This window comes from Micromonospora sp. CNZ303 (assembly GCF_004345505.1).
In genome coordinates this window covers 56,262-113,077 of record NZ_SLVT01000016.1, presented here as the reverse complement: position 1 = coordinate 113,077, position 56,816 = coordinate 56,262, and the positions used below count along the sequence as shown (strand labels likewise).

The 56,816-nt window shown below is 73.7% G+C and carries 48 protein-coding genes (2 of these 48 cut by a window edge); 18 read left to right on the top strand and 30 right to left on the bottom strand.

The window, feature by feature from the left end:
• Positions 1-1,649 carry the 5' portion of a sensor histidine kinase gene (locus tag EV374_RS23495; protein WP_486485916.1) on the bottom strand. 865 nt of this gene lie to the left of the window's left edge, so 1,649 of the gene's 2,514 nt are visible here — the first part of the coding sequence; its start codon is at positions 1,647-1,649; its stop codon lies beyond the left edge, outside the window.
• Positions 1,650-1,780: 131 nt separating this feature from the next.
• Positions 1,781-3,160 (bottom strand): FGGY family carbohydrate kinase, encoded by a 1,380-nt coding sequence (locus EV374_RS23490; protein WP_132238862.1) that lies wholly within the window; start codon positions 3,158-3,160, stop codon positions 1,781-1,783.
• A gap of 254 nt (positions 3,161-3,414) precedes the next feature.
• On the opposite strand from EV374_RS23490, the gene EV374_RS23485 reads away from it, so the two are divergent.
• Positions 3,415-5,355: an anthranilate synthase family protein gene (locus EV374_RS23485; RefSeq protein ID WP_132238860.1), complete on the top strand. Its 1,941-nt coding sequence runs from the start codon at positions 3,415-3,417 to the stop codon at positions 5,353-5,355.
• A 123-nt stretch (positions 5,356-5,478) separates the two neighbouring features.
• Here EV374_RS23485 and wrbA read toward each other — a convergent pair whose 3' ends face one another.
• Both wrbA and EV374_RS23475 read right to left on the bottom strand, forming a co-directional pair.
• Positions 5,479-6,096: an NAD(P)H:quinone oxidoreductase gene (wrbA, locus tag EV374_RS23480; protein WP_132238858.1), complete on the bottom strand. Its 618-nt coding sequence runs from the start codon at positions 6,094-6,096 to the stop codon at positions 5,479-5,481.
• A gap of 324 nt (positions 6,097-6,420) precedes the next feature.
• Positions 6,421-6,810 carry a DUF4190 domain-containing protein gene (locus tag EV374_RS23475; protein ID WP_132238856.1) on the bottom strand — a complete coding sequence of 130 codons (390 nt, stop codon included), beginning with the start codon at positions 6,808-6,810 and terminating at the stop codon, positions 6,421-6,423.
• A 127-nt stretch (positions 6,811-6,937) separates the two neighbouring features.
• On the opposite strand from EV374_RS23475, the gene EV374_RS23470 reads away from it, so the two are divergent.
• Both EV374_RS23470 and EV374_RS23465 read left to right on the top strand, forming a co-directional pair.
• Positions 6,938-8,047, top strand: coding sequence for a winged helix DNA-binding domain-containing protein (locus EV374_RS23470; RefSeq protein WP_132238854.1), 1,110 nt, complete (start codon positions 6,938-6,940; stop codon positions 8,045-8,047).
• Positions 8,048-8,218: 171 nt separating this feature from the next.
• Entirely contained in the window at positions 8,219-8,953 is a 735-nt protein-coding gene (locus tag EV374_RS23465; RefSeq protein ID WP_132238852.1) for a YsnF/AvaK domain-containing protein, read from the top strand.
• 59 nt (positions 8,954-9,012) lie between these two features.
• Here the strand turns inward: EV374_RS23465 and EV374_RS23460 are convergent, their stop codons facing one another.
• From EV374_RS23460 to EV374_RS23445, 4 genes are read right to left on the bottom strand one after another with little or no spacing between them, the layout of a single operon-like run.
• On the bottom strand, positions 9,013-10,218 hold the full coding sequence (locus EV374_RS23460) for a sn-glycerol-3-phosphate ABC transporter ATP-binding protein UgpC (RefSeq protein ID WP_132238850.1): 1,206 nt from the start codon (positions 10,216-10,218) through the stop codon (positions 9,013-9,015).
• A gap of 9 nt (positions 10,219-10,227) precedes the next feature.
• Positions 10,228-11,061: a carbohydrate ABC transporter permease gene (locus tag EV374_RS23455; protein WP_121400801.1), complete on the bottom strand. Its 834-nt coding sequence runs from the start codon at positions 11,059-11,061 to the stop codon at positions 10,228-10,230.
• Position 11,062: 1 nt separating this feature from the next.
• Positions 11,063-12,061, bottom strand: a complete 999-nt coding sequence (locus EV374_RS23450; RefSeq protein WP_132238848.1) for a carbohydrate ABC transporter permease — start codon at positions 12,059-12,061, stop codon at positions 11,063-11,065.
• A gap of 46 nt (positions 12,062-12,107) precedes the next feature.
• Entirely contained in the window at positions 12,108-13,397 is a 1,290-nt protein-coding gene (locus EV374_RS23445; RefSeq protein ID WP_132238846.1) for an ABC transporter substrate-binding protein, read from the bottom strand.
• Between the two features lie 231 nt (positions 13,398-13,628).
• Between EV374_RS23445 and EV374_RS23440 the strand changes: the two genes are divergently transcribed.
• Positions 13,629-14,207 carry a mycothiol-dependent nitroreductase Rv2466c family protein gene (locus EV374_RS23440; protein WP_132238844.1) on the top strand — a complete coding sequence of 193 codons (579 nt, stop codon included), beginning with the start codon at positions 13,629-13,631 and terminating at the stop codon, positions 14,205-14,207.
• Between the two features lie 168 nt (positions 14,208-14,375).
• Here the strand turns inward: EV374_RS23440 and EV374_RS23435 are convergent, their stop codons facing one another.
• Positions 14,376-14,816: a hypothetical protein gene (locus tag EV374_RS23435; RefSeq protein ID WP_132238842.1), complete on the bottom strand. Its 441-nt coding sequence runs from the start codon at positions 14,814-14,816 to the stop codon at positions 14,376-14,378.
• Positions 14,817-15,029: 213 nt separating this feature from the next.
• On the opposite strand from EV374_RS23435, the gene EV374_RS23430 reads away from it, so the two are divergent.
• Entirely contained in the window at positions 15,030-15,461 is a 432-nt protein-coding gene (locus EV374_RS23430) for a hypothetical protein (protein WP_132238840.1), read from the top strand.
• A 47-nt stretch (positions 15,462-15,508) separates the two neighbouring features.
• Entirely contained in the window at positions 15,509-15,784 is a 276-nt protein-coding gene (locus EV374_RS23425; RefSeq protein WP_132238838.1) for a hypothetical protein, read from the top strand.
• Between the two features lie 540 nt (positions 15,785-16,324).
• Here EV374_RS23425 and EV374_RS23420 read toward each other — a convergent pair.
• From EV374_RS23420 to EV374_RS23410, 3 genes are all read right to left on the bottom strand, one after another.
• On the bottom strand, positions 16,325-17,032 hold the full coding sequence (locus EV374_RS23420) for an HAD family hydrolase (RefSeq protein WP_132238836.1): 708 nt from the start codon (positions 17,030-17,032) through the stop codon (positions 16,325-16,327).
• Positions 17,033-17,290: 258 nt separating this feature from the next.
• Complete coding sequence (locus EV374_RS23415; RefSeq protein WP_486485915.1) at positions 17,291-17,869, bottom strand: TetR/AcrR family transcriptional regulator; 579 nt, start codon at positions 17,867-17,869, stop codon at positions 17,291-17,293.
• Between the two features lie 592 nt (positions 17,870-18,461).
• Positions 18,462-21,170: an MGH1-like glycoside hydrolase domain-containing protein gene (locus tag EV374_RS23410; RefSeq protein WP_132238832.1), complete on the bottom strand. Its 2,709-nt coding sequence runs from the start codon at positions 21,168-21,170 to the stop codon at positions 18,462-18,464.
• A gap of 42 nt (positions 21,171-21,212) precedes the next feature.
• Here EV374_RS23410 and EV374_RS23405 point away from each other — a divergent pair, with 42 nt between their 5' ends.
• From EV374_RS23405 to EV374_RS23395, 3 genes are all read left to right on the top strand, one after another.
• On the top strand, positions 21,213-23,156 hold the full coding sequence (locus EV374_RS23405; RefSeq protein WP_132238830.1) for a glycogen debranching enzyme family protein: 1,944 nt from the start codon (positions 21,213-21,215) through the stop codon (positions 23,154-23,156).
• 139 nt (positions 23,157-23,295) lie between these two features.
• Complete coding sequence (locus tag EV374_RS23400) at positions 23,296-24,624, top strand: glycosyltransferase family 4 protein (RefSeq protein WP_486485914.1); 1,329 nt, start codon at positions 23,296-23,298, stop codon at positions 24,622-24,624.
• A gap of 208 nt (positions 24,625-24,832) precedes the next feature.
• Positions 24,833-25,642, top strand: coding sequence for a metal-dependent hydrolase (locus EV374_RS23395; protein WP_132238826.1), 810 nt, complete (start codon positions 24,833-24,835; stop codon positions 25,640-25,642).
• A gap of 18 nt (positions 25,643-25,660) precedes the next feature.
• Here the strand turns inward: EV374_RS23395 and EV374_RS33565 are convergent, their stop codons facing one another.
• The 5 genes from EV374_RS33565 to EV374_RS23370 all read right to left on the bottom strand — a co-directional run bounded on the left by EV374_RS33565 (position 25,661) and on the right by EV374_RS23370 (position 30,093).
• Positions 25,661-25,897 (bottom strand): hypothetical protein, encoded by a 237-nt coding sequence (locus tag EV374_RS33565; RefSeq protein ID WP_486485913.1) that lies wholly within the window; start codon positions 25,895-25,897, stop codon positions 25,661-25,663.
• Positions 25,825-26,595: a hypothetical protein gene (locus EV374_RS23390; RefSeq protein WP_486485912.1), complete on the bottom strand. Its 771-nt coding sequence runs from the start codon at positions 26,593-26,595 to the stop codon at positions 25,825-25,827. The genes EV374_RS33565 and EV374_RS23390 overlap by 73 nt, the downstream gene beginning before the upstream one ends.
• The gene (locus EV374_RS23385) at positions 26,592-27,119 is read right to left on the bottom strand and encodes a hypothetical protein (protein WP_132238824.1); all 528 of its coding nucleotides are present in this window, start codon (positions 27,117-27,119) and stop codon (positions 26,592-26,594) included. Before EV374_RS23385 ends, EV374_RS23390 begins: the two co-directional genes overlap by 4 nt.
• Positions 27,120-27,425: 306 nt before the next feature.
• Positions 27,426-28,019, bottom strand: a complete 594-nt coding sequence (locus EV374_RS23380) for a nucleotidyltransferase family protein (protein WP_132238822.1) — start codon at positions 28,017-28,019, stop codon at positions 27,426-27,428.
• A gap of 370 nt (positions 28,020-28,389) precedes the next feature.
• Complete coding sequence (locus EV374_RS23370; RefSeq protein WP_207914479.1) at positions 28,390-30,093, bottom strand: bifunctional 3'-5' exonuclease/DNA polymerase; 1,704 nt, start codon at positions 30,091-30,093, stop codon at positions 28,390-28,392.
• 189 nt (positions 30,094-30,282) lie between these two features.
• On the opposite strand from EV374_RS23370, the gene EV374_RS33560 reads away from it, so the two are divergent.
• Both EV374_RS33560 and EV374_RS23355 read left to right on the top strand, forming a co-directional pair.
• Positions 30,283-32,103: an ABC transporter transmembrane domain-containing protein gene (locus EV374_RS33560; protein ID WP_486485925.1), complete on the top strand. Its 1,821-nt coding sequence runs from the start codon at positions 30,283-30,285 to the stop codon at positions 32,101-32,103.
• Positions 32,100-33,830, top strand: coding sequence for an ABC transporter ATP-binding protein (locus tag EV374_RS23355; protein ID WP_132238818.1), 1,731 nt, complete (start codon positions 32,100-32,102; stop codon positions 33,828-33,830). The genes EV374_RS33560 and EV374_RS23355 overlap by 4 nt, the downstream gene beginning before the upstream one ends.
• A gap of 15 nt (positions 33,831-33,845) precedes the next feature.
• On the opposite strand, the gene EV374_RS23350 is transcribed toward EV374_RS23355, so the two are convergent.
• Genes EV374_RS23350 through EV374_RS23330 form a run of 5 tightly spaced genes read right to left on the bottom strand, consistent with a single transcriptional unit; the run spans position 33,846 to position 38,870 of the window.
• Complete coding sequence (locus EV374_RS23350; RefSeq protein ID WP_132238816.1) at positions 33,846-34,775, bottom strand: carbohydrate ABC transporter permease; 930 nt, start codon at positions 34,773-34,775, stop codon at positions 33,846-33,848.
• Positions 34,775-35,683, bottom strand: a complete 909-nt coding sequence (locus EV374_RS23345; protein ID WP_132238814.1) for a carbohydrate ABC transporter permease — start codon at positions 35,681-35,683, stop codon at positions 34,775-34,777. The genes EV374_RS23350 and EV374_RS23345 overlap by 1 nt, the downstream gene beginning before the upstream one ends.
• Positions 35,684-35,699: 16 nt before the next feature.
• A complete protein-coding gene (gene ngcE / locus EV374_RS23340; RefSeq protein ID WP_132238812.1) occupies positions 35,700-37,136 on the bottom strand; it encodes an N-acetylglucosamine/diacetylchitobiose ABC transporter substrate-binding protein in 1,437 nt (478 codons plus the stop codon).
• A gap of 25 nt (positions 37,137-37,161) precedes the next feature.
• Entirely contained in the window at positions 37,162-37,911 is a 750-nt protein-coding gene (locus tag EV374_RS23335) for an SIS domain-containing protein (protein WP_132238810.1), read from the bottom strand.
• The gene (locus EV374_RS23330; protein ID WP_132238808.1) at positions 37,908-38,870 is read right to left on the bottom strand and encodes a MurR/RpiR family transcriptional regulator; all 963 of its coding nucleotides are present in this window, start codon (positions 38,868-38,870) and stop codon (positions 37,908-37,910) included. Before EV374_RS23330 ends, EV374_RS23335 begins: the two co-directional genes overlap by 4 nt.
• A 190-nt stretch (positions 38,871-39,060) precedes the next feature.
• On the opposite strand from EV374_RS23330, the gene EV374_RS23325 reads away from it, so the two are divergent.
• Positions 39,061-40,050, top strand: coding sequence for a BadF/BadG/BcrA/BcrD ATPase family protein (locus EV374_RS23325; protein WP_132238806.1), 990 nt, complete (start codon positions 39,061-39,063; stop codon positions 40,048-40,050).
• Positions 40,051-40,294: 244 nt separating this feature from the next.
• Here the strand turns inward: EV374_RS23325 and EV374_RS23320 are convergent, their stop codons facing one another.
• The 3 genes from EV374_RS23320 to ngcE (EV374_RS23310) form a co-directional block, all read right to left on the bottom strand.
• Positions 40,295-41,200 (bottom strand): carbohydrate ABC transporter permease, encoded by a 906-nt coding sequence (locus EV374_RS23320; RefSeq protein ID WP_132238804.1) that lies wholly within the window; start codon positions 41,198-41,200, stop codon positions 40,295-40,297.
• The gene (locus EV374_RS23315; protein WP_101411517.1) at positions 41,197-42,105 is read right to left on the bottom strand and encodes a carbohydrate ABC transporter permease; all 909 of its coding nucleotides are present in this window, start codon (positions 42,103-42,105) and stop codon (positions 41,197-41,199) included. Before EV374_RS23315 ends, EV374_RS23320 begins: the two co-directional genes overlap by 4 nt.
• Before the next feature lie 73 nt (positions 42,106-42,178).
• Complete coding sequence (gene ngcE / locus EV374_RS23310; protein WP_132238802.1) at positions 42,179-43,597, bottom strand: N-acetylglucosamine/diacetylchitobiose ABC transporter substrate-binding protein; 1,419 nt, start codon at positions 43,595-43,597, stop codon at positions 42,179-42,181.
• Between the two features lie 195 nt (positions 43,598-43,792).
• Between ngcE (EV374_RS23310) and EV374_RS23305 the strand changes: the two genes are divergently transcribed.
• Positions 43,793-45,253, top strand: coding sequence for an acyltransferase family protein (locus tag EV374_RS23305; RefSeq protein WP_132238800.1), 1,461 nt, complete (start codon positions 43,793-43,795; stop codon positions 45,251-45,253).
• Here EV374_RS23305 and EV374_RS23300 read toward each other — a convergent pair.
• Positions 45,225-46,715, bottom strand: coding sequence for a CoA-acylating methylmalonate-semialdehyde dehydrogenase (locus EV374_RS23300; protein WP_132238950.1), 1,491 nt, complete (start codon positions 46,713-46,715; stop codon positions 45,225-45,227). The genes EV374_RS23305 and EV374_RS23300 overlap by 29 nt on opposite strands.
• A gap of 17 nt (positions 46,716-46,732) precedes the next feature.
• Entirely contained in the window at positions 46,733-48,040 is a 1,308-nt protein-coding gene (locus EV374_RS23295) for an aspartate aminotransferase family protein (RefSeq protein WP_132238798.1), read from the bottom strand.
• 159 nt (positions 48,041-48,199) lie between these two features.
• Between EV374_RS23295 and EV374_RS23290 the strand changes: the two genes are divergently transcribed.
• Entirely contained in the window at positions 48,200-49,195 is a 996-nt protein-coding gene (locus EV374_RS23290; protein WP_486485911.1) for a hypothetical protein, read from the top strand.
• 62 nt (positions 49,196-49,257) lie between these two features.
• Here EV374_RS23290 and EV374_RS23285 read toward each other — a convergent pair whose 3' ends face one another.
• Positions 49,258-49,953 carry a Tat pathway signal sequence domain protein gene (locus EV374_RS23285; RefSeq protein ID WP_132238796.1) on the bottom strand — a complete coding sequence of 232 codons (696 nt, stop codon included), beginning with the start codon at positions 49,951-49,953 and terminating at the stop codon, positions 49,258-49,260.
• A gap of 382 nt (positions 49,954-50,335) precedes the next feature.
• Between EV374_RS23285 and EV374_RS23280 the strand changes: the two genes are divergently transcribed.
• The 3 genes from EV374_RS23280 (at position 50,336) to EV374_RS23270 (ending at position 52,461) form a co-directional block, all read left to right on the top strand.
• Entirely contained in the window at positions 50,336-51,103 is a 768-nt protein-coding gene (locus EV374_RS23280) for a TetR/AcrR family transcriptional regulator (RefSeq protein ID WP_486485910.1), read from the top strand.
• Positions 51,104-51,311: 208 nt separating this feature from the next.
• Entirely contained in the window at positions 51,312-51,941 is a 630-nt protein-coding gene (locus tag EV374_RS23275; protein WP_132238792.1) for a DUF6230 family protein, read from the top strand.
• A gap of 1 nt (position 51,942) precedes the next feature.
• On the top strand, positions 51,943-52,461 hold the full coding sequence (locus tag EV374_RS23270) for a DUF6114 domain-containing protein (RefSeq protein ID WP_486485909.1): 519 nt from the start codon (positions 51,943-51,945) through the stop codon (positions 52,459-52,461).
• 1 nt (position 52,462) lies between these two features.
• Here EV374_RS23270 and murD read toward each other — a convergent pair whose 3' ends face one another.
• On the bottom strand, positions 52,463-53,809 hold the full coding sequence (gene murD, locus EV374_RS23265) for a UDP-N-acetylmuramoyl-L-alanine--D-glutamate ligase (RefSeq protein ID WP_132238790.1): 1,347 nt from the start codon (positions 53,807-53,809) through the stop codon (positions 52,463-52,465).
• Between the two features lie 91 nt (positions 53,810-53,900).
• Here murD and EV374_RS23260 point away from each other — a divergent pair, with 91 nt between their 5' ends.
• Positions 53,901-55,250, top strand: coding sequence for a MurL-like N-terminal domain-containing (locus EV374_RS23260; RefSeq protein WP_132238788.1), 1,350 nt, complete (start codon positions 53,901-53,903; stop codon positions 55,248-55,250).
• Between the two features lie 106 nt (positions 55,251-55,356).
• Here the strand turns inward: EV374_RS23260 and EV374_RS23255 are convergent, their stop codons facing one another.
• A protein-coding gene (locus tag EV374_RS23255) for a PucR family transcriptional regulator (RefSeq protein WP_486485908.1) crosses the window boundary here: on the bottom strand, positions 55,357-56,816 show its 3' portion. Its footprint extends 466 nt past the window's final position; only the last 1,460 of its 1,926 coding nucleotides appear in the window; the start codon falls outside the window, past its right edge; the stop codon is at positions 55,357-55,359.

The following is a 56,816-nucleotide window of genomic DNA, read 5'->3' as shown; positions in this document are numbered from 1 at the left end:
ATGTGGACCAGCTCGCCGACGGCGTGGCCGACGACGTGCAGGTCGGCGACCGCCCCGTGCCGGACCCGCTGGTACTGCTCGATCTCGGCGCTGGCGGCGAGCAGCATCGCGCCGAGCGCCGCCGGCCGGTTCCACCGGCGGGTCGCCTCGGTCCCGGCGAGCACCAGCAGGCTGTCGTCGTTGCGCCGCATGCGGGCGGCCAGGTGGTCGAGCTTGAAGAGGTTCTCCAGCTGGTCCGGATCGCTCTCCTCGCGCTCCAGCTCGTCGAGCAGCTCCAACTGGCGCTCCACGAGCACCTGGCTGCGCCGGGCGAGGTTGACGAACATCGCGTTGACATTGCGCCGGGTGGTCGCCTGCTCGACCGCGACGTTGACCGCGCTGCGGTGCACCGCGACGAACGCCTCCGCCAGCTCGCCGATCTCGTCGAGCGAACGGACCACCGCCGGCGGGACCTCGATTTCCGGGACGCCCCCGGTCACGGTACGCAGCCGGTCCAGGGCGTCCGGCAGCTCCAGCTGGGCGATCCGCAGCGCCTGGCCGCGCAGCAGCCGCATCGACCGGGCCATGGACCGGCCGACGAGGACGGAGATGAGCAGGGCTACCAGCAGCACCGCGAGGATGCTGCCGACGACCAGCAGCGTGGCCCGCAGCTGCGTCGCGCTCACGTCGTCGGCCTGCCGTACGGCGTCGTCGAGCACCGACGCCTCGATGCGGCGGAGCAGCTCCTGACGCTGCTCGCCGGCCGCCCACCACTGCGGCGCCGGCAGCACGCTCGGCGCGGCGGCCCCGGTCACCAGGCTCTGCTCCTCCAACCGGGTTGCCGTCATGAACCCCGGATCCGTCGAGGTCTCGTCGTAGCGGCGGACCTGCTCGGCGGTGGCGGCGACCCGGAACGCGCCCAGGGCGGTCAACTGCTGGGCGCGCAGGTCGGTCAGGACCACCTGGTCCTCCACGCCGTACCGGCCGGCGCGGGCGGCCTCGTAGAGCTGGGCCCGGACCCGTGAGGAGAGCTCCTTGACCCGGGCGAGCTGCACGTAGCGCAGCACCGCGTCGCTGAGCGCGGGCCGGTCCTCGCCCGGCGAGGGCTCGGCGAGCAGGCGCAGCAGCGCGTCGACGACCCGGTGGTAGTTGCTCAGGATGGTGTCGCTGCCCAGCACCGCCGGGGGGATCGCGGCCCGGATGTAGACGACCTGGTCGTAGGCCTCCAGCACCTCCGAGTAGGCGACCCGCCAGGAGGCGTCGGCGTCGGCCAGCGGCCCGGCGGCCCGGCGCAGGTCGCGCAGCGCCTGGTCGGTGGCGGCCTGCAAGGGCCTCAGCACCACGATCGCCGCGTCCCGGTCGGCGCCCGCGCCGCCTCGGCGCAGCTCGCCCAGCTCACCGGCGGCCCGGTCGCGTTCCTGCTGGAGCTGGTGCACCAGCGCGACGATCTCCCGGCCGATGCCGACCTGCCGGGCGAAGTCGCCCAACGCGGTCGTCCGCCCGACGAGGGTGTGGGTCTGTACGCCGGCCAGCACCAGGAACGCGACCGACGGGATGACCAGCACGGTGACGAGCTTGGTGCGCATCCGCCAGTCCCGCAGCCGGAACGGGGAGCGGCGACGGTGGGGCACGACCCGGACGTCGAACCGACGCCGACGGTGCTGCGACACCCCGTCGTCGGACGGTTCCGGACCTGCCCCCACACCTACCCCCTCCCTGTCCCGCGTCCGCCGCGACCGGGGAGCGGAGTCCATCCAACCAGGCCCGCTAGCCGTGTCAACGGGGCGGGCTGAGGTGCTACTCAGGAGGGTGAGGCGGTCTCGTCCGTCCGGACGATGGCGGCGAGCCGGGAGGCGTCACCGATGCGGCCCAGGGCCACCAGCGCCGCGCCGCTCGCCCCGACCTCCGGGTTGCGCCCGTACCACACCGGCCGGGGCGCGAGCGCCGCCGCGAACGACGAACGCCACCAGCTGGAGGCCGCCACCGCTCCCCCGCCGAGCACCACCTCGACCGACTCGTCCACGGTGGACTCCAGCACGACGAGGTCGCCGACGACCATGTCGCACAGGCCCCTCATCAGCCCCGCCAGGATCTCCACCGCGGTGGTGCCGAAGCTCAGGCCACCCAGCGCGCCCGAGCCGGCCGGGGACATCCCGGGCGGCCGGTCCCCACCGAAGCGGACGTTCACCGGCAGGGTCCTGTCGTGCGGCACCCGGGCCAGGGCCGCCTCCAGCTCGCTGCCCCCGGGCAGCCGCAGCTCCCGGTCGGCCCAGGCGAAGAGGTTGCCGCCGGAGGAGTACGCGGCGCCGGTCACCACGTGGTCGTGGTCGACCCGGTAGCGCCAGAGCTCCTCGGGCAGCGGCGGCATGGCCTGCCCCGCCGGGACGCGCTGCACCAGCCGCACCGCCGCCGACGTGCCGACCGTCACCGCGACCCGGCCCGGCTCGACGCAGCCCGAGCCGACGTTCGACGCCGCGCCGTCGCCCACCGGACCGGCCCAGGGCGCGTCGGCGAGCTGCGGCCAACGCCGCGCGTACGCCGGCCGCAGCCGGCCGCGCCACCCGGCCGGGGCCAGCTCGGGCAGCTCCTCGGCGTGACTGCCCGCCAGCGCGCACGCCTCGGCGTCCCAGTCCAGCGTCCGCAGGTCGAGCAGGCCCGTGCCGGAGGCCTGGGAGATCGACATGGGCGCCGAGCCGAGCAGCTCGCCCAGCACGTACTCGGCCAGGCCGGCGAACCGGGCGACCCGACCGCCGGTGTGTTCCCGCAGCCAGGGCAGCCGGACCGACCAGTAGCAGCGGTGCCACCACGTGCCGGTGCGCCGGTGGAAGTCGACCGGGTCGGCCGGGCCGGCCACCCCGGCGGGCACCTCGGGACGGGTGTCCAGCCAGGTCAGCACCGGCCCGAGGGGCGCGCCGTCGGCGCCGAGCGGGACCACCGAGTGCCACTGCCCGGACGTCGCCACCAGCGACACGTCGCGCAGGTGGCCGGCGGCGGCCAGCTCGTCCAGGCACGCCACCAGGCAGGCCAGGTAGCCGGGGCCGTCCAGCGTGCCGGTGCCGTCGTCGTGCGCGACGAGGCTCACCTTGCGCCGGGCCAGCGCGCCGGGCAGCGGGCGGGCGTCCGTGTCCAGCACGAGTCCGCGTACCGAGGAGGTGCCCAGGTCGAGCGCGAGAATGTTCATCGCGGGTCAAGTTACCCGGTGCGGCTCGCCACGGCGTCCCAGCGCGTGGGCCGTACGCCCGATCGGCTTTCCGGTGCCCGCGCGGGGCCGTAGGGTGATCGCATGCCCGCGCACCTGTCCTGCTGGTGGCCCGCCGACCCGGCGGCCATCCCCCGCGCGTAGCTTCCCACGCGGCCGCCCGACGAGGCGGCCGCCGGTCTCTCCCCGGCCCTCCCGGTCGCCCCGCCGGGCGCCGCCCGGCCCGAGGAGACCCGATGACCCACCTGACCGAGTTGCTCGCCGCCGTCGCCGGCGGCGGCGACCCCGGCCCGTTCGCGCTCGTCCGCCGCGAGGGCGCCGCACACCTGGAGCTGTTCACCGGCGCGGTACGCACGGCGGGCCGGCTCGCCGACCTCCCCCTGCCCGGCGGGGTGCCCGGCCCCCGGACGCTGGCGCTGGTGCCCTACCGGCAGATCACCGAGCGGGGCTTCGCCTGCGTCGACGACGGCGTCCCGCTGGAGTTCCTCGAAATCGACCGGCACGAGCGGGTCGCCCTGGCCGAGGCGCTCGCCGCGCTGCCCGACGTGCCCGTGCGCACCGCCGACGCCGCCTTCGACATCACCGACGACGAGTACGCCGCCACCGTCGGCCGGGTGCTCGCCGAGGAGATCGGGCGCGGCGAGGGTGCCAACTTCGTCATCCACCGCTGCCTGCGCGCCACCGTGCAGGGCCCGCCGCTGGTCGCCGCGCTCGCCGCGTTGCGCCGGCTGCTGCGGGGCGAGCGCGGGGCGTACTGGACCTTCCTGGTGCACACCGGCACCCGGATCCTGGTCGGGGCCAGCCCGGAGCGGCACGTCAGCGTCGACGACGGCCTGGTCATGATGAACCCGATCAGCGGCACCTTCCGGCACACCGGCGCGGGCGCCGACCGGGCCGCGCTGCTGCGTTTCCTCGCCGACCCCAAGGAGGTCGAGGAGCTGTACATGGTGCTCGACGAGGAGCTGAAGATGATGGCCACGGTCGCCGAGCACGGCGGCCAGGTGGTCGGGCCGTATCTCAAGGAGATGTCCCACCTGGCCCACACGGAGTACCTGCTCGCCGGCCGGGGCACGAAGGACGTGCGGGAGGTGCTGCGGGAGACGATGTTCGCGCCCACGGTCACCGGCAGCCCGATGGAGAACGCCTGCCGGGTCATCGCCCGGCACGAGGGCACCGGGCGGCGCTACTACGCCGGGGTGCTGGCGCTGCTCGGCCACGACGACGCCGGCCGGCAGAGCCTGGACGCGCCGATCCTGATCCGTACCGCCGAGATCTCCCCCGCCGGCGAGCTGCGGGTGCCGGTCGGGGCCACCCTGGTGCGGCACTCGACCGCCGAGGGCGAGGTGGCCGAGACGCACGCCAAGGCGGCCGGCGTGCTGGCCGCGCTCGGCCTCGGCCCGCAGGCGCCCGCCGGTGGCCCGGAGCCCGCCGTACGCCTCGCCGACGACCCGCAGGTGCGGGCCGCGCTGGCCGCGCGCAACGCGCCGCTGGCCCGGTTCTGGCTCGACCAGCGCTCGCCGGGCGCCGGTGGCCTGCCCGGGCTGGCCGGCCGGCGGGCGCTGATCGTCGACGGCGAGGACACCTTCACCGGCATGCTGGCCCACCAGTTGGGCGCGCTCGGCCTGGCCGTGACGCTGCGGCCGTGGCACGCCGCCGGTGCGGTGGACGGCCACGACCTGGTGGTGGTCGGCCCCGGTCCGGGCGACCCGGGCAGCACCACCGAACCGAAGATGCGCACGATGCGCGGGCTGCTCGCCGGGCTGCTCGCCGAGGGCCGGCCGACCCTGGCCGTCTGCCTGGGCCACCAACTGCTCGCCGGCCTGCTCGGGCTGGCGCCGCACCGCCGGGACGCGCCCTACCAGGGGCTCCAGCGGGAGGTGGACGTCTTCGGCACGCGCCGGCGGGTCGGCTTCTACGCCACCTTCACGGCGCGCGCCGACGCCGACCGGCTGGACACCCCGTACGGCCCGGTGGAGCTGGCCCGGGACGCGGCGGACGGCGCGGTGCACGCGCTGCGCGGGCGCGGGTTCGCGGGGGTGCAGTTCCATCCGGAGTCCGTGCTCAGCCCCGACGGCGTGGCCGTCCTCGCCGACCTGCTGGGCGGGCTGCTGCCGGCGCCGGCGGGACGACCGTCGACGGCGCACGGCAGGTTTTCGGGAACGGCCGAGCGTGCATAGCCGCCCCGATCGGGGGTAGGGGTGCTGCGACCGGCGGCCCGGACGGGTCGAGAGCCCCCGTCCGGGCCGCCGGTCGCACCGGTACAGCCGACCTACCGCAGCGCCGGTACCGGCGGCGCCGGGTCAGCCGGCCAGGCCCGCCTTCAGCGCCGCACCGATCCGCACCGCGCGCTTGGCGGTCAACGCGGTGGCACCGAGCGCGATGTCGTCCGGCGCCGTCTCGCCGTTGTTGCTGGTGTGCGAGGCGCCGTAGGGGTTGCCGGCGACGAACTGGCTCGGGTCGGTGTAGCCGGGGGTCACCACGATCCCGCCCCAGTGGTAGAAGACGTTGAACATCGACAGCAGCGTGGCCTCCTGCCCGCCGTGCGAGGTGGCCGTCGAGCAGAACGCGGAATAGACCTTGTCCGCCAGGGCGCCCTGCGACCACAGCGGCCCGGTGGTGTCCATGAACTGCTTGAGCTGGGCGGCCATCACGCCGTACCGGGTCGGGGTCCCGAAGATCACCACGTCGGCCCACGACAGGTCGTCCAGCTGCGCCTCGGGGACGTCCTGGGTCTCCATCTGGTGCGCGTGCCAACCCGAGTTGGAACGGATCGCCTCGTCCGGCGCCAGCTCGCGCACCTTGCGCAGCCGCACCTCGGCACCCGCCTCACCGGCGCCTTCGCACGCCGCCTGCGCCATCTGGTACGTGATGCCGGTGGCGCTGTAGTAGATCACCGCGACCTTGGTCTGGGCAGCCATCGGGTGTTCCCTCCTCATGTCGGGTCAGCTCCCGCGACTACCCGATGTTTGCGCCGTCAAACGGTCACCCGGGATCACACGCCCGACCGGGGCTTCGTGGACCTGCTCGTCGTGCACAGCCGGCTGTGACGATCCCGCTGCCGTCGGTAGCTCAAGATGTCCGCAAGTTTCGATCCGTTCCGGTGCCGGTCGGCCGCCGTACGGCAATGCTGGTGCCACGGCGCCGGCGGGCCGGCAACCGCCCGGCACCGGCCACCCTGAACGGGGGATCGCGCTGCGCCGGCAACGTCGCCGGCGAAGCGCGATCAGGTAAGCACCCGGTCGTCAGTCGTCGAGGCGGTCGCGCAGGTCGTCGACCTCCTGCTGGATCCGGTTCACGCCGCCCTCGTCGTTGAGGAAGGTGGTGATCCCGGCGGCGAAGGCCAGCCCGATCAGCACCGCCAGGGCGCTGAGCACCAGCCCGCCGATCGCGACGCCCCGGCCGGTCACCCCGGGCCGACCGGCCATCCTGAGCCCGACGATGCCCAGGATCACGCCGACGATGCCGAGCAGCAGGCCGATCCAGGACAGGATCACGGTCAGCACGCTGATCAGCGCGGCCACCCCGAAGACCAGTGCGAAGGCGGCGGCGGCGCTGGTCTTGGCGGCCGGGCCGCCACGGCCGGCACGGGTCGGTACGCCGGCACCCCGGGCCGGCTCGCTGGACGCGGTCATGTCGCTCCCTCCGGGCGCGCGGACGGCACGCCTGCTGGCCGGCCGCTTTCCCGCCGCGACGGCGGTCATGCGTCGGATGTCGGAGGTCGGCCCTAGGCTGGTGCCCCACCCGAGCGGAGGAGCCCCCATGCCAGCGGAGCTGACCGGGCGCGAGGCGCTCGCGCTGCGGATGACCGGCCTACTGCTCCGCCCGCATCCCACGGCGGCGGTGGGCGGGGTCGAGGACGTCGTGGGGTGGTTCGGGGCCATGCAGGCGCAGGACCTGGCCAGCGGCATGTGGTCGCTCGGGGTGCGGCTGCCCGCGCTCGGCCACGCCGAGGTGCACGCCGCGCTGGAGCGCCGGGAGGCGCTGCGCACCTGGCCGATGCGGGGCACCGTGCACCTCGTGCCGCCCCGCGACGCCCGCTGGATGCTGGAGCTGACCGGCGTACGCTCGCTGGCCGGCGCCGCCACCCGCCGCGCGCAGCTCGGGCTCAGCGAGACCGACGCGGACCGCGCGCTCGACGTGCTCGGCGCCGCGCTGGCCGGCGGCGGCCGGCTCACCCGGGCGCGGTGCCTGGCCACGCTGGAGGCGGCCGGCATCGACACCGGCGACCAGCGCGGCTACCACCTGCTCTGGTACGCCAGCGTCCGCGGCGTCACCTGCCTCGCGCCCAACGTCGGCACCGAGCAGACCTTCGCCCTGCTCGACGAGTGGGCGCCCGAGGCGCGCCGGCCGGAGCGGGACGAGGCCCTGGCGATGCTCGCCCACCGCTACGTCCGGGGGCACGGGCCCGTCACCGCCCGGGAGTTCGCCGGCTGGACGGGCCTGACGCTCACCGACGCGCGCCGGGGCCTCGCGGCGGCCGGCGACGCCCTGACCGTGGTGCGGGTCGACGGGCAGGAGGCACTCGTCGACGCGGCCCTGCTCGACGCGCCCCGCAGGCCGGTCGACGACCTGCTGGTGCTGCCCGGCTTCGACGAGTACCTGCTGGGCTTCAGGGACCGCTCGCTGATGCTGGATCCCGCCCACGCCGAGGCGATCGTGCCGGGTCGCAACGGCGTGTTCCAGGCCACGGTCGTCCAGGACGGGCGGGTCGTGGGCACGTGGAAGCGCACGGTCGGCAGAAACCGGGTGACGGTCACGGTGTTCCCGCTGGTGCCCTTCGACGAGCGGAGCCGGGCCCGTGCGGCGGGCGCCCTGGGCCGTTACGCCGATTTCCTGGGCCTGCCGCTCCGGATCGACTGGCCCGCCTGACCGGCGGGCCCGGGCGCGCCCGTCCCGCGGGCCCCACAGGTCCCGCTGGCCCCAGTCGCCCCGCCGCGCTCGCCCGCTTCCCGGCGCTGCTCCTATCCGTCCAGCCGTCGACGAATCCGGGCCGGCCGGCCGGGTATCCGGGCCGTGAACCGAGAGGGAGGTATGACGACCATGAGGCTCAACGAACAGCAGGCCAACTCGCTGTACGGACAGGACGTCAAGGACCGCTCGGGGTCGAAGATCGGGAGCGTGGGTCAGATCTGGGCCGACGCCGCCGGTGAGCCGACCTGGGTCAGTGTGAAGACCGGTCTGATGGGCCACAAGGAGTCGATGGCTCCGCTGGAGAAGGCCCGGATCACCGACGGCGGGCTCGCGGTCGACTACGACAAGTCCACCGTGAAGGACGCCCCGGCCGTGGACGCCGGCACCGACCAGCCGCTGGACACGGATCAGATCGAGCAGCTCTACGCCCACTACCGCCTGACGCCGCAGGCACCGCCGAAGGCTGACCGCGGACGGACGCCGGCGGCCGGCGAGGACCTGATCCGGTCCGAGGAGCGGATGCGGGTCGGCACGGAGAGCCAGCCCGCCGGCACCGCGCGGCTGCGCAAGTACGTCGTCACCGAGGACGTGCACACCACCGTGCCGGTCGAGCACGACGAGGTGCGCGTGGAGCGGGAGCCCATCGCCGCCCGCGACGCGCGTGGCATGCGCGCCGACATCGGCGAGGCCGAGCAGGAGATGACCCTGCGGGCCGAGCGGCCGGTGGTCGGCAAGGAGACGGTGCCCGTCGAGCGGGTCCACCTGGCCAAGGAGGAGATCGTCGAGGAGCAGCCCATCGACGACCAGATCCGCCGGGAGCGGGTGGACGCGGACATCCCGGAGCGCAGCCGGCGACGCCGCTGACGCTGACACGGCGACGGGCGGGTGGGTCGGTTCGACCCGCCCGCCCGTCGCGGCGTACGTCAGTCGGCGAGCGCGCCCGCCGCCCGCCCCTCGTGCAGGGTCAGGTTGCGCCCGTCGGACGGGTCGAACAGGTGAATCTTCTCCAGGTTGAACCAGACGCGCCGGGTCTGTCCCTCCTCGACCGGGGACTCGGCGGACAGCCGGGTCACCAGGCTGGCCCCACTGCCGCTGAAGTCGGCGCCCGCGTCGGCCGCCAGCTCCTCCAGTTCGGCGGCGCTGGCCCGCTCCCCCTCGACGCTGAAGTAGACGTACTTGTCGGAGCCCATGGACTCGACGATGTCGACCGGCGCCTCGAACTCCGCGCCCCGGCGGCGGGTGTCGTCGTCGATGAGCGCGGCGTCCTCGAAGTGCTCCGGCCGGATGCCGAGGATCAGCTCGCGCGGGGCGTCCGCCCCCTCCAACTCGCGCCGGATCCGCTCACCGATCGGCACGTCGCCCAGCGCCGTACGCAGCGTGCCGTCCTCGATGGCGGCGTGCAGGAAGTTCATCGACGGCGAGCCGATGAAGCCGGCGACGAAGAGGTTGCGCGGGTGGTCGTACAGCTCCTGCGGCGGGCCGACCTGCTGCACCGCGCCGCCCCGCATGATCACCACGCGGTCGCCGAGGGTCATCGCCTCGGTCTGGTCGTGGGTCACGTAGACGGTGGTGGTGCCCAGCTTCTTCTGCAGGCGCGACACGACGGTGCGCATCTGCACCCGCAGCTTGGCGTCCAGGTTGGACAGCGGCTCGTCCATCAGGAACGCCTTCGGCTGCCGGACGATCGCCCGGCCCATCGCGACCCGCTGACGCTGGCCGCCGGAGAGGTTGGCCGGCTTGCGGTCCAGCAGCGCGGACAGCTCCAGGACCTTCGCCGCCTCCTCCACCTTCCGGTTGATCGTCTCCTTGTCCAGCTTCGCCAGCCGCAGCGGGAACGCCATGTTCTCCCGCACGGTCATGTTCGGGTAGAGGGCATAGGACTGGAACACCATCGCGATGTCCCGGTCCCGGGGCGCCTTGTCGTTGACCCGCTGGCCGCCGATGCGCAGCTCGCCGGAGCTGATGTCCTCCAGGCCCGCGATCATGTTGAGGGTGGTGGACTTCCCGCAGCCGGACGGGCCGACCAGGATGACGAACTCGCCGTCGGCGATCTCCAGGTCGACGTCGGCCACCGCGACGGTCCCGTCCGGGAACTTCTTGCTCACCTTGTCGAGCACGATGTCAGCCATGAGTACCACCTATCCCTTGACTGCGCCGGAGGTCAGGCCGGAGACGATGCGGCGCTGGAAGAAGAGGACGAACAGGATGATCGGAACGGTGATCACCACGGCGGCGGCACAGATCGCCCCGGTGGGGTCCTCGAACTGCGACTCGCCGGTGAAGAACGACAGCGCCACCGGCACCGTGCGCGCCCGCTCGGTGGAGGTCAGCGTGATGGCGAAGAGGAAGTCGTTCCAGCAGAAGATGAAGACCAGGATCGCCGTGGTGAACAGTCCCGGCGCGGCGAGCGGGGCGATGACCCGCCGGAACGCCTGGGCCTGTGTGGCGCCGTCCATCTTCGCCGCCTTCTCCAGGTCCCACGGGATCTGCTTGAAGAACGCCGACAGCGTGTAGATCGCCAGCGGCAGCGCGAAGGTGATGTACGGCAGGATCAGGCCCGGCCAGGTGTCGAAGAGGCCGAGCTGCCGCTCGATCTCGAACAGCGGCGACACCAGGGACACCTGCGGGAACATCGCGATCAGCAGGGAGACCCCGACCAGCAGCCGCTTGCCGGGGAAGTCCAGCCGGGAGATCGCGTACGCGGCCATGGCGCCGAGCACCACGGCGATCACGGTGGCGATCAGCGCGATGCCGATCGAGTTGACCAGGGCCCGGACGAACTGGTCGGTCTGGAAGATCGTCCGGTAGTTGTCGAGCGTCCACTCCTGCGGGATGAACTTCCCGTCGGTCAGGGTCGCCGGCGTCTTGAACGACAACGACATGATCCAGAGCACCGGCACCAGCGCGAAGACGACCACGATGGCGTCCAGCAGGCCCCAGCGCAGCTTGGCCCGGGTGGTGGTGTCAGCCATCTCAACGCCTCTCCCCGTCGTCGCTGCCGGGGGCAGCGGTACCGAACAGCTTCACGAAGACGAAGGCGATGATCGCCACGGTGAGGAAGATCAGCACCGACATCGTCGACCCGATGCCGAGGTTCAGGCCCCGGATCAGGTTGTTGTAGGCGAGCATCGACACCGACGAGGTCTCGTTGCCGCCGGCGGTCAGCACGAAGATGTTGTCGAACACCCGGAACGCGTCGAGGGTGCGGAACAGCAGCGCGACCAGGATCGCCGGCTTCATCACCGGCAGCATCACCTTGGTGAAGCGCTGCCACGAGGTGGCGCCGTCGGTGGAGGCGGCCTTGAGCAGGTCCTCCGGCACCAGGGCGAGGCCGGCCATCAGCAGCAGCGCCATGAACGGCGTGGTCTTCCAGATCTCGGCCAGCATGATGATCGCCAGCGAGCTGGCCCGCTCGGTCAGGGGCGCGCCGTCGCTGAACAGGTTGGCCAGGTAGCCCGTGCCCGGCGTCCACGCGTACCGCCAGGAGAAGGCCGCGACGACCGTGACGATGCCGTACGGGATCAGCGCGGCGGTCCGCACGATGCCCCGGCCGACCAGCGTACGGTGCATGATCATTGCCAGTCCCATGCCGAGCACCAGCTCGACGGCGACGGTGACCACCGTGATCAACGCGGTGACCCCGAAGGCCGTCCACCAGAACTCGTTGGTGAGCACGGTGGCGTAGTTCTCCAGCCCGACGAACTCGCGCTCGGCGGGGAAGCGCAGGTCGTAGCGCTGTAGGGACAGCCAGACCGAGTAGATGATCGGATACGCGGTCACCAGCACCATGACCAGCGCGGCGGGTGCGCAGAGCAGCCAGCCCAGCCGGCGCTCCGCCTTCTTGTTCTCGCTCAGCGGGGCCTTGCGGCCCCGACCGGCGCGCTGGGCCGGCACCTTCGCGTCCCGGCCGGGCCGGGCGGCCGTCTCGTCGGCGGCCACGTCGGCGCCCGCCGGCGTGGCGTTGACGCTCATGCCGCCACCTCCGGGCGATCGGCGTCGAGTCGCCGGGTGCGCTGGCTCACGGCAGGACCCCCTTCGATTCGAGGGCGTCGGCGATGGCGTCGCGCAGCTCGTCGGCGGTCTGCTCGGGCCTGATCGCCGACGGCGGCGACAGGATCGCCGACATGACGGTGGAGATGCTCTGGTACGCCGGGGTCAGCGGACGGACCGCCGGCTCCTTGAGCTCTTCGAGGATGGTGTCCCGCATCGGGTACGCCTCGGCCATCTCCGGGTCGGCGTAGACCTTCTCGATGGTCGGCGGCACGCCGTCGTTGACCGCGGAGAACTTCTGGTTCTTCTCGTTGCGGATACAGCGGGCCGCCTCGAAGGACTCCTCGGGGTGCTTCGAGTAGGCGCTGACCGCCATGTTGATCCCACCGATGGTGACCTTGCTCGGCGTGTTCTCGTCGACGCCCGGGACACGGGCCCAGCCGACCTTCTTCGCCAGCTCCGGGTCGGCCTCCTGCAGCGCCGGGTAGACGAACGGCCAGTTCACCTGGAACGCGCCGTCGCCGGACTGGAACTCCAGCCGGACCGGGTCCTCGGTGGCGTTGCTGAACGACGGCGACGTCACGCCCGACGTGGCGAAGCGCTGGAGCTGCTCCAGCGCCCGCACGGTGCCCTCGTCCATGACGGCCTGCTTGCCGTCGTCGCTGAGGATCTTGCCGCCGGCGCTTTCGGCGAGGGTGTTGTAGAGGACGACGAGGCCCTCGTACTGGGCGCCCATGGTGAGCACCTGGTGCGGCTTGCCCTGCTGCTTCAGCTCCTGGGCGGTGGAGATCATCTGGTCCCACGTCTTCGGCGGCTGCGGCACGAGGTCCTTGCGGTACCAGAGCAGCTGGACGTTGGTGTTCTTCGGCGCGCCGTAGAGCTTGTCCTCGTAGCGCGCCGTCTCCAGCGGGCCGGCGAGGGTGCCCTGCTCGACCTCGGCCCGGTCCTGTCCGGTCCACTCCCTGATCCAGTCGGCGCTGGCGAACTCCTGGGTCCAGGTGACGTCGAGGCCGAGGACGTCCATGCCGCTGTCCTGCGCGGCCAGCCGGCGGACCATCTGCACCCGCTGGTCGTCGGCCTGCCGGGGCAGCACCCGGTAGGCGATCTTGTAGCGCCCCTGGGCCTGCGCGTTGCAGTCGTCGACGACCTTCTGCAGGTTCTGCTCCGGCGGGTAGTACAGGTTGATCGTGGGTGTGCCGCCGTCCCCGTCGGAACCGCAGGCGGCCGCCATCGGTGCCACCAGCGTCAACGCCGCGGCGGCAGCCACCGCGCGCACGCGTGGCCGCCGTCGGCGTCCGGCCTTGTCAGGGTCGCTCATCACCCCTCCCCTCGTGTCGGCCAAGACCGGGGAGAGGCTCCGCGCCCCGGCGCACGGCGAGCCGTTCGGGCCGTCTGACCAGCGGTTGCGTCGCCCGGACGTTTCGTGGCCCCAACACTGCCCGACCTGCGAAGTTGCGAAACCTGACGCTGCCGGGACGGCACCGACGGCACCGGCTGTGGCGCGGATCACCGCCGTGCGGGCCGGCCCGGTCGCCCGTAGGCTCGGCCGATGGACGCCACCTTCTTCCTCGACCCGGCCTGCCCGTGGACCTGGCGCACCTCCCGCTGGCTCGTCGCGGTCGCCGACGCCAGGGGCCTGCACATCGAGTGGCGGGCGTTCAGCCTGGCCATCCTCAACTCGGGCCGGGTGCCGCCGGAGTACGCCGACGCGATGACCGCCTCCAGCCGGGCGCTGCGGCTGGTGGAGGCGCTGCGCGCCGAGGGCCGCCACGACGACGTCGCCCGGTTCTACGCCGAGGTCGGCGCCCGCAGCCACGACGCGGGCAACCCGCTGTCGGCGAAGATCGTGGACGCGGCCGTCGAGGCGGCGGGCCTGCGAGAGGCTGCGCCGGCGCTCGACGACGACCGCTGGGACGAGGCGGTACGTGAGTCGCACGCCCTGGCGTACGCCTCGGCCGGCCCGGACATCGGCGCGCCGGTGCTCATGGTCCCGGGCGCCGAGCGGGGCATCCACGGCCCGATCCTGACCGAGGTCCCCGGCACCGACGACGCCCTGACGATCTGGGACTCGCTGCTACCCCTGATCCGGATGCCGGCCTTCCACGAGGTCAAGCGCGCCCGCCACTGACCTGCGGCGTCGCCTTCCCGGGCCTGTGGCAGTCCCCTGCCCCGCGCCTGCCGCCGTCGCCCGCCCCGGGCCTGCCGCCTCGCCCTCCCGGGCATGCGGCCGTCGGCTGTTCGGGTCTTCCCGGGCGAGGCGCCTCGCCCGGTCGGCGCGGCCGGCCGGCCGGCCCTGTCAGGGCCCGCCCCGGCGACGGCTGGTCATCGCGCGCACCAGCAGCAGCACCCAGCCGATCGCGGCGAGCACGCCGGCCCCCGCCAGCCCGGAGAAGAGCAGCCAGGTGTCGCCGCCTCGGACGGCGAAGACGCCCCTGCGGGCGCCGGTGTCGCGGGCCGCCACGGTGGTCCCCTGGGTCAGCCGGTCCGGCCCGTCGTAGACGATGACGTCGTGACGCGGTGCCCCGCCCCCGTCCGGGACGAAGTCGCCGTACCAGACGCAGTAGCGGCTGCACCTCTCGTGCAGGGCGGTGAACGTGCCCGCCGTGCCGCCACCGGACTTCGCCTGCCAGGCCGGGGCGACATCGGGTACGCCGAGGGCCAGCCCGAGGAGGGCGAGGAAGGGAAGCCCGGCCCAGAGCAGGACCTTCCTCCCCCAACCAGCCGCTCCACCCGCCACGACCACACCGTAACAAGATCGCCCCACCCCCGTCCCCGCCTGGTTGATCATGAGGTTGGCGTGGCGGTCCGTCCTTTTCTTCGCGACCCAACCCCATGATCGGCGTCGGGCGCCCCCGGGCCGGTCGGTCCGCCCGATCGGTGGGTTCTCGCGGGAACCCCCGCCGCCGCCGGCTGCGTTGGGCAGGATCGTTGCCAACGAGGAGGTGTCGTCGTGCAGGACACCCGCGCTCTCGCCCTGACGTTCGAGGTGAGTGGCCTGCCACCGGTCAGGACCGAGGCGCTGTCCGTCTTCGCCGCCGGGCACCGGCAGGCGGCGAGGGTCCGCGCCCTGCTCCAGGCGGCCTGCGAAGCGGCCCAGCGCACCGGCTGGACGCCGCTGTCGGGGCCGATCGAGGTGGACCTCGTGCTGCGCTGCCCGCCCGGGCACCGCAGCTCCGACGCCAGCACGCTGCTGGGCGGGGTGTGCGCGGTGCTCCAGGACAAGAAGCGGGTGGCCAGCATCGGTCTGGCCCACCTCGGCGTCCTGGTGGACGTCGCCCTCTACGACGACGACCGGCAGATCCGCCGGCTGTCGTACGCGCAGGAGCCGGCGGAGGACTTCTCGTACCGGGTGCGGGTGGCCGCCGTACCGCACGTTGTTTGACCGACGGCCGTGGTGGGGTACCGCGGACGCCGACGAAGGGAGCGCCGATGTCGGAGCCACATGTCACGCTGGACCCTCGCGGGCTCGATCCCGTGCAGCAGAAGCTGCAGGGCCCGCTGGAGGACCAGCTGACCTCGGCGTTGCAGGCCGCCACGGAACGGGTCAGGGCCGGCTATGCCGGCGAGCCGGTGGAGCAGGTCTGCCAGCGGCTGCTCGACGAGACGCGCTTGGGGCTGCACCCCGACATCGCCGCCGGCTTCAACCCCGACATGGACGAGTTCTGCCGGGTGGCGGTGGCGATCGTGCGTGGCGAGGTCTCCTGAGACGCGGTCGGCACGGGCGGTTCGTCTCCGACGGCTTCCGCCACCCGGGCTCGTCGGGCACCGTCGCCCCGAGCTAGTTGGACCCCGCCGCACGTTCCTCGGACGCCGAGGGTGTCAGGACCGGGGCCGCAACTCCCCGGTCCTGCCCCCAGCCGTCCGGCGTCGTAACGGACGCACCGCGTGAGCGCGTGGGCGTGGCACGCCGCCCACGCCGGGCTCGACGCGGCGAGCCTGCCGCCTGCACTCAGCTCCGTGTGCCCGGCAACCGGACTTCGGCACGCTCCCGACCCACCCCGAAGGGCCGTGAGCGCCGAATCAGGCTAGGCGTGCCGCCGGGGCCCGGACAAGGACGAGCCGGGCCGAGGCGGCGTGATTGATGTCAAGGTGGAAAAGCGGCATGTCGACGTAACACGCCCCCCGGGGCCAACGCTGTTTCCCGTCGAGGCGACCATTGTGTCCGGTGCGCCGCCGCCGCTCCCCGGCGGCCCGGCCGCGGCTCCCGGCGAGGCGGTCGTGGCGCCCCGGCGGCGCGCTCGCGGCTCAGAAGTGGCGCAGCAGGTCGGGAAACGCGGACAGCCGCAGCACGCCCGGGTCGGCCGGGTCCAGCTCGTCGTGCTCCAGCACCCAGGTGTTGTCATTGGGGATGAACACAGCGTTCAGTCCGGCGGCGCGGGCGGGCAGGATGTCGGACTTCGGGGAGTTGCCGATCATCCAGGTGACAGCGGGGTCGACGCCGTGCTCCCGGACCAGCCACCGGTAGGTGTCGACGTCCTTCTCCGGCACGATGTGCGCGGCCCGGAAGTGGTGCAGCAGACCGCAGGCGTCGAGCTTGCGCTGCTGCTCCTCGCGCTCGCCCTTGGTCAGCAGCAGCAGGTGGTGCCGGGTAGCCAGGACGTCCAGCGCCTCGGCCACCCCGGGCATCAACTCCACCTGGTGCGCGACCAGGGCCGCCGCCAGCTCCTCGATCTCGCGCCGCTCCGCCTCGGTCGCGGGCCGCTGCCGCAGCCGTTCCAGGCACTCCCCCAGGCTGCGCAGGAACACCTTGCTGCCGTAGCCGTGTGCGACCGCGTTGGCCCGCTCGATGTCGTCCAGGATGGCCCGGGTCTCGGCCCGGTCGAGGGTCGGATGGTCCAGCCATTCCAGGAAGTCGTCGATCACCCGCTCGAACAGGACGTTGTTCTCCCAGAGCGTGTCGTCGGCGTCGAAGACGAGCACCTGCCCGTCGCGGCGGCGAATCAAGTTCCCCATGCCTCCCCTGCCCGCCCCGCGATGCGACTCCGGGCCGCGCTGCGGAGGCGCACATCTGATCTTGGACAGTTACCGTGCGGTGCGCACCGTAACTGTCCAAGATTCCGAGCGGCAAGCGAGTTGCGCGCGGTCGACAGGGCGGCGGGGCCGCGCAGGTTGTGGCCGGGGAAGGGCCGAGCCGCGGAGTCAGGGGCCGAGCCGCCGGGTCGGGGGTGGGGAGTCGGGGGTTGGGCCGCCGGGTCGGGGGTGGGCCGCGGGTCAGGGGGCGGCGAAGACACCGGACATGATCATTTCCTCGCGTTGTTCCTGGACGTCCGGGCGCAGCCGCCCGCCCCGGGTCAGCATGACCGTGCCGTGCAGCAGCGCCCACCCGACCTCGGCGAGGGTGTCGGGGTCGCGGCCGGCAGCCAGTGGCGTCAGGGCCGCGCGCAACTCGGCGGAGGCCGCCCGGGGCGCCCCGGGCCCCGGGTCGCGGCCCAGCGTGAGGTCCGAGGTGTGGGCGAGCATCGCGTCGTAGACCTCGGGACTGGCGTACGCGAAGTCCAGGTAGGCCGTCACCACGGCCGGCCACTGCCCGCGTTCGCCTCCGGTGGCGGCGTCCCGGGCGGCGGCGAGCGCGGTGGCCAGGTCGGCGAAGCCGAGCACCGCCACGGCGGACATCAGCGCGGCCGGGTCCGGGAAGCGACGGTAGAGGGCCTCGATGTCGATCCCGGTCCGCTCGGCCAGCCGGCGGTGGGTCACCGCCGCCCACCCCTCGGCCTCGGCCAACTGTCGGGCTGCCAGGACGAGGCGCTCCCGCTCGGCCGGCGCGGCGTCTGCTTCCTCTGCTGGCGACACGCCGCCGATGCTAGCGACCGTCACCGCCTGTGAGGCATCCGCGACGGATTGACGACTCTGCGCCCGTCGCCGTCGCCGTCGCCGTCGCTGTCGCTGTCGCTGTCGCTGTCGCTGTCGCCAGAGATCTTGGTACCGGAGCGCCCCCAGAGGGGCCGATTCCTGCCAAGATCCGCCCCGTTCGCCTCGCCGTGCCGCGACCGTCCGGGGAGCGGGCCGGGCGAACCGAGCGAGGACAGGCCACGCGCGGCGGAACGGGGCGCGGCGGGACAGGCCAAGAGGCAGCGGGGGCGGGCCGCCACCCGACGCGCCGCCACGGCGGCCTGCCCCCGACCCGCCTGCGGCACGGTGGCCTGGCCTGCCCGCAGCACGGTGGCCTGGCCTGCCCGCGGCACAGCGACCACGGCCTGCCTGCAGCACAGCGACCACCAGCCCGCCCGCAGCACGGTGGCCTGACCTGCCTGCGGCACAGCGACCACCGGTCCGCCTCCGGCACAGCGACCACCGGTCCGCCTCCGGCACAGCGACCACCGGTCCGCCTCCGGCACGGCGGCCACGGCCTGCTTGAGGGACGGCGGGCAAGGTCCGCCCAGGCTCAGCGGCGCAGGGTGAGGATCAGGTCGGCGACCAGGGCCGTCCAGCCGGTCTGGTGCCAGGCGCCCAGCCCGGCGCCGTTGTCGCCGTGGAAGTACTCGGGGAAGCAGATCAGGTCCCGCCAGTCCGGGTGGGTCTGAAAGAGCTGGGCGGCGCCGTAGATCGGCCGCCGGCCCCAGTCGTCGCGGGTGAAGAGCGAGATCAGCCGGGCGGAGAGGTCGTCGGCGATCTCGTCGAGGGTCCGCTTCACCCCTGACCGCGTCGGGTACTCCACCTGGAGGTCGTCGCCGAAGAAGGCGGCGTAGTCGCGCAGCGCGCTGATCAGCAGGAAGTTGGTCGGCATCCAGATCGGGCCGCGCCAGTTCGAGTTGCCCCCGAACAGGCCGCTGGTCGACTCGGCCGGCTCGTAGCCGACGCTGAACTCCTGGCCGCCGAGGGTCACCGAGAACGGCTTGTCGAGGTGGGCCCGGGAGAGCGTGCGCAGGCCGTACTCGGAGAGGAACTCGTCGGTGTCGAGCATCCGGGCGAGCAGTCGGGCGATCTGCTCCGGGCCGACCATGGACAGCAGCCGGTGCTGGCGGCCGTCGGGGCCGAGCCGGCGGGCGCCGATGACGTCGGCGTACTCGGGGCGATTGGCGAGGAACCAGCGCAGCCGGGCGTGCAGCTCGGGCAGCCGGTGCAGGGTGTGGGCGGTGAGCCGGGTCGTCGCGGCCAGGGGCAGCAGGCCGACGACCGAGCGGACCTTCAGGGGCACCTTCGAGCCGTCGGCGAGGCGCAGCACGTCGTAGAAGAACGCGTCCTCGGCGTCCCACAGGCCCTGCTCGTACGCGGCAGCGGCGATGTAGGCGAAGTGCTCGAAGAACTTGGTGGCGGTGTCGACCCAGGTGCGGTCGTGCTCGGCCAGTACGACGGCGATGTCCAGCAGGTTCAGCGCGTACATGCCCATCCAGCCGGTGCCGTCGGACTGTTCCAGCACCCCGGCCACCGGCAGCGCCGCCGACCGGTCGAACGGGCCGACGTTGTCCAGCCCGAGGAAGCCACCCTCGAAGACGTTGTTGCCGCCGGTGTCCTTGCGGTTGACCCACCAGGTGAAGTTGAGCAGCAGCTTGTGCATCACCCGGGCCAGGAAGTCGTGGTCCCGGCTGCCGTCGATCTCGAAGACCTTCAGCGCCGCCCACGCGTGCACCGGCGGGTTCACGTCGCCGAACGCCCACTCGTACGCCGGGATCTGGCCGTTGGGGTGCAGGTACCACTCGCGGAGCAGGAGCAGCAGCTGTTCCTTGGCGAAGCCGGGGTCGACCCGGGCGATGCTGACGCAGTGGAAGGCCAGGTCCCAGGCCGCGTACCAGGGATATTCCCACGGGTCGGGCATGGAGATCACGTCGAAGCTCGTCATGTGCCACCAGGCGCTGTTGCGCCCGTGCCGGCGGCCCGGGGGCGGGGGCGCGGAGCCGGGATCGCCCTCCAGCCAGCGCTTGACGTCGAAGTGGTAGAACTGCTTGCCCCACATGAGCCCGGCGATCGCCTGCCGGGCGATCAGGGTCTCGTCCGGTGTGGCGGCGGCCGGGATGACGCCGGCGAAGAACCGGTTCGCCTCCGCCCGCCGGGCCCACACCACCGCGTCGAAGCCGTCACCCAGGTCCGCCGGCGGCGGTGGGGCGCCGCCGGGCGGTGGGGCGGTACGGGTCAGCCGCAGCCGGATCCGCCGCTGCGCCCCGGCCGGCACGTCCAGCACGTAGTGCAGCGCGCCCTTGGTGCCCTCCCGGGCCGGGTTGACCGTCGGGGCGCCGTCGACCACGTGGTCGTTGATGCCGTCCTTCGGGTACGGGGAGCGGCCGGGCAGCCCCCAGAGCCGCTCGGCGTTGGTGTCGTTGTCGCAGAGCAGCGGCGTGGGCTCCCCGTCGCCCTCCAGCAGCAGCTGGCCGAGCACCCGGTGCTCGCCGACGAGCCGCGGCCCCTCGCCGACCAACCGGGGCACCCGGTCGCCGCCGGGCAGCCCCCACGCCCAGGTGTTGCGGAACCAGAGGGTGGGCAGCACGTGCAGGGTGGCCGCCCGGTCGCCCCGGTTGGCGACGGTGACGACGACGCACAGGTCCGTCGGGGTGGCCTTGGCGTAGTCGACCGTCACCGCCCAGTACCGGTCGTCGTCGAAGATGCCGGTGTCGACCAGCTCGTACTCGGTGTCGTCCCGGCCGCGCAGCGCGTTCACCGCGACCAGTTCGTCGTACGGGAAGGCGGCCTGGGGGTAGTGGTAGCGCCAGCGCATCCAGGAGTGGGTGGGGGTGGAGTCCTCGTACCACCAGTACTCCTTGGCGTCCTCGCCGTGGTTGCCGCCGTCGCCGCCGAGGCCGAACATCCGCTCCTTGAGGATCGGGTCCTTCCCGTTCCACAGGGCGAGGGCGAAGCAGAACGTCTGCCGGTCGTCGCAGACGCCCGCCATGCCGTCCTCGCTCCAGCGGTAGGCTCTGGACCGCGCGTGGTCGTGCGGGAAGTAGTCCCAGGCCGTACCGTGCTCGCTGTAGTCCTCCCGTACCGTCCCCCACGCCCGCTCGGACAGATAGGGACCCCATGCGCGCCAGTCCTGCTCCCCGGCGTCGGCCTGAGCCAGCCGGAGCCGTTCGGGGTCGGGCGCGGAGTCGTCGGGGGGCGGCACGTCGGTGATCACTCGCACATCTTCGACGCCGACGGGAGACTTCACCACAGGAGCCATTCTCGTCGTGGCGTGTTGCACCCCGCCGCCGGTGGAGGAAAGTTGATCGACATTCGCTTCGGCCCGCAGGTGTGCGGTGACCTGACCGGCGGCGCCGCCCGGGAGTGGCTGATCACCGACGGTCTCGGCGGCTACGCCACCGGCACGGTCAGCGGGCTGCGCACCCGCCGCTACCACGGCCTGCTCGTGGTGGCCGGCGAGACGCCGGCGTCCCGCCGCGTGGGACTGGTCGGCCTGGACCCGGCCGTGCTGTTCCCCTCCGGCGCCCAGGTGCGCCTGGGCGCGCACGAGTGGGCCTCCGGCGACGTCGACCCGCGCGGCTTCGAGCTGCTGGAGCGCTTCGACCTGACCGACGGCCTGCCCCGGTGGCGCTGGCGCGTCGGCGACGTGGTGATCGAGCGGCAGCTGGCGATGACGCACGGCCGCTCCTGCGTGGCCGTCGTGCACCGGCTGGTCTCCGGCGGGCCGGTGCGGCTCGAACTCGCGGCAGCCTGCACCTGGCGGGACGCGCACGGCGAGCGCCGTGCCGACGGCCCGGCCCCACGGGTGGAGCCGGTGCCGGGCGGGGCGGTGGTCGAGGGCGCGTTCCGGCTCGCCGGGCCGGACTGGACCCCACAGGGACAGTGGTGGCTCGGCGCGCACCACCGGGAGGAGGCGGCGCGGGGCCTGAACCCCGACGAGGACCTCTGGTACGCGGGCCGGTTCTCGGGCGAGCTGGAGCGCCCGGGGGACACGGTGTCGGTGCTCGCCTGGGCCGGCGAGCTGGCCGAGGAGCCGCCACCGGCGACCGAGGTGGTCGCGGCGGCCCGGGCCCGCAACCGGCGGGTGATGGCCGCGGCGAAGCCGGCCGACCCGGTCGAGGCGACGCTCGCGCTGGCCGCCGACGCGTTCGTGGTCCGCACCTCCACCGGGCCGGACGTGGTGGCCGGCTACCCGTGGTTCGGCGCCTGGTCGCGGGACACGATGATCTCCTACGAGGGGCTGTTCCTCTGCACCAACCGGGCCGACGAGGGCCGGGAGCTGCTGCGGGCGTACGCGGCGACGCTGTCGGAGGGGATGCTCGCCAACACCGCCGACACCGGGCGGGTCGAGTACAACACCGTCGACGCGACCCTGTGGCTCCTGCACGCCGTCAGCCGGCACGTCACCGTCACCGGCGACACCGACCTCGGCGACGAGCTGCTGCCCGCGCTGCACGGGGTGGTCGACGCGCACCTCGCCGGCACCCGGTTCGGCATCGCCGTCGACCCGGCCGACGGGCTGCTCACCCAGGGCGGCACCCCGGGCACGGCGCTGACCTGGATGGACGCCCGGGTGTACGGGGTGCCGGTCACCCCGCGTACGGGCAAGCCGGTGGAGGTGAACGCGCTCTGGGTCAACGGGCTGGCCGGCCTGGCCGAGCTGACCGAGCTGGCGGGGCGGGACGCGGGCGAGCTGTGGCGGCTGCACGAGCGGGCCGGCGCCGCGTTCCGGCACCGGTTCCCGGCCCCGACGGGCTGGCTGCACGACGTGGTGGACGCGCCCGCGCCGGCGTACCCGCTGGGTGGGGCCGCGCAGCACGACGACGACCTGCTGCGCCCCAACCAGCTGCTGGCCTGGTCGCTGCCGTACGCCCCGCTGGAGCCCGACGAGCCCACCGTGCGCCGGGTCGCCGGCGGGCTGCTCACCCCGCTGGGCCCGCGCAGCCTCTCCCCCGACGCGCCCGAGTTCGTCGGGCGGCACCGGGGCGGTCCGGCCGAGCGGGACGGCGCCTACCACCAGGGTACCGTCTGGCCGTGGCTGCTCGGCCCGTACGCCGACGCCGCCCGACGGGCCAAGATGCCGGTCGATGACCTTTTCGTCGGCATCGAGGCCCATCTGACCGAATATGGCCTAGGATCGGTGAGTGAGACGGCGGACGGACTCGCGCCGCACGCGGCCACCGGGTGCCCGTTCCAGGCGTGGTCGGTCGCCGAACTGCTGCGCGCCCGCAGGAACGGCCGGTAGCGCTTTACACGACCGCAACGGCGGCGTCTCCGGCGGTTAGCCAGCCGCCAGCAGGATGGGTCCCGTTCCAGTCCCGACCGTCACGGGCACCGCTCCGGTGCCGGGGGCGCGCACTCGGGGACAACTCAAGGGGGCCGCCTTGTCACCTGACGCCGACGTGATCGACATCCATCCCGCCCGGCGACAGCGGGTGCTGATGCTCTCCTGGGAGTACCCGCCGGTCCTCGTCGGCGGGCTCGGCCGGCACGTGCACGCCCTCTCCGTCGCCCTCGCCGCCGCCGGCCACGAGGTCACCGTCGTCACCCGACACACCGACGGCGCACCCCTGGAGGAGTACGCCGACGGCGTCCGCATCGTCCGCGCCGCCGAAGACCCCGTCACCTTCCCCCTGGCCACCTCCTCCCTGCTCGCCTGGACCATGGCCTTCAACCACACCCTCACCCGCGCCGCACTACGCGCCACCGAGGCCGGCTCCTACGACGTCATCCACGCCCACGACTGGCTCGTCGCCCACACCGCCATGACCCTGCGCGAACACCTCGACATCCCCCTCGTCAGCACCATCCACGCCACCGAGGCCGGCCGGCACCAGGGCTGGCTGCCCGAGGAGATGAACCGCACCATCCACGGCGTCGAACACTGGCTGAGCAACGCCTCCGCCCGGGTGATCGTCTGCTCCGGCTACATGCGCGAGCAGGTCGCCACGCTCTTCGACGTGCCGGCCGGGCAGGTCGACGTGGTGCCCAACGGGGTCGACGACCGGGCCTGGCGCGCCCGGCCGGGAGCGGTCACGGCCGCCCGGGCCCGGTTCGCCGGCGACGGCCCGCTCGTCGGGTACGCCGGCCGGCTCGTCTACGAGAAGGGCGTGCAGCACCTGGTGCACGCCGTGCCGTACCTGCGCGACCGGCACCCCGGGCTGCGGGTGGTGATCGCGGGCGACGGCCCCTACCGCGGTGAGTTGGAGGAGGAGACCCACCGCCTCGGGCTCGGGCAGACCGTACGCTTCGCGGGATTCCTGGACTCGACCCGGCTCCCGGCGCTGCTCGGCGCCACCGACGCGACCGTGGTGCCCAGCCTCTACGAGCCGTTCGGGATGGTGGCCCTGGAGGCCGCGGCGGCCGGCGCGCCGCTGGCCGTGGCCCGCACCGGCGGCCTCGCCGAGATCGTCGAGCCGGGCGTGACCGGGGTGACCTTCCCGCACAGCGACCCGGGCGCCCTCGGCGAGGCGGTCGACCAGCTCCTCGGTGACGAGGTCTTCGCCCGGCGGGTGGCCCGGCGGGCGCGCGCCATGGTCGGCCGCCACTACGGCTGGACGACCATCGCCGCCCGGACCGCCGGCACGTACGCGACGGTCGGCCGGGAGCACGGCCCGACGCAGGCCCGGCGCGCCGCCGCCCGGCTCGGCGGGGCCCGCCAGAACATCACCATCCCGGAGGGGAACCTGCTCGCGGCCGGCGGCGCCCGCTGAGGAGCCGCCTCCCCCGCCGTCGGGTGGCCGACAGACCGGCCCCGACGGCCGCCCGACACGGCATACTTCCTGCCGGTACGCCCAGTGACACCCATCCCCTCCCCGGCACTGTCCCACGTGGACCGTCCGGGCGATGCCCCTGCGGAGCGTCGGCGAACTACAGTGGCGTAGTTTTGGCGCTCAAGATCCCTGGGGAGGGTGAGCCGACATGATGGGACCGTCCCACGCGCTGTCCGGCGCGGCGGTGTGGCTAACCGGATCCTGGGCGCTGCAACAGTTCGCCGACTACCACCAGTCGCCACTGGAGCTCGCCGTCGGCACCGCCGTCTGCGCCGGTGGCGCGCTCTTCCCCGACCTCGACCTCTCCGGCAAGGTGACCCGCAACCAGGGCGGGGCGACGGTCGCCCGCACCTTCGGCGTGTTCTCGCTCTTCATCGCCGAGGTGATGGAGAAGGTCTCCCTCGGGGTCTACTACGCGACGAAGCTCAGCAAGGATCCGCGCCGCAACAACGGCCACCGCACCCTGACCCACACCATCCCGTTCACCCTGCTGGTCGGCTGGGGCACCACCACGCTCTGCGCCGCGTACGGCAAGTGGGCCGTCATCGGCATCCTGTTCTTCATGTTCGGGCTGGCGCTGCGCGGCCTGTTCGACAAGTGGGCGGAGCGCGCCGGCTGGGTCATCGTCACCCTCGCGTCGGCCGCCGCCGCCTGGTACACCTTCGCCAACCTGCCCGGCGGCCGGGGCTACCCGCTGATCGGCACCGCCGTCGGGGTCGGCTGCTTCGTGCACATCCTCGGCGACATGATCACCCGGGCCGGGGTGCCCATCCTCTGGCCCATCCCGATCAAGCGTCGGATGTGGACGCCGATCGGCCTGCCGAACAAGATCGCCCTGCGGGCCGGCGGCAAGACCGAGGTGGTGGTCGTCCGGGCCGTACTGACCGCGATCTCGGTGCTCGCGGCGGCCGGACTGGTCGCCCCGTCGGTGCTGCAACGCTTCAACATCGACGTCTGACGGCCTGCCCGCGCCCGGTCAGTCCCACGCCTCGGCGGCCCAGCGGGCGAGCAGCTCCAGCACGGGCCGACGACCCGCCATCATCTCCGCCTCGTCGCGGGCGTCGTAGGTGCCGCTGATGGCGGAGCGACCCAGCCGGCCGAGCATCATCGGCGCCAGCCAGAAGTACTTGGCCGCCCCGGTCAGGCGGACGGCACGGGCCACCTCCCCCGGCGCGACGGCGCCGCGCAGCCCCTCGGCGTACCGGTCGGGCACGGTGGCGGCCACCTCGTCGAGCAGCGCGACGTCGACCAGCCCGTCGAGGAAGGTGTCCAGCACCAGGTTGGCCGCGTCCTCGCCGACCGGCCCGGGGCCGACGCCGGACCAGTCCAGCAGCACCGGCGCGGCCAGGCGGCGACGGCGACCGGGTGCTCCCACGGCACCGGCGCGGCCACCGGGCGGCTCAACGTGTAGTCGCGCAGCCAGTCGCGCGCCAGCCAGTCCGGCGGGCGACCGCCGGCCGCGAGTTCCCGCGCCTCGGGGTCGCCGAGCCGGCGGGCGTGTCCGGCGCCGAGCCGGACGGCCACCTCGCCGAGGTCGACGGGCGTGCAGGCGACCCCCGGCCGGCCGGCGACCTCGGGCAGCCACAGCGCGACCGAGCCGTCCGGCCGGTCGTCGACCGCCAGCGTCGTCGGCGCGGCCAGCCCGGCGTCGGCGTACGCGGCGGCGGGCAGCCCGCTGCGGTACGCCTCGACCTCGCGGCGCCAGTAGTTCCAGTGCCCCGGCTCGTCGCTGCCGGCCCAGTGCGCCGGGCCGGGGCGGCCGGGCGGGGTGAGGAGTTTCAGCACGGCCGGCCGCCCGTCCCGGCGGGTGCGCCAGATGCCGTCGGTCACCCCGTTGAGCATGTTGTGGGTGAGCTGCCCGGCCGGCACGTCGGCGGGGACGAGGTCGGTCGGCGGGCGGGACGTGGTCACGGGGCCTCAGAACCGCCGGGGCGGTCCACCGAGGGCGTGGACGGAGCGACCGTGGCCGGCGGGCCGGGGCGGCTCCAGCGGGCCAGCCACCCGGTCGCCGCCCGCGCCCCCTGCACCACGGCCGAGTGGGCCACGACCGGGCAGAGCACGACCGTCGTCGTAAGAAACCAGGCCAACGCCGCGTCGGCGACGACCGCCCCGGTGACGGCCGCGATGCCGGCGACGTACAGGCCGACGAGGAACACGGCCACCCCGCAGGCCGCCAGCGTGCGGGCGAACGCGCCACGGCGGGCGAGGGCGACGTCGCCGATGACGACCGCCGGCACCACCACGAGCAGCACCAGGACGGCACCCGGCAGGGCGGCGTCCAGCACCGTGAAGGGCCTGGCCAGTGGCCCGCCCGGGCCGGCGTCGGCGACCAGGGCCAACGCGAGCCGCGCCAAGAGGCCGAACGACCCCTCGGCGACGTACACCAGCCAGGCGGCGACCGCCCCGGCGACGTGCCGGATCAACTTTCCGATCATCGGCGGACCTCCCCGCGTCAGCGGCCCGCCGCCGTGCGCCACGGCGGCGGACGCGGCGCTCGCCGACGCTAGCGGAACAGGGGCCCGGCGTGGGGGCAGTGGCGGGACCGGACGGCCGCCGACGAGTGCAGGCCGAGCGAACGACCCGTCTGGACCGGCCCCGCCGTCAGCGACCTGCCCCAGGCCCACGATCAGTTGACCGAACCGCCGGGAACGGGGGCGGGGACGACGCTTTGTCCAGGTTGTCGAACCGGCGGCCGGCAGCCGAGCCCGACGTCCCGGCAACCGACGGTCGGCACCGGCCGGCTAGGCGCCGATGCGCTGGGGTGGAACGGTCAGCCCGTAGAGCGCCATCAGTTCCGGGGTGTCGACCCGGCTGCCGTCGGCCACCGAGTCGCAGGAGATGTCGACGATCTGGTCCTTGTGCGCGAGCAGGTAGGGCCGGGCGCCCACGTCCGCGCTGGCCAGGGTGGCGATGCCGGACCAGTGCCGCCGTCCGAACAGCATCGGGTAGCCGCGCAGGCCGTCGTAGGTGGCGCAGACCAGCACGTCGGGGTACGGCAGCGCGACGACCCGACGCACGGCGGTGGCGGTCAGGCCGGGCATGTCGACCGGCACCACCACGACCGCCTCGATGCCCTCGTCGTCGAGCGCGGCCAGGCCGGCCCGGATGGACGAGCCGACGCCGGTCCCCCACGCCCGGTTGATCACCACCGTGGCCCGGCTCAGGTCCGCCGTCTCGCGGACCTGGTCGGCCGCGGCGCCGAGCACGACCACGATCCGCTCGCAGCCCGCCTCGGTCATCGTGTCGATCATCCGGTCCACCAGGGGCTTCTCCCCCTGGTGCAGCAGCGCCTCGGGGCCGCCGATGCGACGCCCCCCGCCCGCGGCGATGATCATTCCTGCGATCCGGTTCAGCTGGGCCCCCTCCACCGTGGAGCGGGCCGTGGCGCGAGGGCGCGGCCCGCTCCGTCGTACGGACATCGGGAGCAACGAGGACAAGGCAGACCGGGTAGCGGGGCGAAAAGGGAAAATAGTGCAACCGTTACCGGCCCGGAACCGCACCACGTCGCCCGTCTCCGGCGCGGCCGGCTCGGAGGCGGGCAGCCCTGCCGAGGCTGTGCGTACGGTCAGGACGGCGCCCCGGCGGCGGCCACCGCGACGTGCTCGACCGCATCGGCGACAAGTGGTCGGCCCTCGCGATCGTCGAACTCTCCTCCGGCGTCCGCCGGTTCCGGCTCCGGCGTCTCCTGACCCGGGACGGGAGCCGTCAGGCCGCGTCGGCGTAGCAGTCGACGACGGAGAGGTCCAGCGGGAAGCGGACCGGGGTGTCGCCGAAGAGCAGCGCCGTGGCCTGCTCCCCGCACCGGGCGACCGCGTCGGCGACCGCGTCGGCCCGCTCCGCCGGGCAGTGCACGATCACCTCGTCGTGCTGGAAGAAGACCAACTCGCCGCCGGTGGCGGCGAGCCGGCCGCGCAGCGTCGCCAGCAGGGTCGAGGCCCACTCGGCGGCAGTGGCCTGGATGACGAAGTTGCGGGTGAACCGCCCCCGGGACCGGGCCGCCCGCGCCCGCGGCGACTGCGGATCGTCGCCGCCGTCGGGCAGGTCGGTGTCGGGGTCGCCGAACCCGGCCGTGCCCGGCGGGCAGGTGCGCCCCAGCCAGGAGCGCACCAGCCCGCCGGCCTCCCCCGTGCGGGCCGCCGCCTCCACGTAGCCGAACGCCGTCGGGTAGCTGCGCCGCAGCACCGCCAGCGCCGGCACCGCCGCCCCGCCCGTCTGCCCGTACATCGCGCCGAGCAGCGCCACCTTGGCCCGGGGCCGGTCACCGCCGAAGGCGTCCTGGGCGAGGGCGGCGTAGAGGTCGCCGGCACCACCGGCGGCGGCGAGCCGGGCGTCGCCGGAGACCGCGGCGAGCACCCTCGGCTCCAGCTGGCCGGCGTCGGCCACCACGAACCGCCAGCCCGGATCGGCCACCACCGCCCGCCGGATCACCTTGGGGATCTGCAACGCGCCGCCGCCCCGGGTGGCCCAGCGGCCGGAGACGACCCCGCCCGGGACGTACTCCGGCTGGAACCGGCCGTCGCGCACCCAGGCGTCGCGCCAGGCCCAGCCGTGCGCCGTCCAGATCCGGTAGAGCTCCTTGTATTCCAGGACCAGCGGCACCGCCGGGTGGTCCACCCCGCGCAGCACCCAGGCCCGGGTGTTGGGCAGCTCCACCCCGGCCCGGGCGAACGCCCGCAACAGCTCCGCCGGGGAGTCGGCGTGCAGCTGGCGTACGCCGAACGCGTCGGCGATCCGCGCGGCCAGCTCGGCCAGCCGGCGGGGCGGGCCGCCCACCGGCGACGGCTCACCGAGCAGCTCGGCGAGGAGCCGGTCGTGCACGTCGGCCCGCCAGGGCAGCCCGGCGGCCCCCATCTCCACGGCGATCAGCGCCCCGGCCGACTCGGCGGCGACCAGCAGCCGGAACCGGCCGGGATGCCCGGTGGCGGCGATCCGGGCGAGCTGGTCGGCGTACACCCGGGTCAGTGCCTCGACGCCGGGGCCCGGCGGGCCGGGCAGGGCGTCGAAGAGCGCGCCCTGCCCGTGGCCGGGCGGCGCGGCCGGCCGGGGCGGCGGGTCGGCCGGCACCGGCGCGCCGGTCAGCCGGGCCCAGGCCGCCGCGAACGAACGGGGCTCGCCCCAGCGGCCGGCGTGGCCGAGCAGCAGGGCCTCGGTCAGCTCGACGTCGTGGCAGCGCTCGACCCGCACCCCGGCGCGCAGCAGCGCCGGGTAGACGGTCGCGCCGGAGGCCCACACCCAGCGCGGCCGGTCCGCCGCCTCGCGGGCCGCGACGGCGGCGGCCAGGTCGGTGACCGGCTGCACCGGGCCGACGGGCTGCCCCGCGGCGTCGAGCGGTTGCAGCGCTCCCCCGCCCCGCTCGTCCGAGGCCACCGTCACCAGCACGGATGCGATTCTGCCTCGCCCCTGCGACACTCCACCCACCAACCACCCCGGCGACGGCACGTCGGCGGGCAGGATGCCGGAAACGGGGCGGTGCGGCGGTGCCCGGCTCGCTAGCGTAGGCCGGTGCCACCACGGATCCCCCATCCCGAGCCCGGCACCCCGGACCTCCGGGGCCCGTTGCGGTACCTGTGGTGGCTGGTCCGCTGCCAGCCGTGGCGGGTGCTGCGCGGCAGCCTGTTCGGCACGGCCTGGATGACCGGCCTGGCGGTCCGGCCCTACCTGATCTCCCGCGCCGTGGACGACGGACTGCGGGCCGGCGACAACCAGGCCCTGGCCCGGTGGGTGGCGGCGATCGTCGTCGCCGGCGTCGGGCTGTCCTGGCTGGGCATCATGCGGCACCGCACGATGACCTTCATCCGGGAGGACGCGAAGGCGCGCTCCGCCGCCGTGGTGCTCCGCCACCTGTCCCGGGTCGGCGCCGTGCTGCCCCGCCGGGCCGCGGCGGGCGAGGTGGCCACGGTCGGCGGCACCGACATCGACCGGGCGGCACAGGTGATGACGGTGACCGGGCCCGGCGTCGGCGCGGTGGTCGCATACCTGGTCGTCGCCGTCGTGCTCTGGTCGATCTCGCCCCTGCTCGCGCTCTGCGTGCTGGTGGGCGTGCCGTCGGTCGTCCTGGTCGTCGCTCCCCTGCTGCGCCGGCTGGAGCGGGCGGAGTCGGTCTACCGGCAGCAGCAGGGCGAGCTGACCGCCCGGTCGGGCGACATCGTGGCCGGGCTGCGGGTACTCGCCGGGGTGGGTGGCCGGGGCCTGTTCGCCCGCCGGTACGCGGCCCGTTCCCGCGACCTGCTCGTCGAGGGATACCGGGTGGGCGCGGTGAACAGCTGGATCGACGCGGCGACGGTGGCCGTCCCCGGGCTGTTCCTCGCGGCGGTGGTGTGGCTGTCGGCCCGGATGGCGGTCACCGGCGACATCAGCGTCGGGGAGCTGGTCGCCGTCTACGGCTACGTCGCGACCCTCGTCGTGCCGGTCTGGTTCCTGCTCGAGGGCGGCCACCAGCTGATCCGGGGCCGGGTCGCGGCCCGCCGGATCGTCGCCCTGCTCGCCGTCGAGCCGGACGGCGTCGGCGGGCCGCCCGCCACGCCGGCCCGTGCCCGCGCGGCGACGGTCCCCGGCAGCCGCCAGCCGGCCCGACCCGCCGGCCCGGTGGCGGCCCCTGCCGGTCCCGACACCCCGGTCGCGCCCTCCGGCGGCCCCGCCGGTCCTGTCCCGACTTCTGGCGGTCCCGCCGGTCCTGTCCTGGCCCCCGGTGGCGCTGCCAGCCCGGTCGCGGCTCCCGGCGGTCCCGCCGACCTGCACGACCGGTCGAGCGGGCTGACCGTCCGGGCCGGTCGCCTCACCGCGGTGGCCGCCGCCGACCCGGCGGACGCCCTCGCGCTGGCCGACCGGCTCGGCCGGTACGCCGTCAGCGACGCCACCTGGGGCGGCGTGCCGCTGACCGCCGTCGAACTCGACCAGGTGCGGGCCCGCATCCTCGTCGCCGACCACGACGCCCACCTGTTCGCCGGGACGCTGCGGGAGGTGCTGCGCGGGGCCCGCCCCGACGGTGACCGGGAGCGGATCACCTCCGCCCTGCACGCCGCGTCGGCCGAGGACGTCGTCGAGGCCCTGCCGGACGGGCTCGACACCCCGCTGGACACCCGCGCCCGGTCCCTCTCCGGCGGCCAGCGGCAACGGGTCCGGTTGGCCCGGGCGTTGCTCGCCGAACCGGAGGTGCTGATCATCGTCGAGCCGACCTCGGCGGTCGACGCGCACACCGAGGCGCGCATCGCCGAGCGGCTGCGCCGCGCGCGGGCCGGACGGACCACCGTCGTGCTCACCACCTCGCCGCTGCTGCTGGGACGGGCCGACGAGGTCGCGCACCTGGTCGCGGGGCGGGTCGCCGCCACCGGCACACACGCGGACCTGCTCGACCGGGACCCGGGCTACCGGCGGCTCGTGGCCCGTGGCGACGCCGACGCCGAACAGGCGCTGCGGTGAGCGGGCTGCCGGTCGCCGACCGGGCCACCGTACGCCGGGCGACGCGTCGGCTGATCGCCCGGGACCGGCGCGCCGTCGCGGTCGTGCTGGCGCTGCACTCGACCGCCACGGTCGCCGGGCTCGCCCCGCCGTGGCTGCTCGGCGCCATCGTCGACCGGGTGTCCGCCGGGGCCGGCGTCGCCACCGTCGACCGGTTCGCCCTGGCGATCGGCGGGGCCGTGCTGGTCCAGGCGCTGCTGTCGCGCTACGCGCGGTACGCGGGCCACCGCTTCGGCGAGCGGGCCGTGGCCCGGCTGCGCGAGGAGTTCGTCGAGCGGACGCTGAACCTGCCCGTCGGCGTCGTCGAGCGGGCCGGCGCCGGGGACCTGGCCACCCGCAGCTCGGTCGACGTGGCGACGGTCGGCACCACCGTCCGGGACGTGGTGCCCACCATCGTCATCGCCTCGGTGCAGCTGGCGCTGCTGTTCGGGGCGGTGTTCCTGCTGCACCCGCTGCTCGGGCTGGCCGCGCTCGCCGGGCTGCCGACGATCGCGCTGGTGACCCGGTGGTACCTGCGGCGCGCCAGCCCGGCGTACCTGGCCGAGGGGGCGGCCGCCGCCGAGCTGACCGAGACGCTGACGAGCACAGCGGAGGGCACCCGTACGGTCGAGGCGTTGCGCCTCGCCGACGAACGGATCGGGCACGGCACCGCGCGCATCGGCCGGGTCTGGGCCGCCCGGCGGGCAACCCTGGCGCTGCGCACCGTGTTCTTCACCGTGGTGGAGGCCAGCTACCCGCTGCCCGTGGCCGTGCTGCTGCTGGTCGGTGGGCTCCTGCTCACGCGGGGCGAGGTCTCCCTCGGCGCGGTGGTCGCCGCCACGCTCTACCTCCAGCAGGCGATCGAGCCGCTGGACCGGATCCTCCAGTGGACGGAGCAGGCGCAGCGCGGCTTCGCCTCGTTCGCCCGGGTGCTCGGCGTCGGTCAGGTGCCGCCGGAGCGGCCCGGCCGGGCCGCCGCGCCGGCGGACGAGCGGCTGGTCGTCCGGGGAGCCCGGTTCGCGTACGGCGGCGGACCCGACGTGCTGCACGGCATCGACCTCGAGGTGCGGCCCGGCGAGCGGTTGGCACTCGTCGGGCCGTCGGGGGCCGGGAAGTCCACCCTGGCGCGGCTGCTCGCCGGGATCGACGCGCCCCGGGAGGGGGTCGTCAGCGTCGGTGGCTGCCCGGTGACCGACCTGGACCCGGCCGAGCGGCGGCGGCGCATCGCCCTGGTCACCCAGGAACACCACGTCTTCCTCGGCTCGCTACGCGACAACCTCGCGTTCGCCGCCCCCGACGCCTCCGGCGACCGGATGCGCGCGGCACTGGCCACGGTCGGCGCCGACTGGCACGCCCGCCTGCCCGAGGGCCTCGACACTCCCCTCGGCGACGGGGCGCACCAGCTCGGCGCCGCCGAGGCCCAGCAGCTCGCGCTGGCCCGGCTGGTGCTCGCCGACCCGCACACGCTGATCCTCGACGAGGCCACCGCCGCCCTCGACCCGACCACCGCCCGGCGCACCGAGCGGGCCCTGGCCGCCCTGCTCACCGGGCGGACCGTCATCGCGATCGCGCACCGCCTCAACACCGCGCACGACGCCGACCGGGTGGCCGTGCTGGAGGGGGGCCGGATCACCGAGCTCGGCAGCCACGACGAGCTGGTCCGGGCCGACGGCCCGTACGCCGCCCTGTGGCGCTCCTGGCACCCCTGACCCGCCCGCCCGGGTCTACTTCACCGCGCCGGAGGTGAGACCCGACTGGATCTGCCGCTGGAAGATCGCGTACACGACGATCATCGGGAGGATGGCGATGGTGAGGGCGGCGAAGAGGCCGGACCAGTCGGCCTCGTAGCCGGCGTTGACCGAGATGTCGGCGATGCCCTGGGTGAGCACCCACTTGTCCTTGGCGTTGGAGAGCAGCACGAGCGGCAACTGGTACTGCCCCCACTGGCCGATGATGTTGAAGATCCCGACGCTGATCAGGCCCGGCTTCGCCATCGGCAGCATCACCTGGAAGAACAGCCGGGTGTGCGAGCAGCCGTCGATCATCCCGGCCTCGGCCACCGAGGATGGCAGCGTCTTGAAGAACGCGGCCAGGAAGAACACCGTGAACGGCAGCGAGTAGGCGATGTAGACCAGCACCACCCCGGTGTGGGTGTCCAGCAGCCCCAGGTTGCGCACGACGAAGAAGAGCGGCACGAGGGCGAGGAACACCGGGAACGCGAGCCCCGAGACGAACAGGTAGTAGATCGCCCGGTTGCCCCAGAACTTGTAGCGCGCCAGCACGTACGCGGCCATCGAGCCGAAGAGCATCGTGCCGAAGGTGCTGCACGCCACCACGATCACGCTGTTGATGAAGTAGCGCCCGACGTTCGCCTTGTTCCAGGCCCGGGCGTAGTTCTCGAAGCGCAGCTCGGCCGGCAGGGTCCACGGGCTGCTGAAGATCTCCGTGGTGTTCTTGAAGGAGGCGAGGAAGGTCCAGAGGATCGGCACGATCACGATGACCGCCCACACGGCGAGCGCCACGTGCCCGAGGTTGGCGAAGAGCCGTACCTCCGAGCGCCTGCCTCTGCCTCCGCGCCCGCCCGCGGCGCCCGGCTTCACGGTCTTCGGCGGTAGCGCCGCCGGTGTCGGCGGCAGCGTCGTCTGCGGGTTCATCAGTACTCCACGCTTTCCCGCTTGGTCAGCCGCAGCGTCAGCGCCGCGAACGTGAGGGTGAGGAAGAACAGCGCCACGCCCATGGCGGAGGCGTAGCCGTACTTCGAGTAGACGAACGCGTTGCGGTAGATCTCCATGGCCAGGACGGTGGTGGCGCCGTCCGGGCCGCCACCGTCCACCGAGAGCACCGAGACGATGGCGAACGCGTCGAAGGCGGCGATGCCCAGGTAGACCCAGGCGACCTGGAGGGTGTCCCAGAGCAGCGGCAGGGTGACCCGGAAGAAGAGCGTCACCCGGCTCGCCCCGTCCACCTCGGCCGCCTCGTAGATCTCGCCGGGGATGGAGGCCATGCCCGCCGAGAAGAGCACCACGTAGAAGCCGACCGCCTGCCAGACCAGCACGCCGATGATCGACCAGAGCGCCAGGTTCGGCCGGACCAGGAAGAGCACCGGGTCGAAGCCGAGCTTCATCAGCACGCCGTTGATCAGGCCGGACTCGTTGGGCCGGTAGACCATCTGGAACAGCACCGCGATGATGGCCACCGCCAGGACCTGGGGGAAGAAGAACACCACCCGGTAGAACTTCGACCCCCAGACCCCCTGGCGCTGCCCGCCGCTGCTCTTTCCGCCCACGTTGAGCAGGAAGGAGAAGAACAGCGCGATGGCGATGGTGATCAGCGGCAGGGCAAGCAGCAGTACGCCGTGGTGCTGGACGGCCTTCCAGAAGTTGACGTCGTCGAACAACCTCCGGTAGTTGTCGAAGCCCACCCACTGCGGTGCGGAGAGCCCCCGCCAGTTGGTCATCGAGATCTGGAACGCCTGCGCGTACGGCGCGATGACGAAGACGACGTACAGCGTGACGGGAACGAAGAGGAACCCGATCACGAACGGATACTTGCCGTGCCGCATGACCCCCACGCCCCGATCAGCGCTTGAACTTGGTGATGGAGCTGTCCTTCTTGATCGCGTCGGCCCGCTTCTGGATGCGCTCCACGAAGGCGTCCGCCTTGATCCGGCCGAACATCAGCTCGTTGGTGGCCGTGCGGACCTCCGTGTCGAGCTCCTTGTACCAGCCGTCGAAGTAGATGTTGAACACGTCCTGGCCGGCGGCCTTGAGCGCGGCCTGCGAGCTGGCCACGCCGGGCGGGAAGGCGAAGCCCTCCGAGCCGGCGGTGACCACGGTCGGGGCCTTGACCACCTCGGTGAAGCCCTTCGCGCCGGCCACCGAGAGCATCTGGCGCATGTACTCCAGGCCGCCCTTGGGGTTCTTGCTCTTGGCCGAGACGAAGTAGCCCTCACCGGCGGTCGCCCGCAGCGCCGTCGCCGGCAACTTGTCCGAGGCGGACAGGCTCGGCACCGGCATCAGCTGGTACTCGAAACCGGACGGCGTGTCCTTCTTCTGCTCGCCCTCCAGCCAGTCGCCGCTGGGGTAGAACGCCAGCTTGTACTGGTTCTGCCGCAGCTGCACGTCGGTGTGCTTGAGCCCCTCGAAGCTCTTGTCGACGTACTTGGCGCCGATCTCGGCCCACGCCGCGGCGGCCTGCTTGACCGCGTCCTGCTGCCAGGCGCCGTCCTCCAGGTTGTCGATGTTCTTCAGCACGTCGGTGCCGCCGATCTTCGCCGCGTGGGTGAGGATCACGTTCCACTGGTAGTACGCGGCGTTCGCTCCGGCGTAGCCGTACGGGGTGATGCCCTTGGCCTTGATCTTGTCGAGCAGGGCGGTGAACTCGGACCAGTCCTTCGCCGGCGCCCAGCCGTTGTCCTTGAACAGCTTGCCCGAGTACCAGATGCCGAAGACGGTGGAGACGTAGTACAGGACGTACGGCTTGCCGTTGAAGGAGCCGACGTCGACGGTGCCCGGCACCACGGTGTCGCGGACCTTCTTGTTCGGGTCGTCGACCGACGGGGCGTCCCACAGCTCGGTGAGGTCCTGGAGCTGACCGTCGGCGACCAGGGCGCCGAAGTCCATCAGCTTCTCGCCGGAGTTGTTGACGAACTCCGGCGGGTTGCCCGAGGCGAACCGCGGCTGGAGGACGGTGGAGACGGCCTGGGTCGACTGGTGCTTGACCTCGGCCTTCGGGAACGCCTTCTTGTACAGCGGCTGGTGCACGTCGGTGGCGTACTTCTCGCCGTAGCCACCGTTGAAGATGACCACCTCGATCGGGACGTCCTCGGGGACACCGAGCGGGTTGGTGGCGCTCTTGGTGCCGCCGGCGGCCTGCTCGTTCTTCTCGTCGCCGCCGCTGGTCGCGCAGGCGCTCAGCAGGCCGGCGGCCGGGGTGGCGAGCAGGCCCACCGCGGCGGCCCGGCGCAGCACGGTCCGGCGGCTCAGGTCGGCCGGGTTGTCGGGGGTAATCGACATCGTCGTCTCTCCTTGTGTGTTCGGGTCAGGCGGTCCGCCGGAGGCGCCCGGCGTACCGCGACTCGAGGGCGTGGTTGTGCTCGTCCCCGCCGGGGACGTTGGCGGAGAGGTAGATAGGGGGTACCTCCCCGGCCTGGTGGAACCGTCGTACGACCTCGGCGGTCAGCAGCTGCGCCAGCAGCGCCGCGGTGACCGAGGAGACCGCACAGACCGCGCCGCCGCCCTCGAGCGGCAGCAGTGCGTCGCCGTACGGCGCGCCGTTGTCCAGCACGACGTCGGCGAGGTCGGCGAGGCGCCGGCCGGACGGGTGCCGCGGGGCGACCCGTGCGGTGTGCGCGACCGAGGTGACCGCGATCAGCGGGTGGCCGCGTCCGGTGACCAGCGTCGCCAGCTCGACCACCGAGCCGTTGATGCCGGACTGCGACGCCACCACGAACACGTCCCGCGGCTGTGGGGCGGCCAGCTCGTAGAGCTGGTGGGCGACCGTGGGATCGCGCTCCAGCTTCGGGTCGGCGAGCACGTCGCGCGGGGCGTCGCCGTGCAGCACCAGGTCGTGCAGGGAGAGCCGGTTGGTGGGCACCAGCCCGCCGGCCCGGGCGACCAGTTCCGCGGCGAACGCCTCGGAGTGGCCGGCACCGAACGCCTGGAGCACCCCGCCGGCGCGCAGGCTGGTGGCGATCAGGTCGGCGGCGGCGCCGATCGCGTCGGCGCTGGCGTCGACGAGCCGGTCGAGCACCGGGCGGACGGCGTCGGCGTACCCCTGGGCGCTGATCATGCGGTGGCCCCCTTCGCGGCCTTGTGCCCGTCGACGGCCTGGGCGGTACGCCGGAAGGCCGCGTGGGCGCGGTCGTGGGTGCGCTGGGCGACGGCGATGTAGAGCAGGTCGAGCACGACCAGCTGCGGGTGCCGGGCGGAGAGCGCGTCGGGGCGGAAGGTGGTGGCCTGGCTGGCGGTGAGCAGCACGATGTCGGCCAACTCGGCCAGGGGCGAGCGCGGGAACCCGGTCAGCGCCACGGTGGTCGCGCCCCGGCTGCCCGCCTCGGCGAGCATCTCGATGGTCTCCCGGGTCTGGCCGGTGTGCGAGATGCCGAGCGCCACGTCGCCCTGGCGCAGCAGGGCCGCGCTGGCGAGGCCCTCGTGCACGTCGTTCCAGGCCCAGGCCGCCACCCCGATGCGGTGCAGGCTGAACTGCATCTCCTCGCCGACCAGGGCGCTGCCGCTGGCCCCGAAGATGTTCACTCTGGATGCCCCGGCGATGGCGACGGCGGCCCGTTCCACCTCGGCGAGGTCGAGCAGCGCGGCGGTGTCGTGCATGGCGCGGGTGTCGGCGGCCATGATCTGGTCGAGGACCCGGGAGAGGGGGTCGCTGGGTTGGATCTCGCGGCCGATGTCGACGGTCCAGCCCGCCGAGCGGGCCCGGCCGGTCTCCGCGGCGATGCCGAGTCGCAGGTCGGCGTAGCCCTCGAAGCCCATCGCCCGGCAGAACCGGGTGATCGTCGCCGGGGAGGTGCCGCTTCGCTCGGCCAACTCCACGATGGTCGCCCGGGCGGCGGCCTCCGGGTCGCTGAGCACGTGCTCGGCGACGCGGCGCAGTGCCCCCGTCAGCTCGCCCGCGCCGGCCCGGACCCGCGCCAGCACGCCGTCGGAGCCGACCCCGAGCGCACCCCGCCGGTCGACCGTGCCGGCGTCGACCACCGCGGTCCCCGCGGAGGTGTCCACCTCGTGATCAACCATGGGGCACCTTTCGGAAAAGAGTGTTAACTGTTAGTGGTAAAAGTTCTTACTAAAGGCCCCTCCGTGTCAAGACTGCGGGCGAAGTTTTCAAACTGTTACCTGGCGCACGGCTCCCGAGCCTGTCCGCCCCTTGCCCCCCGCCGCCGGGCCGACCAGCATGAACGCGGCGTCGATCGAGAGGTGGGTGCGGATGTCCGGCAGCGTCGTGGTCGGTCTCGACGTCGGGGGTACGTCCACGCGGGCGACCGCCCTGACCCTCGACGGGCGGCGGCTGGGCAGCGGCCGGGCGGGCGGCGGAAACCCCACCAGCCACGGTGCCGAACGGGCGGCGGGCGAACTCCTGGCCGCCCTGCGGGAGGCGCTCACCGGCGTCGAACCCGCCCGGGTGCGTGGCGGCACGATCGGGCTGGCCGGGGCGGGCCGGCTGCTCGCCGATCCGGCGGGCCGCGACGCCTTCGACCGGGCCTGGCACGACGCCGGCCTGCGCTGCCCCTACGCCGTGCACGGCGACGCGCTGGTCGCGTACGCCTCGGGCACCGCGAGCCCCGAGGGCACCGTGCTCATCGCCGGCACCGGGGCGATCGCCGCCAGAGTCAGCGAGATGCGGCTGGACCGGGTGGCCGACGGTCACGGCTGGCTGCTCGGCGACGCGGGCTCGGGCTTCTGGCTGGGCCGGGAGGCGGTCCGCCGGCTGCTGGCCGACCTCGACCGGGGGCACGCACCGGGCCGGCTGGCGACCGGGGTGCTCATCGAACTGCTCGGCTCCGCCGAGGTGGCGACCCGCCCCCGGGACACCGTTGACGCCCTCGTCCAGGTGGTGACCCGGCGGCCCCCCGTGGAACTGGCCCGGCTCGCGCCCCTCGTGGTCGCCGCCGCCGTCGACGGCGAGCCGGTCGCCCGTGGGCTCATCGACGAGGCCGCCGCGCACCTGGCGGAGAGCGCGGCGCGGATCCGCCCGGCCGGCGACACCTCCCCCATCGTGCTCGGCGGCGGTCTGCTGACCGGCGACACCCCGCTCGCCTCGGCGGTCCGGGCCGAGGTCGCTCGGCGGTGGCCGGCCGCGCCGCTGCACTCGGCGGGCGACGGCGCGGCCGCGGCGGCCTGGCTCGCCGCCCGGACCCTGCCCGAGGTGACCGACCCCGTCGCCCTGCACGCCCTCCTGGTGCCACCGACCGACTGACCGGCCCGACGCCGTCCCAGGAGGCCCGGTTCATGGGCTGCGGCCGGCTTTCAAGGGCGGCGGCTCTGGGGAGTGGCGGGTCCGGCGGGACGGCGTGGTGGTCCGATGGATGGGGCAGCTCGACAGCGAGCTTGTCCCGACCGCCGCCCTCCCTGCCCGTCCGTCAAGGGCGATCGGACGACGAGGCGGACGAACCGCTCCCGACGCCCCGACGCCCCGACAGGATGATCGGTAGCGGACGCGACTACTTGAGCTGGCCGGCGGTCAGGCCGGACTGGACCTGGCGCTGGAAGAGGATGTAGACCAGTAGTACCGGGACCACCGCGATGGTGAGGCCGGCGAAGAGCTGCGCGTAGTCGCCGGCGTAGCCCTGGTTGACGGAGAGCGCGGCGAGCCCCTGGGCGAGCACCCACTTGGACTCGTCGCCCTGCATGAGCACCTGGGGCAGCAGGAACTGGTTCCAGTGGCTGAGGAAGTTGAAGATCGCGACACTGATCAGTCCCGGACGCGCCATCGGCAGCATCACCTGGAAGAAGAGCCGGAAGTGACCGCAGCCGTCGACCAGTGCCGCCTCCGCTACGGCCGTGGGCAGGGTGCGGAAGAAGGCGGTCAGGAAGAACACCGTGAACGGCAGCGAGTAGGCCGCGTACACCAGGATCAGCCCGGTCCAGGTGCCGAACAGGCCGGCGTTGCGCACCACGAAGAACAGCGGCACCAGGGCGAGGAAGACGGGGAACATCAGCCCGCCGACGAACAGGTAGTAGACGACCTGCTTGCCCCGGAACTCGTAGCGCGCGAAGACGTACGCGGCGGTGGCGCCCATCAGCATGGTCAGGGTGACCGAGCCCGCGACCACCACCAGACTGTTCAGGAAGTACTGGCCGATGTGCGCCCCGCTCCACGCGCGCGACCAGTTGTCGAAGCGCAGCGCGCCGGGCAGCGACCACGGGTCGGCCAGGATCTCCGCGTTGCTCTTGAACGAGCTGATGAACATCCAGAGCAGCGGCAGTACGGTCAGCGCACCCCAGAACAGCAGGAAGCCGTGCGACAGCACGTTGGCGACGCCGAGTTCGCGGCGTACCGGGCGGTCGGCGGGGCCGGAAGGCTCGTCGGGCAGCGCCACGGACGCGGGCTTGTCCAGAGTCGTCACGAGTACTCGATCCTGTCTCGCTTGCTGGCCCGCAGCGCCAGCACCGCCACCGTGAGGGTCAGGAAGAACATCACCACGCCGATCGCCGAGGCGTAGCCGAACTTGGTCTCGCTGCCGAACGCCGTGTCGTACATCCGTACGCCGATGACGTCGGTGGAGAAGTTGGGACCGCCGTTGGTCATCAACTGCACCAGGATGAACCCGTCCAGGGCGAAGATGGCCAGGTAGACCCAGGCGACCTGGACGGTGTCCCAGAGCAGCGGGATGGTCACCTTCCACAGCGTGGTCAGCCGGGAGGCGCCGTCGAGCATGACCGCCTCGTAGATCTCCTTGGGGATGGCCGACATGGCCGCGCCGAAGAGCACCACGTAGAAGCCGACGTTGCTCCAGATCATCACGGCGAGCACGCACCAGAAGGCGGTCCGCGGATCCCCCAGCCAGGTGGGCGCGCCCAGACCGACGCTGTTCAGGGCGCTGGTGAGCAGGCCCTTGTTCGGGTGGTAGACCTCCTTCCACAGCAGCGCGATGATCACCACGGAGAGCACCTGCGGGAAGAAGTAGACCGTGCGGTAGAACGACGAGCCGCGCACCCCGCTGACCCCCGCCCGGCCCTTGCGCCCGCCCATGTTGAGCATGGCGGCGAAGAAGAGGCCGAGCACGATCGTCAGCACCGGAACCAGCGCCAGCAGGATCGCGTTGTTCTTCAACGCGTTCCAGACGTAGTCGTCGTTCCAGAGCGTCTTGAAGTTCGCCAGCCCGACCGAGTTGGCGTCGGCCGAGTAGCCGAGCCAGTCGGTGGTGGAGATCTGGAACGCCTGCAGGTACGGCGACACGACGAAGATGACGTAGAGCAGCACCGGCGGCACCAGGAAGGTGACGATCAGCGGGTACTTGCCATGTCTCACGATGAGGTCCTACCTCTTCAGCGGCGGCCCGGTGGGGGCGGGGCGGTCGGCCCCGCCCCCACCAGCCGGGGTGTCAGGCGGCCCGCTTGTACTTCTTGATCGAGCTGTCCTGGGCGATCGAGTCCGCGCCCTTCTGGCACTGGTCGAGGAACTCCGCCGGGCCGATCCGCCCGCTGAAGAACTCGCCGCACGCGGCGTCGATCAGGTTGCGCTCCAGCTTGCGGTAGTAGTTGTTGTAGACCCAGTTGAAGCCGTTGCTGCCGGAGGCCTCCAGCGCCTTGACGACCGTGTTCAGCCCGAACGGCAGCTCGACGCCCTCGCTGGCACCGGCCACCACGGTCAGGCTGGAGACCTTCTTGGTGAAGTCCTGCGCGCCCTTCTTGGAGAGCATGACCCGGAAGAACTCCAGGCCGCCGGCGACGTTCTTGGCCTTCGCCGGGACCATGAACGGCTCGCCGGCGGTGCCCCGGACGGCCTCGAACGGCAGCTTGTCGCCGCTGCCCAGACTCGGGGTCGGCTGGATGGTCATGTTGAACCCGGCCGGCGTGACGTCCTTCTGCTCGCTCTCCAGCCAGGAACCGCAGGAGATGAAGGCCGCCTTGCCCTGGCACCACGCGGTCTGCGACTGCTTGTGGTCGAGGCCGGGCGAGCCCTCCAGGATGAACTTGTCCTTGACGATCTGGTGCCAGGCGTCGGCCGCGGTCTTCATCGCGTCGGACTTCCAGGCGTTGGGCTCCAGGTTGTCGATCGCCGTGGCGACCGAGGGGCCGCCGAACTTGATGGCGGTCGAGATGACCGGCCAGCTCATGTAGCGCGGGTGCGCACCCGCGTACGTCCAGGGGGCGATGCCCGCGGCCTTGATCTGCTTGCACAGCGCGATGTGCTCGTCCCAGGTCTTGGCGTACTCCCACTTGCGCTCGGTGAAGAGCTTGGTGGAGTGCCAGATGCCGTAGACGGTGTAGGTGTAGTTCATCACCAGGAACTTGCCGTCGTACGAGCCGACCTCGACGGCGCCCGGCAGCAGGGTGTCCTTGACCGTCTTGCCCGGGATGTCGAGGCTCGGGGCGGCCAGCAGCTCGCCCAGGTCGGCGATGGCGTTCTGCGACACCAGGCCGTTGAAGTCGATCTGGTTGGCGCCGGAGTTGTTGACCACGTCCGGCGGGGTGTTGTCGACGAAGCGCGGCTGGAGGGTCTTCGCGATCTCCTGCGTCGCCGAGTGGTTGATCTTCGCCTTCGGGTACTTCTCGGTGTACATGGCCTCGTGGGCCTTCGCGTACTCCTCGCCGAAGCCGCCGTTGAAGATCACCACCTCGAGGGGCGCGTCCTCCTTGACACCGAGCGGGTTCTGCTCGCTCTTGGTGCCCTTGTAGGTGCCGGCGTCGCCCTTGTCGTCGTCACCGCCGCCCGTGGCGCAGCCGGTCAGCAGGCCGGCGGCGGGGGTGGCCAGGAGGCCGGCGGCGGCGGTGCGCCGCAGGATGTCACGCCTGTTCATGGTCTCTCCTCGGATCGGTCCGGGCGGTCGCCGGATGGGGGATGGTGACCGCCGCACGAGGCGCAGGGGGAATTTGTCTTCAGTTCGCAATATGTTGCTGAAGAATTTCTACGGCAGGAGGGCGCGGACTTCAACCCCCGGGGACCGAACCGTTATCAGCAGCGGCCAGTCCACGCCTGACGTACCCTCGGGGCCATGCGCCGCCTGCGGCAACTCGCCGCGCGCACCCCCGCTGGTCGGCAACGTTACGTCGACCTGCTCCGGGCGCTCGCGATCGGCATGGTCGTTCTCGGCCACTGGGCGGTCGCCGCGATCGGCGAGGACGCCGCCGGCCGGCCGACGGGGCGCTCGGCGCTGCCCGACCTGCCGTGGGCGTACCCGCTCACCTGGGTCGCCCAGGTCATGCCGGTCTTCTTCCTGGTCGGCGGGTACGCCAACGCCGCCTCGCTGGCCGCCCGCCGGGCCGCCGGCGTCGACGCCACCGCGTGGCTGCTGGACCGGGGCGCCCGGCTGCTGCGCCCGACGACCGCGCTGCTGCTGGTGATCGCCGGCGGCGCCGCGCTCGCGTCGTTCCTCGGTGTCGGGGCGACGCTGGTGCGTACCGTCGCCTGGTTCGCCACGATCCCGCTCTGGTTCCTCGCCGCCTACCTGATCGTGGTGCCGCTGACCCCGGCGATGCTCGCCCTGCACCGGCGCTTCGGCCTGCTCGTGCCGGCGGCGCTGGCCGCGCTGGTCGTCGCCGGCGACGTAGGGCGGGCGCTGGGCCCGGCGGAGCTGGCGCTGCCGAACTACGTCCTCGGCTGGCTGGCCGTGCACCAGCTCGGCATCGCCTGGCGCGACGCCGACGCCGGGCGTCACGACGCCCGCCCGGACGCGGCGGGCGGGCATCCGCCGCGCCCCGCGTCCGCGCGCGACCGGCCACGCCGACGCCGGCTGCCGCTGTCGCGGCGCGCGGGCGCGGCGGCCCTGCTGGGCGGCCTGGCCGCGACGGTGCTACTGACCACCGTCGGACCGTACCCGGTGAGCATGCTCAACGTCCCGGGTGAGCGGCTGGACAACGCCGCCCCGCCCAGCCTGGCCCTGCTGACGCTGACCGCCGCCCAGTTCGGGCTGATCCTGCTGCTGCGCGACCCGGCGGAGCGCTGGCTGCGCCGCCCCCGCCCGTGGCAGGCGGTGATCGCGGTGAACGCCGTCGTGCTCACCGTCTTCCTCTGGCACCTCACCGCCGCGATCCTGCTGGTCGGCGCGCTGGACGCGGCCGGGAGGCTGCCGACCCCGGCCGCGGGGTCGGCAGCCTGGCTGGCCTGGCGGGTGCCGTGGGTGCTGATGCTGACCGTGGTGCTGGCCGCCCTGGTCGCCGTCTTCGGCCCCGTCGAGGCCCGCACCGGCCGCGCCGGCCGCGCCGGGCAGGGCCGGCCGGCCGGCGGCGGGACCGCGTCGGGCCGCGCGCCGGCCGGCGGCGGGTGGCGGGCCACCGTGCGCAGCGCGCTCACCGCCGCCGGTTTCGCCGCCGTGGTGTACGCCCTGGTGGTCAACGCCCAGACGCCGAGGGCGGCGCCCGAGCCGCTGGGGCTGCCGGCGGCGGCGCTGGTGGCGTACCTGGCCGGGGCCGGCACCCTGCGCCTGCTCAGGTCTGGGTGGGGAAGCCGAGGTTGACCCCGCCGTGCCGGGGGTCCAGCCAGCGGCTGGTGACCACCTTGCCCCGGGTGAAGAAGCGCACCCCGTCCTCGCCGTGCGCGTGCAGGTCGCCGAAGAGCGAGGCCTTCCAGCCGCCGAAGGAGTAGTACGCCATCGGCACCGGGATCGGCACGTTGACGCCGACCATGCCGACCTCCACCTCGTGCTGGTAGCGCCGGGCCGCACCGCCGTCGTTGGTGAAGATCGCCGTGCCGTTGCCGTACGGGTTGGCGTTGACCAGCTCCACCGCCTCGTCGTACGAGCCGACCCGCAGCACGCCGAGCACCGGGCCGAAGATCTCGTCGGTGTAGATCGACATGTCCGGGGTGACGCGGTCGAAGAGCGTCGGGCCCAGCCAGAACCCGTTCGGGTCCCCGTCCGGCTCGACGTCGCGGCCGTCCACCACCGGCACCGCGCCGGCGGCCACCCCCGCCTCGACGTACGCGCGCACCCGGGCGGCGTGCGCGGCGGTGACCAGCGGGCCCATGTCGCAGCCACGCCGGCCGTCGCCGGTGCGCAGCCGGCCCATCCGCTCGGCGATCCGGGCGACCAGGGCGTCGGCGACCGGCTCCACCGCGACCAGGGCCGAGATCGCCATGCACCGCTCCCCCGCCGAGCCGAACCCCGCGTTGACCGCCGCGTCGGCCGCCAGGTCCAGGTCGGCGTCGGGGAGCACCACCATGTGGTTCTTCGCCCCGCCCAACGCCTGCACCCGCTTGCCGGCGGCGGTGCCGCGCTGGTGGACGTGCCGGGCGACCGGGGTCGAGCCGACGAACGACACCGCCTTCACGCCCGGGTGGTCCAGCAGCGCGTCCACGGCCTCGGCGTCGCCGTTGACCACGTTGAGCACCCCGTCGGGCAGGCCGGCCTCGGCGAACCAATCGGCCAGCAGCAGCGCCGCGCTCGGGTCCTTCTCGCTCGGCTTGAGCACCACCGCGTTGCCGCAGGCCACCGCGATCGGCAGGAACCACAGCGGCACCATCGCCGGGAAGTTGAACGGGGAGATCACCGCGACCACGCCCAGCGGCTGCCGCAGGCTGTACGAGTCGACCTCGGTGGAGACGTTCTCGCTGAACCCGCCGCGCAGCGCCGAGGGGATGCCGCAGGCGTACTCGATGATCTCCAGGCCGCGCTGCACCTCGCCGGCGGCGTCGGCGAGCACCTTGCCGTGCTCGGCGGTGATCACCTCGGCGAGCCGGTCCCGCCGCGCGTGCACCAGTTCCCGGAAGGCGAACAGCACGGCCGTCCGCCTCGCCAGCGACGCGTCGCGCCAGGACCGGGCCGCGCGCCCGGCGGCCTCCACCGCGACCGCGACGTCCGCCGCCGAGGCCAGCTCCACCTGGGCGGTACGCCGACCGGTCGCCGGGTCGAAGACGTCCCCGTGCCGGCCGGACGAGCCGCTGAACGGCTTGCCGTCGACGAAGTGGCCGATCACGTCCACGCCCTGCTCCGCCGCGCTCACGCCGCCACCTCCGCCGCCACGCAGGAACGGATCGCGTCGACCAGGATGGCCAGGCCCTCGTGGGCCTCGTCCTCGGTCAGCGTCAGTGGCGGGCCCATCCGCAGCACGTTGCCGTACAGGCCGCCCTTGCCGGTGAGCAGCCCGCCGGCCCGGCACGCCTCGAAGACCCGGCCGGTCAGCGCCGGGTCCGGCTCGGCGGTGCCCGGCCGGACGAACTCGACGCCGAGCATCAGCCCCTTGCCGCGTACCTCCGCGACGCCGTCGAGACCGCCCACGGCGGCGCGCAGCCCGTCGGCGAGGATCGCGCCGGTGCGGGCCGCGTTGGCCTGGAGGTCGTGGTCGAGCAGGTAGTCGAGCACCGCGTTGCCGGCGGCCGTCGAGACCGGGTTGCCGCCGAAGGTGGAGAAGCTGATCCCCGGCACCGACTCCAGCACGTCCGCGCGGCCGACCACGCCGGCCAGGGCGAAGCCGTTGCCGATGCCCTTGGCGAAGGTGAGCAGGTCCGGGGTCACGCCGTGCGCCTGGTAGCCCCAGAAGTGCTCCCCGGTGCGCCCCCAGCCGGTCTGCACCTCGTCGCAGACGAACAGGATGCCGTGCTCATCGAGGACCTTCTTCCAGGCGGCGAAGAGCCCGTCCGGCGGGTGCACGAAGCCGCCCACGCCCTGGATCGGCTCGGCGATCAGGCAGGCCACGTCGCCGGCGGTCTGGGTGGCGAGCACCTCGTGCAGGTCCTCCACGGCCGCCTCGACCCGTTCGGCCTCGCCCAGCCGGGCCAGCAGGCCGCGCAGCCGCTCGCCGGAGTGCAACCAGGCCACCTGGAGCGGGTTGAGCGCGCTGGCCGACCAGCCCCGGTTGCCGGTCACCCCCATCGCCGCGTACGACCGGCCGTGGTAGCTGTTGCGCACGGCGAGGATCTGGTGCGAGCGGCGGTGGTTGGTGGCGACCAGCAGCGCCGCCTCGTTCGCCTCCGTGCCCGAGTTGGTGAAGAAGACCCGCGCGTCGGGGATGCCGGAGAGCCGGGCGACCTTCTCGGCCAGTTCGACCTGCTGCCGGATCAGGTAGAGGGTGGAGCTGTGCACGATGCCGGTGCGCAGCTGCCGCTCGACGGCCTCCCGGATCTCCGGGACGTCGTAGCCGATCATGTTGGTCAGCACGCCGCCGAAGAAGTCGAGGTAGGTGCGGCCCCGGGCGTCGGTGACCCGGCGGCCGGAGCCGGAGACCAGCTCGATCGGCTCGTCGTAGTAGAGCGGCATCCAGGACGGGAGCACGGCCCGGTGCCGGGCCAGCAGATCGTCGGTGGTCATCGTCGCACCTCTCAGCGGCGTTCGCGGTAACCGCACGCTGCCACCAGACGGCGACGGGGACAAGGGTCGGTAAGTGGCGCGGCACCGGGACCGCCCACACCGTCGTCGCCCGGCCCGGTGTGCGCCGCCCGGGCACCCGGCCGCCGGTACGATCCGGCGGTGCGGACCGGTGAGGAAGCGCCACGTGGGGCGCCGGCGCTGCCGACCGGCGCGGCGGGCACGAGCGTCGAGGCGATCGCGGCCGGCGTACGGGCCTGGGTGGGCCCGGGGCCGCTGCGCGACCTCGTCGGGCACTTTGGCGGCACGTGGCCGGACGGGGACGTGGCAGCAGTGCTGGCCGGCCTCGACGACTTCTCCGCCCGGCACTGGGACTTCCGGGGTGGCCGGGAGCGGCCGGACGCCCGGGAACCGGCCGTCGACGCGGCCACCGCGCGGCTGGTGCTCGCCACCGCCGCCGCGCTCGGCATGGTGCGTCCGGCGGCGCCGGCCCGCTCGCGGTACGCCCACCTGGTCGTGCTCGGCGGGTTGGCGCACGCCTGCCAGCGCCGGGTCGCGTACGCGGCGCACCTGCTGCGCGGCGGCACCCGGGTCGACGGCGAGGTGGCGGTGCTGGGCAGCTTCCGCCCGCTGTCGGACGCGGAGTGCCGGGCCCTGGAGGTGGCTGGCGTCCCGCCCTGCGACACCGAGGTGGCGGCGCTGGACGCGGCGGTGCGGCGGGAGTTCGCGGTGGCCGTCCCGGCCGAGGAGGACGGCCACGACGCCGACCACCCGCACCGCTCCTGGTCGTCGCGCACGTACCGGCCCGCGGGCGGCCCGCCGGTGCGCGTACTGGCCGCCCCGTCCGGCGATCCCGCGCGGCGGCGCGCGCACACCGCCGACACCCAGCGGTTCTGGGCCGAGCACGTCCGCCTGCGCGCGGGCGACGCGGTGCTGATGGTGACCGCACCGATCTACGTGCCGTTCCAGCACTGCGACGCGCTGCGCACCCTCGCCGTGCCGTACGGCTGCGCGATCGAGACCGTCGGCGTCGACCCGGCCCTGCCCGACCTGGCCGGGCTGCCCGAGCCGGCGCTCACCCCGGGTCGCTACCTCCAGGAGATCCGCTCGGCCATCCGGTCCGTGCGGGCCCTGCACACGGCGCTGGGCGACGGCTGATTGGCGCACGGCCGGGAGCCGACGCACGACGGATCGCCGCGCGCCGGCCCCGTGGACCGCGATCAGTTGACGTAGACGGGGGCGTTGCCCTTGCTGGCGTCCTGCACGGGCGAGTACGCCGCGGAGAAGTACGCCGTGCCGAAGCAGAGGCTGGGGCCGGAGAACTTCGTCAGCGTCTGGTTGGTGAAGGTGATCGAGTTGTCGGCGTTGGTCGCCGTGCCGGTCAGGCTGTTGGTGCTGGTCCGGTAGACGCAGGTGATCGCGCCGAGCAGCGAGTTCAGCACGACGGTGCTCTGGATCGGCGCCGTCGCCGTGCCGCTGATCCTGACCACGCCGGCGCTGGTGACCGAGGTGGCGTACGGCAGGTTCTGCACGGTCACGCTCTGCACCCCGGTGGTGCCGATGACGTTGGTGGTGCAGTTGGTGAAGGACTGGGCGGTCAGGCTCTCGGTGGCGGTGCCCGGGGCCGCCGGGTTGCTCAGCACCTTGGCGCTGAAGCTGGACGCGGCGCACTTCACGCCGGTGGTGCCCGAGGCGGAGGAGTAGAAGGTGGCGTTGGTGCCGGTCCTGAGGCTGGCCCGGATCACGTCGTTGACGGCGACGGCGGTGCCGCCCGGCGTCGGGTAGGTCAGCACGTTGTTGGCGAACGGTGCCGGGGTGGCGGAGCGCGGAGTTGCGGCGGAGCCCGGGGCGGCGGCGAGGCCGGTCAGCAGCGCGAGGGTGGTGAGACCCACGCCGATTCGTCCGTACCTGAGCATGGTTCTTCCTTTCGCGGGACGGGGGAGGTCGACTCGCGCGGGCGGGGGGTGCCCGCGTGGCGACCGGGGGCCGTCGCGTCATGGACGGCGGTGGGGGTGCCGGGCGGCCGTCGGGGCCGGACGGCGGTGGCGGTGGTGGTGGTGCGGCGACGTCAGCGGGAAGGCCGGCGTGGCGCGCCGCGGCGCAGCGGCGTCACCTGCGTCTTTCCGGCCTTGGGAGGGGGCTCCGGTTCCGCGATAATGGCAACCACCGAGCCCTCCTTCGATGAGTCGACGGGTGACCATCCGGAAGATCACCCATGGTGATGGGATCCCAACTGAGCGTGCAGCAAGTTATAAACCCCGGAGGGTCGTAAAGTCAATGAATGGAGAGGCAGGCACGTTGACCACGCAGCGCCGCCCGCACCCGGCGCCCCTGCCGGGCGCACGCCCCGGTCGCGACCCCGACCGCGCGATCAAACGTGGCCCGCGCCGGCTCTCCGCCGAGGCGGTGGCCGCGACCCAGCGCGACCGCCTCTTCGACGGGCTCGTGCGGGAGGTGGCGACGAAGGGCTACGACAACGCCCGGGTCACCGACATCTGCCACGCCGCCGGGGTGACCCGACCGGCCTTCTACGCCCTCTTCAGCGGCAAGGAGGACGCCTTCCTCGCCGCGTACCGGCACGGCGTCGCCGTGCTGTCGCAGCTCATGGAGAGCGCCTACCGCGAGGCCGGGCCGACGTGGTCGGACGCCGCCCGCGCCGCCCTGCGCACCCTGCTGGAGGTGCTGGCGAGCGTGCCCGCCTTCGCCCGGATGGCGCTCGTCGAGGTGGACGCGGCCGGCCCGGACGCCCGCCGGGAGCGCGACGCCCTGCTCGGCAGCTTCCGCCGGTTCTTCGCCGACGCCGGCCCCGGCCCGGCGGCGGACGTGGACCGGGAGACGCTGGTGTCCACAGTGGTCGGCGGGATCCACGCCACCGTGCGCAGCCGGGTGGCGCAGGGCCGGGCGACGGAACTGCCCCAGCTGCTGCCGGTGCTCACCTACGCGGCCACCGCGCCCTTCCTCGGCACCGCCGACGCGGCCCGGGCGACGCGACTGGCACGCCCGGCCGACGGCCCGGGCACGACCGCGCCGTGCGCGCCGACCGGCGAGGCCGCCACCCTGCCCTGACGGCGACCCGGTCTCCCGGCCGGACACCCGACGCCACGGTCGGAAACCGCAGCGGTTTTTCACTTTGGCCGCATTTGGCAGATACCGCCTCAACGAGCCCCCACCGGCCGTTGACCCGTCATTTACTCGGCGGTAACTTCAGCCTGCGCAGACACTTGAGCCGATTTTCCATTGTCGCCGATCAATTGATCTTCGAAAGGGAGCCGCCATGTCGGAGCAGCTCGCACCGATCGAACCCGATCCGCCGCGCAGCGGCGTGCGCTGGCGCCGGTTCGCCGTCACGCTGGGCACCGTCGTGGCGGGCGCCGCCGGCATGGTCGTGCTGACCGCCCAGGGCGTACTGGGCGCGCAGTTCGCCATCTCCGGCATGCCGTTCACCGTCACCGCCGACAAGCTCACCGGCACGGGATTCGAGCAGTTCGCCACCATCGACCAGATGATTCCGGACAGCCCCAACCAGGGCGACACCGGCGGGCAGGTCCTGGTGATGGTGTCGGCCATCGACAAGGCCGAGCTGACGAACCTCTGCCAGAGCATCAACCTGGGCGGCGTCCACCTGAAGATCACCGCCGGCGGCAAGGGCACGCCGGTCACCGCCCGCACCCTGGTCGTCGACGGCGACGAGGTCGCCGGCAACGCCTCGTTCAAGAACATCAACGTCGGGCAGGACGCCAGCACCCTCGACCAGGTGCCCGGGGTGAAGGGCAACCCCGGCGTCTTCGCCCAGCAGTCGGACACGGTGGTCATCACCAACCTGCGGCAGAACAACTACGCCACCACGGCCGCCGTCTTCAACCTGCCCGACCTGCGCATGGCGTTCACCTCCGACGGATGCTGACGTGACCGCCGCGGGACACCACCCGGTGCCAGCCGCCCGCCGATCCGACGGGCGCTGGCGCCGCTGGCGGCGGGGCCGCCCGTTCACCGCCGGGGTGCTGATCGCGCTCGGCGGCCTGGAGATGCTCGTGACCCTGCGCGCACCGCTCGGGGTGCTGCTGCACGTCGGGCCACAGGGGCTGGCCGCGTACCTGGTGCCGGCCGTCCTGGTGCTCTGCGGGGTGCTGCTGGTCGCCACTCCGCAGCAGCGGGTCTTCTACGCCGTGCTCTCCCTGCTGCTCGGGCTGGTCTCCTGGCTGACCTCGAACCTGGGCGGCTTCCTGGTCGGGATGCTGCTGGCCCTCGTCGGCGGGGCACTCGCCTTCGCCTGGACGCCTGACAAGCGGCACCCACCGGCCGGCGCCACCGGGGCGCCCGGAACACCGGCCCCACGGACCGGGGACCCGGACGACGACGCGGGCGACGGCGAGCTGTTGCCGGGCCTGGGCACGACGCACCCGACGCCCGCCGACCGGGGCTGAGTCAGCCGGCGGTGTCGCGTACCGCCTGGGCGAAGACCTCGGAGCGGTGCTCGAAGTTGCGGAACCGCCCGTAGCTCGGCGCCGCCGGGGAGAGCAGCACCACCCCGTCGGCCGGGGTCACCTCGCGGGCCAGCCGGACGGCGTCGACCAGGTCGTCGACCACCTCGGTACGCACCTTCGGCAGGCCGGCGAGCGCCTCGACGATCCGGGGGCCGCTGTCGGGGATGCCGAGCACGGTCAGCTCGCGCTCCGCGAGGTGCTCGCGCAGCGGCGTGTAGTCCAGGCCCCGGTCGGTGCCGCCGACGATCACCGTCAACGGCCGCCCCTCGTACGCGTCGATGGCGTGCATGGCTGCGTACGGGCTGGTGGCGAGGGTGTCGTCGACGAAGGTGAGGCCGGACGGGTCGGCGATCTCGGTGAGGCGGTGGGCCAGCCCCTGGAACTCGGCGACCGCCACGGCCAGGGTGTCCCGCCGTTCCACCACGTCGACGCCGAGCGCGTCGAGCACGGCGAGCGCGACGCAGAGGTTGCCCTCGTTGTGCCGGCCGACCAGCGGCAGCACCGCGCGCGGGAAGAGCGGCCGGTCGCCGAGGTGGAACCAGGGCGTACCGTCCGCGCCGCCGGCCACGTGGGCGGTGTCCGGCAGGCCGGCGCGTACCGCCGCGCGGTCGCCCAGTTCGAGGGCGAGCCTCGGGTCGGCGCCGTTGACCACCACCGTCCGTGGCCCGTGCGCCAGCAGGTTGAGCTTGTCCCGGTAGTACTCGCGCTCGCCGCCGTGCGCGTCGAGGTGCTCGGGGAAGAGCGCGGTGACGACCGCCACCCGGGGCGAGTCGGTCAGGTCGCTGCACTGGTAGCTGGACAGCTCCAGGACGTACAGCTCCGCCTCCGGCAGGTCCAGCGTCGGCACGCCGATGTTGCCGCCGAACACGTTCGGCCGGTCCACGGCGGCGAGCAGGTGGCTGATCAGGCTGGAGGTGGTGCTCTTGCCCTTGCTGCCGGTGACGCCGACGGTGCGGGCGGCGTGGTCGGCCATCCACAGGGCGGTGCCCTGGGTGACGGTGGCCCCGCGCCGGCGCAGCTCCACCAACCACGGGTGGGTCTGCGGCACGCCGGGCGAGCGGATCACCACGTCGGCGGCGGCCAGCCGGGCGAAGCCCTCCTCGCCGGTGACCAGCGGCGCCGCCTCGGCCAGCGGCCCCTCCCAGGGCAGGCTGAGGAAGTTGGCGCTGTCGTCGACGGCGACCAGGTCGGCCGGGCCGTGCGCGGCGATCGCGGTCACCGCGGCCCGGCCCTCCCGGCCGGCCCCCCAGACGGCGACGGTACGTCCGCGCAGGTCAGACAGGCGCACGGGCTCTCCTCAGGGGGTGTTGTCGGGCGTGGCAGGGACGGGGTCCGGCGCAGCCGGACACGGCCGGACGAACCAGGGCCTAGTATGGCGTGTGCCCAACGAGCAGCTCCGGCGGATGGACGCCTTCACCTTCCCGTCCTACTCGATCGACCTCTCCACCGGGGAGGTGTTGTTCGACTACGCCCTCACCGGCCCCGACGGCGAGCAGCGGTTCACCGAGGTGGTCACCCTTCCCCTGCCGGACGCGCCGCCCTCGGACGAGACCGTGGCGACCCTGGGCCGGGTGCTGGAGCTGCTGCACGTGGTCGCCGGCGTCAGCTACTACAAGGCCGCCGCGCCGCCGCGCCTGGTGCTGCCGGCGCCGCTGGGCCCGGCCGCCGCCGAGCTGGTCACCGCCGTCTACACCAAGGGCCTCGCGGAGTACGCGTACCGCAACCAGCTGCCGCACGTGCTGGAGCTGCGCCCGGAGGTGCCGGCGGGCGAGGTGTCCCCGCCCCGGGAGTACGACGACTCCGACCGGCGTCCGCTCTCGGCAGTGGGTGGCGGCAAGGACTCCATCGTCAGCCTGGAGGCCCTGCGCCGGGCGGGCTTCGACCCGGTGCCCTTCTCGGTCAACCCGAACCACGTGATCGTCGCGGTGAACGAGGCGTCCGGGCTGGCCCCGCTCGCCGCCCGGCGGCGCATCGACCCGGTGCTGTTCGAGCTCAACGCCGCCGGGGCCCGCAACGGCCACATCCCGGTCACCGCGATCAACTCGCTGATCGCCGTCGCCACGGCGGTGCTGCACGGCCTGGGCCCGGTGGTGATGTCCAACGAGCGCTCGGCGTCGGACCCGAACCTGGTCTGGAACGGCCACGAGATCAACCACCAGTGGTCCAAGGGCGTGGAGGCGGAGGGGCTGCTCCGGGCCGCGCTGGCCGCGCACGCCGGGCTGACCGAGCCCTACTTCTCGCTGCTGCGCTCGCTGTCGGAGCTGCACATCGCCCGGTCGTTCGCCGAGATCGACCGCTACGACGACGTGGTGACGAGCTGCAACGCCGCGTTCAAGCTGCGCGACGCCAGCGAGCGCTGGTGCCGCGACTGCCCGAAGTGCCGGTTCGTCTTCCTGGCCATGGCGCCGTTCATGTCGCGCGAGCGGGTCACCCACATCTTCGGCGGTGACCTGCTCGCCGACGAGTCGCAGATCCCCGGCTACCGGGAGCTGCTGGGCGTGGACGGGCACAAGCCGTTCGAGTGCGTCGGCGAGGTGGAGGAGTCCGTGGTGGCCCTGAGCCTGCTGGCCGAGCAGCACCAGTGGCGCGACGCCCCGGTGGTCCGCGCCCTCGTCGACGCGGTCCCGGCCACGGCCTGGTCGACGGCGGCCACCTCGGACGTCTTCACCCCCGGCGGCCCCAACCACATCCCCCCGCCCTACGCGAAGGCCCTCACGGCCCTGACCTGACCCCCACCCCTCCTTCGCCTCGTTGATCATGAAGTTGTTGCGCTCCGCCTCGGCGTGTCGCGGCAACAACTTCATGATCAACGGGGTGGGCCGGGGTGGGTCGGGGTCAACGGGGTGAGCCGGGGTGGGTGCGGATGGCGTCCAGGGCCAGTAGGGCTACGTGCAGGGAGAGGCAGGCCTCCACCGAGTCGAGGTCCACGTCCAGGACGCGGCGGATCCGGGCCAGCCGCTCGTAGAAGGCCGGCCGGGACAGGTGTGCCGCCCCGGCCGCCGCCGACTTGTTGCGGCCCTGCTCCAGGTACGCCCGCAGGGTGCCCAGCAGCTGCTCCCGTGGGTGCTGCGCGTCGTGGGTCAGCAGTGCGCCGAGTTCCCGCTCGACGAAGGTCTGCAACCGGGGCTCGTCGCGCAGCAGGTGCAGCAGCCCCGCCAGCCCGACGTGCGGCAGCCGGAAGACCGGCAGGTCCCGCCGGTCCCGCCGGGCGGCGTCGGCGATCTGCCGGGCCTCGACCAGCGAGCGGCGCGCCTCCCGCAGGCTGGGCACGCCAGAACCGGCCGCGACGAGCAGGCCGCCGCCGGCCGGCCGGGCCACGCCGTTCGTCCGCCCGTGGGACCGGGCCGGTACGTCACCGCGGCCGGTGCCGCCCGGGCGGGCCTGCCCGTCGGGACGAGCGGAGCCGCCCGGGCGAGGATGACCGTCCGGGCGAACGAGCCCGTCCGGGCGGGCATGGCCGTCCGAGCGGGCGGATGTGTCCGGCCGGGTGCGGTGCAGCGCGGTCGCGAACGCCGCCAGCGACCGTTCCTCGGCCGCCGGCTCCGGCAGGGCGAGCAGCACGCCGACGGCGTGGTCGTCGATGGCGCTGGACAGCCCGGTCAGCTTCGCCTCGTGCAACGCCTGCCCGACCGCCTCGGCGAGATCACGCAGCCGAGCGGGGCCCGCCTCCGGACCGCCCGGCTGCCCCTGGTCCGGGGCCGGGCCGCCCTCCCCCGCCGGGTCGTCGGCGCGGTGCCGGACCACCACCCCGACCAGGTGCCGGCGCTCCAACAGCACGCCGAGCGCCCGGGCCCGCAGGGCGACCTCGTCCACCGGCAGCGAGTGGTCGAGCAGGGCGGTGAGCAGCGTACGGTGGATCTGCCGCTCCAGGCCCTCGGCGTCGCGCCGGATGAGCCGGCCCAGGGCCAGCGTCGAGGCGGCCCGCTCGACGAGGATGGTCAGTCGGGTGGGCGGGACCACGGGCGGCGCGGCGACGCCGACGGGGGCACCGCCCTCCTCGGCGGGGTCGAACACGCGCCGGCCCGCCGCCAGGTCGCCCCCGCCGGGCCAGCGCAGCAACAGCCGCCCCCAGTCCTGTCCCCGGGCGCCCACCGTGGTCACCAGCCACCCGTTGTCACCGTCGTACGCGGTGCGCCCCGCCGGCCGGATCCGCCGCGAGTGCTGCTCCCAGCAGTCCAGCAGCAGCTCGGCGCTCTCCCCCGCCGGGTCGTACGCGAGCACCTGCCGGGAGAGGTTCTCCAGCACCACCGGGCAGCCGGAGAGGTCGGCGGCCTGCCGGACCACCTCGCCGGGGC

Excerpts from the sequence above, each read along its gene's own strand:
- EV374_RS23445 (WP_132238846.1), bottom strand. The coding sequence starts at position 13,397 with ATGAGCGACCCTGACAAGGCCGGACGCCGACGGCGGCCACGCGTGCGC.
- EV374_RS23425 (WP_132238838.1), top strand. The coding sequence starts at position 15,509 with ATGTCGGAGCCACATGTCACGCTGGACCCTCGCGGGCTCGATCCCGTG.
- wrbA (WP_132238858.1), bottom strand. The coding sequence starts at position 6,096 with ATGGCTGCCCAGACCAAGGTCGCGGTGATCTACTACAGCGCCACCGGC.
- EV374_RS23440 (WP_132238844.1), top strand. The coding sequence starts at position 13,629 with ATGGACGCCACCTTCTTCCTCGACCCGGCCTGCCCGTGGACCTGGCGC.
- EV374_RS23285 (WP_132238796.1), bottom strand. The coding sequence starts at position 49,953 with ATGCTCAGGTACGGACGAATCGGCGTGGGTCTCACCACCCTCGCGCTG.
- EV374_RS23305 (WP_132238800.1), top strand. The coding sequence starts at position 43,793 with ATGCGCCGCCTGCGGCAACTCGCCGCGCGCACCCCCGCTGGTCGGCAA.
- EV374_RS23345 (WP_132238814.1), bottom strand. The coding sequence starts at position 35,683 with ATGCGGCACGGCAAGTATCCGTTCGTGATCGGGTTCCTCTTCGTTCCC.
- EV374_RS23465 (WP_132238852.1), top strand. The coding sequence starts at position 8,219 with ATGAGGCTCAACGAACAGCAGGCCAACTCGCTGTACGGACAGGACGTC.
- ngcE (WP_132238812.1), bottom strand. The coding sequence starts at position 37,136 with ATGTCGATTACCCCCGACAACCCGGCCGACCTGAGCCGCCGGACCGTG.
- EV374_RS23490 (WP_132238862.1), bottom strand. The coding sequence starts at position 3,160 with ATGAACATTCTCGCGCTCGACCTGGGCACCTCCTCGGTACGCGGACTC.
- EV374_RS23475 (WP_132238856.1), bottom strand. The coding sequence starts at position 6,810 with ATGACCGCGTCCAGCGAGCCGGCCCGGGGTGCCGGCGTACCGACCCGT.
- EV374_RS23420 (WP_132238836.1), bottom strand. The coding sequence starts at position 17,032 with ATGGGGAACTTGATTCGCCGCCGCGACGGGCAGGTGCTCGTCTTCGAC.
- ngcE (WP_132238802.1), bottom strand. The coding sequence starts at position 43,597 with ATGAACAGGCGTGACATCCTGCGGCGCACCGCCGCCGCCGGCCTCCTG.
- EV374_RS23330 (WP_132238808.1), bottom strand. The coding sequence starts at position 38,870 with ATGGTTGATCACGAGGTGGACACCTCCGCGGGGACCGCGGTGGTCGAC.
- EV374_RS23450 (WP_132238848.1), bottom strand. The coding sequence starts at position 12,061 with ATGAGCGTCAACGCCACGCCGGCGGGCGCCGACGTGGCCGCCGACGAG.
- EV374_RS23385 (WP_132238824.1), bottom strand. The coding sequence starts at position 27,119 with ATGATCGGAAAGTTGATCCGGCACGTCGCCGGGGCGGTCGCCGCCTGG.
- EV374_RS23410 (WP_132238832.1), bottom strand. The coding sequence starts at position 21,170 with ATGGCTCCTGTGGTGAAGTCTCCCGTCGGCGTCGAAGATGTGCGAGTG.
- EV374_RS23350 (WP_132238816.1), bottom strand. The coding sequence starts at position 34,775 with ATGAACCCGCAGACGACGCTGCCGCCGACACCGGCGGCGCTACCGCCG.
- EV374_RS23335 (WP_132238810.1), bottom strand. The coding sequence starts at position 37,911 with ATGATCAGCGCCCAGGGGTACGCCGACGCCGTCCGCCCGGTGCTCGAC.
- EV374_RS23395 (WP_132238826.1), top strand. The coding sequence starts at position 24,833 with ATGATGGGACCGTCCCACGCGCTGTCCGGCGCGGCGGTGTGGCTAACC.
- EV374_RS23380 (WP_132238822.1), bottom strand. The coding sequence starts at position 28,019 with ATGATCATCGCCGCGGGCGGGGGGCGTCGCATCGGCGGCCCCGAGGCG.
- EV374_RS23460 (WP_132238850.1), bottom strand. The coding sequence starts at position 10,218 with ATGGCTGACATCGTGCTCGACAAGGTGAGCAAGAAGTTCCCGGACGGG.
- EV374_RS23455 (WP_121400801.1), bottom strand. The coding sequence starts at position 11,061 with ATGGCTGACACCACCACCCGGGCCAAGCTGCGCTGGGGCCTGCTGGAC.
- EV374_RS23295 (WP_132238798.1), bottom strand. The coding sequence starts at position 48,040 with ATGACCACCGACGATCTGCTGGCCCGGCACCGGGCCGTGCTCCCGTCC.
- EV374_RS23485 (WP_132238860.1), top strand. The coding sequence starts at position 3,415 with ATGACCCACCTGACCGAGTTGCTCGCCGCCGTCGCCGGCGGCGGCGAC.
- EV374_RS23470 (WP_132238854.1), top strand. The coding sequence starts at position 6,938 with ATGCCAGCGGAGCTGACCGGGCGCGAGGCGCTCGCGCTGCGGATGACC.
- EV374_RS23325 (WP_132238806.1), top strand. The coding sequence starts at position 39,061 with ATGTCCGGCAGCGTCGTGGTCGGTCTCGACGTCGGGGGTACGTCCACG.
- EV374_RS23275 (WP_132238792.1), top strand. The coding sequence starts at position 51,312 with ATGTCGGAGCAGCTCGCACCGATCGAACCCGATCCGCCGCGCAGCGGC.